This is a genomic window from Pseudonocardia sp. (assembly GCF_035305885.1).
Classification (GTDB): domain Bacteria; phylum Actinomycetota; class Actinomycetes; order Mycobacteriales; family Pseudonocardiaceae; genus Pseudonocardia.
On record NZ_DATGOP010000115.1, the window covers coordinates 54,339 to 110,467 of the forward strand.

Sequence of the window (56,129 nt, forward strand, 5' to 3'; positions counted from 1 at the left end):
GTGCTGGAGGCGCAGCGCGCCGCCTTCCTCTCCTACCACGCCTCGTTCGAGGGGGTGTGACATGGCCACGATGACGATCGCCAAGGCCCTCAACAACGGCCTGCGCGCCGCGATGGAGCGCGACCCGAAGGTCATCGTGATGGGCGAGGACGTCGGCAAGCTCGGGGGCGTCTACCGCGTCACCGACGGGCTGCAGAAGGACTTCGGCGAGCAGCGCGTGCTCGACACCCCGCTCGCCGAGTCCGGGATCATCGGCACGGCCGTCGGCCTCGCGATACGCGGCTTCCGCCCGGTGTGCGAGATCCAGTTCGACGGGTTCGTCTTCCCCGGCTTCGACCAGATCGTCTCCCAGCTGGCCAAGCTGCACTACCGCTCGCAGGGCAAGGTGAAGGTGCCGGTGGTCGTGCGCATCCCGTTCGGCGGGGGCATCGGCGCGGTCGAGCACCACAGCGAGTCGCCCGAGTCGTACTTCGCGCACGCGGCCGGGCTGAAGGTCGTCGCCTGCTCGAACCCGTCCGACGCGTACTGGATGATCCAGCAGGCCATCGCCGCCGACGACCCGGTGATCTTCTTCGAGCCGAAGCGGCGGTACTGGGAGAAGGGCGAGGTCGACCCGGACGCCGACCCGCCGCCGCTGTTCGCGTCGCGCGTGGTGCGCCCCGGGCGCACGCTCACGGTCGCGGCCTACGGCCCGATGGTGAAGACCTGCCTCGACGCCGCGACCGCGGCCGAGGCCGACGGCCACGACCTCGAGGTGATCGACCTGCGCACGCTGTCCCCGCTCGACCTCGACCCGGTGCTGGAGTCGGTGCGCCGCACCGGCCACCTGGTCGTGGTCTCCGAGGCGCCGTCGGAGTCCTCGATCGCCTCCGAGATCGCCGCCCGGGTCCAGCAGGAGGCGTTCTACTCCCTGGAGGCGCCGGTGCTGCGGGTCACCGGGTTCGACACCCCGTACCCGCCGTCGAAGTGCGAGGAGGACTACCTCCCCGACCTCGACCGGGTGCTCGACGCCGTCGACCGATCGCTGGGCTGGTGAGGCCGTGACGATCCGCGAGTTCACCCTGCCCGACGTCGGTGAGGGGCTCACCGAGGCCGAGATCGTCAGCTGGCGGGTCCAGCCGGGCGACACCGTCGCGGTCAACCAGGTCATCTGCGAGATCGAGACGGCGAAGGCGGCCGTCGAGCTGCCGTCCCCGTGGGAGGGCACGGTCGGCAAGCTGCTCGTCGAGCCCGGGGTCACGGTCGAGGTCGGCACGCCGATCATCACGATCGACACCGGTGGTGGGGCGGCGGCGCAGGCCGACGACGAGGCCGTCCCCAACCTGGTGGGCTACGGCCCCCGCCAGGGCACCGCCACCCGCCGTCGCCGCAAGGGGGCGGCCCCGCCGCCGCAGCACGACGGCAGGCCCCAGCCCGCCCCGACGCAGCTCGCCCCGCCCGCGGAACCGGCGCCGGAGCCGGTGGGCGCCGTGCCCCTCGCCAAGCCGCCGGTGCGCAAGCTCGCCAAGGACCTCGGCGTCGACCTGCGCACCGTCCGCGGCACCGGCGAGGGCGGTGTGATCACGCGCGCCGACGTGGAGGCCGCGGCCGCGGCGGCGCGGGGTGCCGCGGCACCGGCGGCGAGCGCCGGCGGGGTGCGCAGGGAGCCGATCCGCGGCGTGCGCAAGGCGACCGCGGCAGCGGTCACGAGCAGCGCGTTCACCGCGCCGCACGTCACCGAGTTCCTCGCGGTCGACGTCACGGCCACGATGGAGCTGCGGGACCGGCTGCGCGCCACCCGCGAGTACGCCGACGTGAAGCTCACGCCGCTCGCGTTCGTGGCGAAGGCGGTGTGCCTCGCCGCGAAGCGCACGCCCGAGGTCAACGCGTCGTGGGACGAGGCCGCAGGCGAGATCGTCTACTACGACCGGGTGCACCTCGGGATCGCCGCGGCCACGCCGCGCGGACTGATCGTGCCGAAGATCCGCGACGCCGACACGCTCTCGCTGCGGGAGCTGGCGGTGGCGCTGAACGAGCTCACCGAGACCGCGCGGGCGGGCCGGACGCCGCCCACCGACCTGGTCGGGGGCACGTTCACGATCACGAACGTCGGCGTGTTCGGCGTGGACACCGGTACCCCGATCCTCAACCCCGGGGAGTCGGCGATCCTCGCCGTCGGGGCCATCAAGCCGTCGCCGTGGGTGGTGGACGGCGAGCTGGCGGTGCGCACGGTGTGCCAGCTCGCGCTGTCGTTCGACCACCGGCTCGTCGACGGCGAGCAGGGGTCCCGGTTCCTCGCCGACGTCGGCGCGCTGCTGACCGACCCGGGCCTCGCTCTCACGTGGTGACCGACTCGTAACCGGTTGCGGGAGCACGAACGCCGTCTCGCGCGTTGAGCGGGGTATGGCGTTCGTGCTCCTGTACCTCGTGGTCGAGATCGTCGCGCTCGTCGCGCTCGGGTCGGCGATCGGTCTGGCCTGGACGCTGCTCGTGCTGCTGGCCGGCTCGGTCGTCGGCCTGTGGCTCGCGCGCAGGGAGGGGGTGCGGGCCGCTCAGGCCCTCGCGGACGCCGTGAGCAACCGCCGCGTGCCCACCAACGAGGTCACCGACGGGATGCTCGTCGCCCTGGCCGGTGTGCTGCTGTTCGTGCCCGGCCTGGTCACCGACCTCGCCGGCCTGCTGCTGGTGCTGCCGCCCACCCGCGCGCTGGTGCGCCGCAGGCTGGTGCGCGCCGCCGAGGAGCGCTCCCCCGACCTGCGGTCGGCGCGGATCCGCTCCCAGGCGCCGGTGGTCGACGGGGAGGTCGTCGAGGGCGACGTCCACTCCGGCGGGGACGACCCCGACGCCCCGCGCCCGGACCGGCTGGTGATCGAGGGCACGGTCGTGCCCGGCGACCAGCGCTGACCGGGCGTCAGAGCAGGGCCCAGGTGGTGGTGCACCGGGCCGTCACGCGCACCGGCTCCGGCTCCAGGCCGAGCGCGCGCACGTCGGGGCCGCCGCCGGCCTCGGCCGCCGCCATCCGGTAGGCCACCGGCGAGGCGTGCTCGGGCGCCTCCGACAGCTTCAACAGCGGGCCGAGCGTGCCTCCGAGCGCGTCGGCGTAGCCCTCGGCGCGGGCGCGCGCGTCGGCCACCGCCCGCTTCTGCGCCTCGCGGAGCGCCGCCGCCGGGTCCGCGAGCACCCAGGTCGGGCCGTGCAGGCCGGTGGGCTCGGCGCCGACCAGCGCCGAGAGGACCGCGTCCAGCTCGGCGACGTCGGTGACCAGCAGCGCGATGTCCTCGCCCGCGCGGCAGCCGACCACCCGGTTGCCCCGCCACTCGTTGTGCACCCGCATCCGACGGTGGCGCACCTGCAGCCCGGGCCGGGTCAGCGCGGGTTCGGCGGCCGCCACCCGGTTGCCGAGATCGCGGACGGCGTCGGAGCGCGTGCGGGCCACGGCCGTGAAGCTCACCTCGAGCTCGGCCCGGTCGCCCGGCTGCTCGTACCAGCCGCTCCCCTCGGTCACGATCTCGGTCACAATGCGAGTCAACCAGATCGCGGGGTATCGGCTCCTCTAGAGCGCACCCGATACGGCCGCATACGGAGGGATGGGATGGTACGACCCCTCGTGCGGCTGCGTCGGCTCGTGAAGGAGGGGCGCTCCGACGCTCCGGGGCGCGTGGTCGACGCGCTGGGCCGCATCGGGCTCGTCGGCTATGGGGTGGTGCACCTCGTGGTCGCCTGGCTCGCCCTGCAGGTGGCGTTCGGCCAGCCCGACGCCCCGCCGGACGCGGAGGGGGCCGTGGGGACGATCGCCCGCACACCCGGCGGCGTCCTCGCGCTGGTGGTCGCCGCGCTCGGCCTGCTCGCCTTCGCGGTCTGGCAGGTGAGCGCCGCCGCCGTCGGGTTTCGCTGGGTGTCGGGCAACGAGCGGGTGCGCAAGCGCGTGGGCGCGGTCGCGAAGGCGATCGCGATGACGAGCCTCGCGCTGGTCGTCGTCAACTACCTGGCCGGCATGCGCTCGTCCGGGAACACCACCGCGCAGCAGGCGGCCGCGGGGGTGCTGGCGCTGCCCGCGGGCCGGGCCCTGCTCGGGCTCGCCGCGATCGTGGTCCTGTCGATCGCCGTCGCGATGACCTACACCGGGGTGCGCCGCACGTTCATGGGCGACCTCGACGTCGGCAGGCTCTCCCCCGGTGTGAAGCACGCGATCGAGGTGGTGGGGGTGGTCGGCCACCTCGCCCGCGCGTTCGCGCTCGGGGTCGTCGGGGTGCTCGCGGGCGCCGCCGCGCTGTACGCCGACCCGGCGCAGGCCGGCGGGCTGGACGCGGCGCTGCGCGCGCTCGGCAGCACGGTGGCGGGGGCGTGGCTGCTCGGCACCGTGGCGGCGGGGTTCGCGGCGTTCGGGCTGTTCTGCCTGGCCGACGCCGCTACCCGGCGCGCCTGATCGCGATCCATCGGCCCGTCTAGCGCGAACCCTAGATCCGGGTAGACGGGCCGATGCGGGTCCGATCGCCGTCCATCGCCCGATCTAGTGCCGGTCCTAGATCGGGGTAGACGGGGCGATCCGGCCGCCCCATGGCGTTCCATCGGCTCGTCTAGCCCCGGGGCTAGATCCCGGTAGACGCGGCGATCGGCGACACGCCATCTCCTTCGATAACGGCTTCTACGGCTCCGGCAAGATTCGCCGATACCGTCCGAGGCGTGGACCCCGTGCGCAACCCGTTCGCGCCCGGCGCGGGCCAGCGGCCCCCCGAGCTCGCCGGGCGCGACAAGGAGCTCGACGCCTTCGAGATCGTGCTGGAGCGGGTCTCCCGCGGCAGGCCGGAGCGCAGCCTCGTCCTCACCGGGCTGCGCGGGGTGGGCAAGACCGTGCTGCTCGGGGAGCTGCGGTCGATGGCCATGCGGGCCGGGTGGGGTGCCGGCAAGATCGAGGCGCGCCCGGACGCCGACCTGCGCCGCCCGCTGTCCGCCGCCCTGCACCGCGCGATCCGCGACCTCGCCGTGCGCCACCGGGAGCCGGACCGGCCGGGCGGCCCGACGCTCGACCCGGACCGCGTCGACGAGGTCCTCGGGGTGCTCAAGGCGTTCGCGATGCGCGCGGCGCCCGACGGCGCGAAGCTGCGCGACCGCTGGCAGCCGGGCATCGACGTCGCCGTGACCCACGGCCGGGCCGACTCCGGCGACATCGAGATCGACCTCGTCGAACTGTTCACCGAGGTGGCGGGCCTCGCTCAGGAGGTCGAGGCCGGCGTCGCCGTCCTCATCGACGAGATGCAGGACCTACGCGCAGAGGACGTGTCGGCGCTGTGCGCCGCGTGCCACGAGCTGTCGCAGTCGCGCGCGCCGCTCGTGGTGGTCGGCGCGGGCCTGCCGCACCTGCCCGCCGTGCTCTCGGCCTCGAAGTCCTACTCCGAGCGGCTGTTCAAGTACGCGCGCATCGACAAGCTCGACCGCAAGGACGCCGACTTCGCGCTGCTCGCGCCGGCGGAGCGGGAGGACGCCACGTTCGACACCGAGGCGCTCGACGCGCTGTACGAGGCCTCCGGCGGCTACCCCTACTTCGTGCAGGCCTACGGGAAGGCCGCCTGGGACGCCGCCCCGCGCAGCCCCATCAGCGCGCCCGACGTGAAGCTGGCCGCCCCCGAGGCGGAGAGCGAGCTCGCCGTCGGCTTCTTCGGCTCCCGCTACGAGCGCGCCACCCCCGCGGAGCGGGAGTACCTGCGCGCGATGGCCGAGCTGTCGGAGGGGCGCGACGAGCCGGTCGGCACCGCCGCGATCGCCGAGCACCTCGGCCGCAAGGCCTCGTCGCTCTCCCCCGCCCGCGACAGCCTGCTGAAGAAGGGGCTGGTCTACTCGGCCCAGCGGGGGCAGATCGCGTTCACCGTGCCGCACTTCGGCCGGTACCTGCTCACCCAGCCTTGACCGCTACTCCGAACGGGTGAAAGCCGGCTCGAAGACGGCGAGGAGTAACGGTCGGGGCCCTATGTCCGATTCCAGGTACAGCCCCGCGGCGCTGTCGGACCCCCGACCTGACAGCACCGCGGGGCTTTCCGGATCTTCGGGCCGGTCAGAGGCCTGTCCGGCGCCCCTCGTAGCATCGTTGCGATGGAAGACGCCAAGCTCGAGATCCAGATGCTGCACGACCGGATCCTCGTGAAGCCGGACTCGGCCGGGGAGCGGCGTAGCGGTGCCGGCATCGTCATCCCGGCAACCGCTGAGGTCGCCAGGCGTCTTATCTGGGGGGAGGTGCTCGGCACGGGAGCACACGTCCGCACCGTGAAAGTGGGTGACCGGGTCCTGTTCGCGCGCGACGACCAGTACGAGGTCGACGTGCAGGGCAACACGTACCTGGTCCTGCGGGAGCGGGAAGTGCACGCCGTCGCGACCGAGCGCACAGAACACGGTACGGGCTTGTACCTGTGACGGTCCGGGCTCCCGCCCGGTCCGATGGTTGAGGGGAAACGGACTTTCATGCCCGAGCGGCAGTCATCGCCCGGGGAGGCGACGGCTTCTTCGGAGCCGGAGAGCACCTCGAACGTGCGCGACGCGGGGGGCGTCGAGCACGCTGCGACACCGGACGCGAAGCCCGAGGGCGCGCGGCCTGCACCCGCGCCGCGCCCGTCGCCCCGGCCCGCAGCGCCGCCCGCTCCCGCACCCGAGGGGGACGAGAACCCGACCGTCCGGACGGTCACCGGGCGGGCGCCGTCCGCGCGGGGTGCGAACGGAGAGCACGCGAACGGTCACGCCGCCAACGGTCACGCCGCGGGCGGTCACGCCGCCAACGGTCACGCCGCGGGCGAGGCCGCCACGGTCCGGGTCGCGGCCCACCGCCCCGGCGGGTCGCCGCACCCCCACGCCGAACCGCCCGAGCCGCCGGGACGGCGCCCCGCGCCCCCGGCGGGCGAGCAGCGCCCCGGGGAGGCGGCCACGGTCGTCGTGCCGGCCGCCGCGCCCGGTGCGGCGCCGCGCGGCGCCGACGGCGCCACGCAGATGCTGCCGCGCACCCCGGCGCCGCCGTTCGCCGCCGACGAGCCCGCCACCGAGCGGATCGAGCGGATCCCGCCCGTGGCGCAGCGAGGCCCGCTGCCGCCGCCCGAGATGCCCACCCAGGTCGACCTCGGCCCGCCCGACGGGCCCGGCGGGCCGGGCGGCACGGACGGGGACAAGGGCCCCCGGCGGGGGCGCAAGCGCGTGCTGGTGCTCTCGGCCGTCGTCGCGGCGCTCGGCCTGCTCTACGGCGCCGACCTGCTGCTGGGCTCCGGCACGATGCCGCGCGGGGTCACGGTCGCCGGGATCGGCGTCGGGGGGTTGTCCCGGGAGGACGCCGAGACCAAGCTGCGGGCCGAGATCGGCGCGCGCACCAGCGGCCCGATCCCGGTCACCGTCGGCGACGTGCGCGGCGAGATCGACCCCGCCGCCGCCGGCCTGTCCGTCGACTGGCCGAGCACGATGGACCGGGCCGGTTCCCAGCCGCTGAACCCGATCACGCGCATCACGTCCTTCTTCAGCGAGCGCGAGGTCGGCGTGGTCACGATCGCGGAGCCCGACGCCCTCGCGGGCGCGCTCGAGCAGCTCGGGCCCGTCGTCGACCGGGAGCCGTCCGAGGGGACGGTGCGGTTCGAGGGCACCGAGCCGCAGCCGGTGGAGCCGCGGCCCGGCCAGCGGCTGGACGTGCCCGCCGCGGGCGAGGTCCTGAAGCGGGAGTGGGCCAACGGCGAGGTCGTGGCGCTCCCGATCGCGGAGCTGCCGCCCACCACCACCTCCGAGGACGTCACCGCCGCCATCGAGCAGGTGGCCCGGCCCGCCGTCGCCGCGCCGATCACGGTCATCGGCGAGGACGACGTGCGGGGCACGGTCGACCCGGAGGTCATCGCCGCGGCGCTGAGCTTCGAGGCCGAGAACGGCGCGCTGGCGCCGAAGCTGAACCAGCAGGTCATCCAGGACGCGCTCGCGCCGCAGATGGCCGACTCGGAGGAGCCGGCTCGCGACGCAACCTTCGACTTCTCCGGCGGTCGCGCCGTCGTCGTCCCGTCCAAGGACGGCCGCGGCGTCGACTACGAGGCCACCGTCGCCGCGCTCGTCGAGGTGCTGGGCAGGCCCGCGCCGCGCGAGGTCACCGCGGTCTACGCCGACAAGCCGGCGGAGGTCACCACCGAGGAGCTCGAGGCGCTGGGCAACCCGGAGGTCATCGGCGAGTTCACCACCGGTGGTTTCGCCCCCGACTCCGGCATCAACATCCGCCGGGCCGCCGAGCTGATCAACGGGACCGTGGTGCAGCCGGGTGAGGTGTTCAGCCTGGACAAGGCCACCGGCCCGCGCACCGCGGCGAACGGGTACGTCGAGGCGGGCGTGATCGACAACGGGCGGGCGTCCCGTGGTATCGCGGGCGGCGCGTCGCAGGTGTCCACCACGCTGTACAACGCCGCGTACTTCGCCGGGATGACCCTGCTCGAGCACAAGGCGCACAGCTACTACATCAGCCGGTACCCGGCGGGCCGCGAGGCGACGATCGCCACCGGCGCCATCGACAACAAGTTCCGCAACGACAACCCGACGCCGATCATGATCCGCACGCGGTGGACCCCGACGTCGGTCACCGTGCAGATCTACGGCCAGCGCCGTTACGAGGTCACCGGCGAGTTCGGGCCGCGCACCAACCCGACGCAGCCGCACACGGTGACGATCCCGGCGGGCGAGGACTGCCACCCCAGCAACGGGTCACCCGGGTTCACGATCACCGACACCCGGACCCGGCGCGACATCCAGACGGGTGAGGTCACGAAGGAGACCTTCGTGACGAAGTACAACCCGGCGCCACGCGTGGTTTGCGAGGATTAGTCCCTTACGGGCTCACCTGCGTCGGGGGTTCCGGAACCGGGACCGCAGTTCGTACCCTCGATTCGTCAAGGGCGACGAGATCGGGGGTCGGTGCTGATGCGGATCGCGGACGTACTGCGCAAGAAGGGCACCTCCGTGGCGACGGTGGGGCCCGATGCCACGGTCACCGAGCTCCTGGCCGAGCTCGCCGAGCACAACGTGGGCGCGCTGCCGGTCGTCGAGAACGACCGGATCATCGGCATCGTCTCCGAGCGCGACGTGGTGCGCCGCCTCCACGCGGGCGGGGCGGCGCTGCTCGAGGCCAAGGTCCGCGACATCATGACCACCGAGGTCACCACGTGCAGCCCCGGCGACGACGTCGGCGACCTCGCCGCGGTCATGACCTCCCGCCGCTTCCGCCACCTCCCGGTCGTCGTCGACGGCAAGCTCGCCGGCATCGTCAGCATCGGCGACCTGGTGAAGGCGCGCATCGACCTGCTGGAGTCCGAGCGCGCCCAGCTCCAGAGCTACATCGCGGGCACGTGACGCTCGGCCCTGCAGCCGGGTTGCCAGCCGGGTTGCCGTTGCGACGAACGGCGCGTTCGTCGCAACCTGTGCGACCAACGCGCCGTTCGTCGGAACAGAGCGGATCAGAACGCGGCTTCCGGCAGCTCCATCAGGCTGTTGTCGGTGGCCTCCACGATCGCGCGCTGGGCGCTCAGCTGCGGCAGCACCGTCTTGGCGAAGAAGCGGGCCGCGCCGACCTTGCCCTCGTAGAAGGGCACGTCGCGCGGTGACGGCTCGCCGCCGAGCGCGGTGAGCGCCACGTCGGCCTGGCGCAGCAGGAGCCAGCCGATCAGCAGGTCGCCCACCGCCATGAGCAGCCGGACGGTGTTCTGCCCGACCTTGTAGAGGTTCTTCGGGTCCTCGCCCGAGGCCATCAGGAAGCCGGTGATCGTGCCGAGCATGCCCTGCACGTCGGCGAGCGCCGTGGCGAGCAGGGCCCGCTCCTCCTTGAGACGCCCGTTGCCCGACTCCGAGTCGAGGAACGCCTTGATCTCGCCCGCCACGTGCCCGATCGCCTGGCCGTTGTCGCGGACGATCTTGCGGAACAGGAAGTCCATCGACTGGATGGCCGTGGTGCCCTCGTACAACGAGTCGATCTTCGCGTCGCGGATGTACTGCTCGATCGGGTAGTCCTGCAGGTAGCCGGACCCGCCGAGGGTCTGCAGCGACAGCAGCAGCTGCTCCGAGGCGCGTTCGGAGCCCACGCCCTTGACGATCGGCAGCAGCAGGTCGTTCACGCGCTCGGCGAGCGAGGTGTCGGCGCCGGTGGCCTCGCCGATCCGGACCTCGTCCTGGAACGTCGCGGCGTAGGTGTAGAGCGCGCGCAGCCCCTCGGCGTACGCCTTCTGCATCATGAGCATCCGGCGCACGTCGGGGTGGTGGGTGATCGTCACGCGCGGGGCGGTCTTGTCGGTCTGGCGGGTGAGGTCCGGCCCCTGCACGCGCTCCTTGGCGTACTCGAGCGCGGCGAGGTAGCCCGCCGAGAGCGTGGCGATGGCCTTGGTGCCCACCATCATCCGGGCGTACTCGATGACCTGGAACATCTGAGCGATGCCGTCGTGCACGTCGCCGAGCAGCCAGCCGACGGCGGGGACGCCGTGCTGGCCGAACGTGAGCTCGCATGTCGTCGAGGCCTTGAGCCCCATCTTGTGCTCGACGTTCGTGACGAAGGCGCCGTTGCGCTCGCCCAGCTCCCCGGTCTCGGGGTCGAAGTGGAACTTCGGCACGAGGAACAGCGACAGGCCCTTGGTGCCCGGCTTCGGCTCGATGCCCGGTCCCTCGGGGCGGGCCAGGACCAGGTGCATGATGTTCTCGGCGAGGTCGTGCTCGGCCGAGGTGATGAAGCGCTTGACGCCCTCGATGTGCCAGGTGCCGTCGGGCTGCAGCACGGCCTTGGTGCGGCCCGCGCCGACGTCGGACCCGGCGTCGGGCTCGGTGAGCACCATCGTGGCGCCCCACCCGCGCTCGATCATGATCTCGGCCCAGCGCTTCTGCTGCGGCGTGCCGTTGCGGTGCACGACGGACGCGAAGTTGGGGCCCGCCATGTACATGAAGACGGCCGGGTTGGAGCCGAGGATGAGCTCGGACGCGGCCCAGTGCACCGTGGGCGGGATGCCGTAGCCGCCGAGCTCGGCGGGCAGGGACAGCCGCCACCACTCGCCGTCCCACAGCGCGCGGTAGCTGTCCTTGAGCGACTGCGGCAGCGTCACGGAGTGGGTTTCGGGGTCGAAGACCGGCGGATTGCGGTCGGCGTCGACGAACGACTCCGCGAGCGGCCCCGTGGCCACGGCGTTCAGCTCGGTGAGCACGCCGCGCACCGTGTCGGCGTCGACGGCCTCGAAGGGAGCAGAGCCCAGCCGGTCCTGCACCCGGAAGACCTCGAAGAGGTTGAACTCGAGGTCCCGCAGGTTGCTCCTGAAGTGGCCCATCTGCATCGCTCCTCGGCGGGTGGAACGGCCTACTCGTCGGTAACCAAGAGCGTATTACTCATCGGTAACCTCGGCAAGCCGCCCGCCGACCGCCCTCCTGCGGCACCCCGACCGGGCGATCACACCTTCGGGCAGCGCCGTTGTCCGGGGCGTTTGCATCGCGCATCGTTCGGAGATCAACGGGTCGACGACGATGGGAGGGCGAGGGTGTGGGGTCCGGGGCCGTCCCGCCGCAGCGTCCTCCTCGGCGGCCTCGTCCTCACCGGCGCCGCGGGCGGGCTGGTCCGGCCGTCGCAGGCGTGGGCGAGCGGGTCGGTCGCCGCCCCGCCGATCATCGACTGTGCCGGGTGGGGGGCGCGCCCGCCCACGCGCGCCGTCCCCGTGTGGAACCACCGGCCGGTGCGGATCATCGTCCACCACACGGCGACGGCGAACGTCGGGGATCTGAGCCGGGGCGCCGCCGAGGCCGTCGCGCGGTTGATCCAGAACTTCCACGTGGACCGGCGCGGCTGGATCGACACCGGGCAGAACTTCACGATCAGCCGCGGCGGCCACGTGCTGGAGGGCAGGCACCGCAGCCTGGAGGTGCTGCGCGCGGGCGACCGGCACGTCGAGGGCGCGCACTGCACCGGGCAGAACGTCTCGGCGGTGGGGATCGAGAACGAGGGCACCTACACCGCGCTCGCGCCGCCGGAGCGGCTGTGGGACCGGCTGCGGGCGATGTGCGCGTACGTCTGCCGGCAGTACGGGATCGCGCCGACCGAGATCGTCGGGCACCGCGACTTCAAGGACACGCTCTGCCCGGGCGACGCGTTCTACGCGATGCTGCCGCGGCTGCGCACCGAGGTGGCGGACCTGCTCGGTACGCCGCTGTCGGACCGGGCGGCCCGGCGCGCGTCGTGGCCGCTGCTGCGACCCGACAGCGCGGGGCCCGCGGTGGAGGCGGCGCAGCACCTGCTGCGCGCCGTGGGGTTCGTCGACGTCGAGGCGACCGGCCGCTTCGACGAGCGCACCGGCGCGGCGGTGCGCCGCTACCAGCAGGCCAACCGCACCGAGGAGGTCAACGGGCTCGTCGGGGGCGAGACGTGGCCCCTGCTGGTGTCCGCGCACGACGCGGACCAGCAGGAGGTCGCGCTCGCCCTGCGGGCCATCACGCCCGGCGGGGCCGTCCGCGCGTCGGCCCTGCCCGGCGTCGACGAGTGGAAGCGCCTCCTGAGCGCCGCCGCGCAGCGCCCGTGAGGCGGGCCGTCACCAGGTGGTGCGGCCGTCGTCCTCCCAGACCTTCCAGGGCGCGTCGCCGGAGGCCCAGAGGGCGTTGAGCGCCTGGTAGTCCTTGTAGGTGTCCATGGCGGCCCAGAAGCCCTCGTGCTTGTTCACGGTGAGCTGCTTGTCGCGGGCCAGCCGCTGCAGCGGCTCCGCCTCGAGGAACAGGTCCTCGGAGTCGTCGAGGTAGTCGTCGAGGAACGAGCGCTCGAACACGAAGTACCCGCCGCTCACCCAGCCGGTGACCTGCGTGGGCTTCTCGTTGAACTCCGCGACGAGGTTGCCCTCGACGTTCATCTCGCCGAACTTCGACGTGGGGTGCACGCCGGTGACGGTGCCGATGCGGCCGCCGTCGGCGTGGACCTTCACGAGGTTGTTGATGTCCACGGCGCTGACCCCGTCGCCGTAGGTCATCATGAACTGCGGCGTGTCGATGTAGTGGCGGATGCGGCGCAGCCGCGCGCCGGTGCCCGCCTCGAGACCGGTCTCAGCGAAGGTGATCTCCCAGTCCTCGTCCGCGACGGCGTTGTGGAACCTCGGCTCGTGGTCACCGTTGGACAGCGTGAGCGTGAAGTCCGACATGTGGGCCCGGTAGTCGAGGAAGAACTGCTTGATCTTCCAGCCCTTGTAGCCGAGGCAGAGGATGAAGCGCCGGTACCCGTAGTGGCTGTACAGCTTCATGATGTGCCACAGGATCGGGCGTCCGCCGATGTCGACCATGGCCTTCGGCAGCCGCTCGCTCACCTCTCGGATACGGGTGCCCTGTCCGCCGCACAGGATGACAACGGGAGTGTCGTGGTCCATCAGGAAGCGTGTCCCTCCGGTGTCGGGAGCTGGTCGTGGTGGTCGGTTCGGAAGACCGGTCGCTCGATCATCTGTCGTAGTCCAGGCCGGGCTCAGGGGCAAATCCCGGTATCGGCCAGACGTTCTGCTATCGCGAGCTCGCGCGGAGTCGTGACATGGACGTTGCCCACGTCACCCGCAACGGTGACGACCCGGTAGCCGCGCTCGACCAGAAGCCCCGAGTTCTCGACGGGCCGCGGCCGGTCGGCGTGCACGGCGCGGAGCACGTCGGCGCGGAACGCCTGCGGGGTCTGGGTGAGCACGAGGTCGTCCTTCGGCAGGGTCTCGACGACCCGGCCGTCCCGGACCCGCTGCACGACCTCGAGGATCGGGATCACCGGCACGGCGCCGTCCGCCCCGCCGCGCACCCGCTCGATCACGGCGGAGAACAGCGCGTCGCTCGCGAGGGGGTGGGCCGGGTCGGCCACGACGATGATCTCCGCGTCGGCAGGCACCTCCGCGAGGCCGGCGCGCAGCGACTCGGACTGGTGGTCCCCGCCCTCGGCGACCGCGTCGACCGGCTCCCCGGTCCAGTCGCGGCCGGGTGGCAGCACGAGGACGACGCCGTCGCACGCGCGCCGCGCGGCCGCGACCGTGCGCGCGACCATCGGCACGCCGCCGATGCGCTCGAACTGCTTCGCCCGCTCGCCGAACCGTCGGGACACCCCGCCGGCCAGCACGATCGCCCAGGTGGTGCCCATCAACCCCCGCTCCGCTGTGGCGGCCATGACCGGTGCCGGTCGTCGGTGATCGTGCCACTCACCTGATCGAGGGTGACCGCTGGGCCGACCCCCGGCGCCGCCGGGCGCCGTTCGACAGACCCCTCTGAGTAATCTCCGATCAGTGTCGACGCGTACCCAACCGGTGCCGCGGGCGCCGGAGAGGCTGCTCGCGGGGTCGCCCGCGGCGCGTCGGCTCGTGCACGAAGCGGCCGCGCGCGCTGCGTCCACGCGCCGGGTGGACGTGATCGGTCCGGGTGGGCACGGCAAGACCGTCCTGCTCGACGCGCTCGCCGCGGCGTTCGGGGCGGCGGGCCTCACCGTCCACCGCGACGTCGCCGATGTCGGCGAGCTGGGCGACGACGACGCCCTCCTGATCGACGACGCCCACCTGCTCCCCTCGGACGTGCTGGAACGCGTGGCGGAGCTCGCCGCCGCGCCCGGCGGCCACCTGGTGGTGGCGCACCGGCCGTGGCCGCGGCCGCCCGGCACCGCTGCGCTCGGCAGCGCCCTCGCGGCCACCCGCCCGCCGGTGGTGCTGGAGGCGCTCGACCGCACCGGGGTCGCGGCACGGGCCGCGTTGCTGCTGGGCGGCGACGACCCGCCCGCCGAGCTCGTGGACCACGTGTTCGAACAGACCGCGGGGCTGCCCGGCCTCGTCGACCGGCTCCTCGCCGCCCTCGCGGAGCGGGCGGGCCCCGGCTGCGCCCGCGGCGTGCCGCTGCCCACCGACCCGCCGGCCGGCCTGCTGGTGCAGCTCGGCTACCTGGTGCAGCGCCTCGGCGACGGGGTGGGCGGCCTGCTGCTCGCGCGGGCGCTCGGCGCCCCGCTGGAGTCGGAGGTGCTCGTCCCGCTGCTGGGGTTGCCCCCCGACGTCGGCGCGGCGCAGCTCGACGAGCTGCTGGAGGCCGCGCGGGCGGCCGGGATGCTCACCCGCGACGGGAGGGCCGTCCCGCTCGTCTCGGCGGCCGTGCTGGAGCGCACCCCGCAGGCGTCCCGGGTGGAGCTGCGGCGCACCCTCGCCGAGATCGAGCTCGAGCGCGGCGGCAACGTGCTCGCGGCCGCCCGCGGCCTGCTCGGCACCGGCGCGAGCGGCTCGACGGTGGCCGAGGTGTTCACCACGGCGGCCGAGGAGGCGCTGCGCACCGGGGCGCCCGTCGCGGGCGAGCTGTTCGACGCGGCGGTGCGCGCCGGCGGTCCCGCCCTCGACCTCGCGGCGGGCCGCGCCGAGGCGGCGGTGCTCACCGGCGACCTCGACCTCGCGCTCACCCAGGCCGACCAGGTGCTGTCGGAGCCGGACCGGGTGCCGCCCGCCGAGGCCGTGCGGGCGGGCACCGTGGCGGCGGCCGTGCTCGCCCACCGGGGGCTGCTCGGCCGCAGCGCCGACGTGTACCGGTGGATGAACACCGCGCTCGAACCGGCCATGGGCACCACCGCGGTGCTCGCCGTGCCTGCGCTGATCGGCACCGGCGCGCTCGACGAGGCGGGCAAGATGCTGCAGGCGCCGTCCGCGGCGAGCGGCGTGCGCCCGCCCACGCTGCTGGCCGGGGCCGAGGAGCTCATGGCCCAGGGCGTCTACGACTCGGTCGCGGGCTCGCCCACGGCGGCGCTCTCGCAGCTCACGCGGGCGGCGTCGCTGCTGGAGGCCTCCCAGCGGGCGGCCTTGCTGCCCGACACCCCGGCCGCGCTCGCGGCGCTGGTCGCCGTGCACTGCGGCGAGCTGGACGTGGCGCAGTCGGTGCTGGAGCGCGCCCTGAGGGTCGGGCTCGGCGGGCGGGGCGCGGTCACCCGCCACCGGCTGCTGCTCGGCTGGATCGCGCTGTTCCGCGGGGCCACGGGCGCGGCCCGCTCGGCCCTGTCGCTCGCGTCGCCGCCGGGGGCCGAGCTGGAGCCGCGCGACGAGCTGCTCGCCGCCGCCCTCGAGGTGGCGCTGGCCCGCCGGGCGGGCGACCTCGCCGTGCTCATGACGGCGTGGGGCCGGGCGCGCGAGGCGATCGTGCGGCACCCGGTGGACCTTTTCGTGCTGCAGCAGCTCGGCGAGCTGTGGGTGGCCGCCACCCGCCTGCGGGAGTCGAGCTGGATCCGGCCGCACCTCGACGAGGCCACCGACCTGCTGTCCCGGCTCGGCGACCCGGCGCTCTGGGCGGCGCCGCTGCACTGGTCGGGCCTGCAGGCCGCCATCCTGTCCGAGGACCGCGAGTCCGCGCGGCGGCACGCCGAGGCCCTGGAGGCCGCCGCGGACGGCAGCCGGTACGCGGCCGCGATGGCCGCCGCCGCCGAGCACTGGGTGCGGTTGCTCGATTCGGAGGTCGACCCGGCGGGCGTGGAGGCGGCCGCCCGGGGCCTGCACGCGGTCGGGATGGCGTGGGAGGGCGGCAAGCTCGCCGGCCAGGCGGCGATCCGCACCCACGACCGCAAGGCGATGACGGCCCTGCTCGGGTGCGCCCGCGCGCTGCAGAGCACCGGCCCGGCCGCGCGCACCGTCGCGGTGGAGACCGACCCGGAGGCCGAGCAGCGCCCGAAGCCCGCGCCGAAACCGGAGGCCGAACCCGCGCCGGACCCGACGGCCGACGGTGCCGACGGCCCGCTGAGCGACCGCGAGCGGGAGGTGGCCCAGCTCGTGCTGGAGGGCCTCACCTACCGGCAGATCGGGGAGCGCCTGTTCATCTCGGCGAAGACCGTCGAGCACCACGTCGCGCGGATGCGCCAGCGGCTCGGCTCGGGCAGCCGCGGCGAGCTGTTCGCCCACCTGCGCCAGATCGTCGGGCCGGGCACCTCCGAGGCCTGACGCCCGCCGCTTCTAGGCGCGGTGGCGTCGGTAGTGCCGGGCGACGCGCACCCGGTTGCCGCACCGGGTGGGCGAGCACCAGCGCCGCCGCGGGTGGGCCGGCAGGAACAGCAGGACGCAGTCGTCGGCCGCGCACCGGCGGACCCGGCTGACGGCCGGGTCGGCGAGGAACTCCGCGGCCGCCTCGGCCAGCCACGCGGCGAGGCGCCTGCCGGGCGGCCCGGCGCGGCGGCGGGTCGCGGTGACCGCGGCACCGTCCCAGGCGAGCTCGAGCACCGCGGGCGCGGCGCGCTGGGCGCGGGTGAGGGCGTCGAGATCGGCCGCCGACGGGGCCTCGGCGTGGCGGGCCGCCTCGACGGCGTTCGCGGCGTGCGCGCGGACCTCCCGGACCGCTGCGACGCCGTCGGTTCCGAGGTCGGCGCCCGCCAGCTCGGCCGCTTCGGGGAAGCGCTCGGCCTCCAGCGTGAGCCACCTGCCCAGGTCGGCGGGGGCCGTCAGCAGGTCGCCGTCCGCGGTCCGGGTGTTGACGAGGTCGAGCACCAGCGGTTCCCCGGTCAGCGGGATGAGGTCCGTCACGTTCCTAATGCTATCTCAGTGCGATGATGCGTTAGGGTCGCTCTCACGTGATTTCGCCGAGAGGATGCATCAGTCATGTCCGTGGCCCCGCTCGCGCGCACCGTCCACCGCCACGCCGACGTGGCCGGGGTGCGCGTCTTCTACCGCGAGTCCCTCCCGGAGCGGGCGGACGCGCCCGTGCTGCTGCTCCTGCACGGGTTCCCGTCGGGCTCCCACCAGTTCCGGCGGCTGATCGACGCGCTCGGGGCCCGGTACCGGCTCGTCGCGCCCGACTACCCCGGGTTCGGCCACACCGAGGCGCCGGAGGGCTTCACCTACTCCTTCGACCGGCTCGCCGACACCGTCGAGGGCTTCTTGCGGGCGATCGGGCTCACCCGGTTCGCGATGTACGTCTTCGACTTCGGCGCGCCGGTCGGGTTCCGCATCGCCGAGCGGCACCCCGAGTGGATCGCCGGCCTCGTCGTGCAGAACGGCAACGCCTACGCCGAGGGGCTGTCCGCCGCCGCGCGCGACTTCATCGCGCTGCGCCCGGACGCGCCGGGCGCGGTCGAGGCGGTTCGCGACCTGCTCACCCCGGCGGGCACGCGCATGCAGTACGAGACCGGCGTGCCCGACCCGTCGTCGCTCGCCCCCGACGGCTGGACGCTCGACCAGCACTTCCTCGACCTGCCCGGCCGCGCGGAGGCGCAGGTCGCGCTGGCGTTCGACTACCACACCAACGTCGAGCGCTACGAGCGCTGGCAGCGGTGGCTGCGCACGCACACCCCACCCACGCTGATCACGTGGGGCACCGGCGACCCGTTCTTCCCCGAGCCGGGCGCGCGGGCCTACTTGCGCGACGTCCCGGACGCCGAGCTGCACCTGTTCGACACGGGCCACTTCGCGCTCGAGACGCACCTGCCCGAGATCGCGCCGCTCATCGCAGGCTTCCTCGACCGCACCTGGCGGTGAGGGCGCTCAGCCGTAGTTCTGGCGCATCCCGGCGAGGATGCCCTCGCAGCTGCGGACCACCTCGCGGGCCACGCCGGCCACCGCCCGGCTCGACAGCGGGCTCTCGCCCCGGCGCCGCCACCGGGTCGCCGCGTCGATGGCGGCGTCCCAGATCTCCTGCGGGCCTGCGTCGGGCTCCAGCCCGAGCCGGGCCGCCGGCGCCCCGCCGTCGCCGCCCAGCAGCCGCTCCGCCTCCTGGAGGGCCTCCTTGGGCAGCTTGACCGCGCCGGCGCGCAGCGCGGACAGCAGCCGCAGCTCGGCGAACTCGTGGGCACCCGCGAGGATGCGCTCCACCTCCGCCGCGAGCGGCGCGGTCTCGGGCCGGGGCTCCCGGGTGAGCACCAGGTCGACCGCGAGCAGCGCCGAGCGCGCCTTGAGCAGGTCGCGCCGCTCGGTGAACTGGGTGGCGAGCACGCTGCGCAGCTCGTCGAGGCCGCTGCGCTTGACCAGCTCGGCCGCGACGGCGTTCGGGTCGGTCATGCCCTGGCGGATCAGCGTGGTGGCCAGCCGCACGCCGAACATCCCGAACCGCTCCATCAGCTGGGCGCGGGTCTGGGAGTCCGGTGCGTCGGGCGCGTCGAGCTCGGTGCGGGAGAACCGGTCGGCCGACAGCAGCATCGACTCGATCTCCGAGCGGGGCATCGCGGCCAGGGCGGTGAGCGCGGCGAACTCGCCCTGGCGCATGGTGCGCGCGGTCTGGGCGAGCAGGCCGGCCACGGCGACGACGGTCTGGCACAGCCCGCGGATCTTGTCGTCGGCGCGGTAGCGCCGCGCGATCTTGCGCGCGGACGTGAGCGCGTTGAGCCGGCCCGCGCCGATCTCGTCGGCGCGGGAGAGCACGCCGATCGTGTTGACCGGGGTGGCCCGCGCGACGCCCTGGTCGAAGAACGACTCGAGGAACCGCACGTCGGTGTTGTGCAAGTGCCGCATCAGGTAGATGACGGCGTCGGCCTGGGTGGGGGCGTCCTCCGGGGCGAGGAACGCACCCGCGCGCGCCGACGTGTCCGCCGACAGCGACGCGATGCCCGGGGTGTCGATCAGCGTCTGCGTGCGCAGGCTCTGCGACGGCCACTCCACCTCGAGCTTGTCGACCTTCTCCACCGGGTAGCCCTGCAGGTCGAACGACAGGCCCCCGCCGGAGCGGTTGATCGTGAGCTGCTGGGGCTCCCCGCCGCGCGGGTACATCGTGACCCGCGGGAACTGGGCGTCGACGTACCAGGTGACGACCCGGGTGCACTCACCCGCGTCGGTGGGGGCGATCTGCTCGCCGACCAGCGCGTTGAGCAGCGTCGACTTCCCGGCCTTCACCTTGCCCGCGATCGCGACCCGCAGCGGCTCGTCGAAGCGCTGGAGGTTGTGGGTGAGCCAGGCGTGGGCCTGCGGGCTGTCCTGGTAGGCCTCGATGGCGTTGCGCAGCAGGATCCGGACGGCGGCGCCGAGCGGCGGCGGGGGCGCGGTCATGCCGCACCCCCGGCGGTCGCGGCCGGGCGCCGGTCCTTCACGAGCGCCTTGGCGCGCTGCGCGAGGCCGTCGATGCGGGCGAGCTCGGCCTTGAGGTCCTTGATCCGCTTCTCCCTGCCCGAGGTGTTCTGCTTCAGCGCGCTCTGCGCGGCCTGGACCGACGCCGCGATCGAGGTGCTCATCTCTTCGGCCAGGGCGCTGAAGTGGTCCCGCAGCTGTCGCTGGGCCCTGCGCAACATGTCGGTCGAATCCTTGCCCACCTGGAACGTGACCTCGTCGATGTGCCTGCGCACGCTCTGCTTCGCGTCGTTGCGGCGCTTCTGCAGCATCCGCTTCTTCTCCTCGCGCACCGCCTTGATGCCGAGCAGCACGCCCGCGGGCGCGCCCGCGAAGATCGGCAGGCCGGCGAGCGTGCCGAGCATGCCGAACATCAGCATGCCGCCGTAGCCGCCCTGCATGCCCTTGAGGAGCTGGCCCCCCTTGGTGAGCTGCTCCACCTCCGGCTGGGTGAGCGGGTCGACCTTGCCCGCGATGCCCTCGTCGTCGAACCGCAGCTCGGGCAGTGAGACGTCCGCGCCCTCGGCGAAGTGCTCGGCCACCCGTGCCGCGAGCCAGCGGGCTCGCTCCGCCGCCCAGACGAAGTTCGCCGACGCCGCCGAGGAGATCTGCTGGTGGAACCAGTCGGAGAACTGGTCCCAGATCTCGGCCGGGTCGGAGTCGTCGATGAGCTGCTCGGCCTCGCGGCCGATCGTGCGGAGCCGGTCGCGCAGGTCGTAGCCGATGTCGGACTGCAGGTCGGCCACGCCGTCGTTGAGGGTGATCTGCCAGCGCGACGAGCGCTGCTTGAGCTCGTCGGCCCGCTGCTTGGCCCGGGTGAGGTCCTCGACGAGCGCGTTGACCTTCTCCGGGTCCTCGAGGATCGCGAGCTCGGACTTCATGCTCGATGCGAGCTGCTCGGCGACCGAGAGCACGTCGTGGCTCGTGGACCGCCGGTCGAGCTCGTCGGACTGCGCGACGACCTTGTGCAGCAGGTAGTCGACGAGCGGCTTGAAGCCCGACTCGTCCATCAGCTGGGCGTCCTGCTCCTTGGCCGCGGTCAGCCGCAGCACCGAGGACACCGGGAAGATCTCGGCGTCGACCCCCGCCCGGCGCAGGTGGCCGCGGTTGAGCTCCTCGATCCGCCGCCAGTGCGGGTAGAGGTCGGTCTTGGTGAGCACGCAGGCGACGTTCGGGCAGAGCTTCATCGCCGCGTCGAGGAACTCGAGCTCGGGGGCGGTGTACTCCTGCGCCGCGTCCGAGACGAGCAGCACCGCGTCGGCGCTGGGGAGGGCCGACATCGTGGCGGCGCCGTGCGCCGACCCGAGCCCGCCGACACCGGGGGTGTCGACGAGCACGAGCCCGCCGGACAGCAGCTTGCGCTTCAGCCCGACCTCGGCGTAGCTGATCAGCGCCTGGTTGCCCGGGTTGCCCGCCTCCGAGACGTGCTGCGCGAGCTGCGTGGCCGGCACCTCGGTGCGTTCGGCGGACCCCTCCGAGTCGCCCTCGCGTACGAGCTCGGCCTTCGTGGTCTCGGCGTACTTCACGACCGTTGGCACCGCGGTGGCGATGTCGTCGTCCACCGGGCACACCGGCGCGTTCACGAGCGCGTTGACCAGCTGGCTCTTACCCTGCTTGAACTCGCCGACGACGAGCACGCGCACGTCGGGGTCGGCGAGTCGCTTGCGGGTCTGGAGCAGCCGCGCCCCGAGGTCGGGGCGCTCGTAGGCGGTGGTTGCTTTCAGCGCGAGGTCGACCAACTCGACCGCTGCGGGAACCGCCACGCTGGTCCTTCCCCCCTCCTCGTCTTCTCGTGCCGGGGGCCTCCCCGATCCTGACCGACCGGATCGGCCTTCACACCACCGGCCCCGCCACCTCGGGTACTCCCGTCGAGTGGCGGGGCCGGTGGCGCATCACCCGGGGGAGGCTACAGCTCTGCTCCGGTGGCGGCGCCACCAGTGATCAGACGACCTCGGCGCTGTAGGACTCCTGGGTGGTCGAGTGGTCGTCGACGCTGGTCGTGTCGTTGTCCACGTACGTGCTGTTGTCGCTGTCGTCGACGTAGCTGCTGTAGCTGTCGCTGTCCTCGGTGACCGAGTTGTCCTGCCAGTCGACCGTGGTGCCGCCGGAGTCGTTCGTCGAGTCGTCGCTCACGTCGACGGTGGTGTCGCCGTCCTCGTGGGTCGAGTTGTCGACCGAGGAGCTGCCGCCGATCGCCATCGAGCTGCCGTCGTCGACGGAGACGTCCCCGTCGATGTCGGTGGAGCTGGTGTCGCCCTCGCCGAAGCCGGTGGTGTTGTCGTCGCCGAGCACGAGCTCGTTGTCGTCCCCGTCGATCTCCGTGTTGTCGTCGCCGTCGACGTTGTCGTCCCCGACGACGTCGTCGTCGCCGGTGGTGATCTCGGAGTCGGAGATGTCGTCGCCCGCCGCGACCGCGTCGTCGCCCGAGGCGACGACGGAGTCCACGTCGACGTCGAGGTCGAAGTCGCCGCCGTCGGTGTCGGCCTGGATGTTGGTCGAGTTGTCGACGTTGGTGTCCCGGTCGTCGACGTAGTTGTTGGTGATGTAGGTGTCCAGGTAGCGGACCGCCGCCTCCTGGTTGCTCTCGCCGGGCTCCGGGGCCGCGGCGGGCGGCGGCGGGGGCACGTGCACGACGTGGTTACCGGCGATGTGGTGGTCACGGCCGAACTCGGCCCCCTGCCGGTCCTGGAGCAGGATCAGCGCCTCGCGGATGTCCTCCGGCGACGGATCCCCGCAGGCCGAGAGGAAGCCCTCGGGGTCCTCGCGGTATGCGCTGGGGTCGCGGAGCAGGGCGAGGAGCAGATCGAGCAGGTTCGTCGTCGACATCGTGGCTCATCTCCATGAGTGGGAATGCCGGGATCCGGGGAGTCCTCCGGCGTTGGGCCGAAACGCTATGGCGATGGGCCATTCGGGCCATCGGGGATCGCTCAGAGTCCCCGATTCCCACCCGATGGGGATTCGGGGCACCCGCCCGTAGGGGGTTCGGGGATGGGGGGTGCCCGTGGGGTTCTCAGGCCCCCTCCGACAGCGGCGGGGCATCGTCGGGGCCGTCCGGCAGGTCGTCGGTCAGCTCCGCGAACGGCGGGTACCCGCCGACGTCGAGGTGCTCGATGTCGGCGCCGAAATCCGAGCCGAAAACCGAGCCGATGTCGGTGACGCCCCCGTGCGGCGGGTCTGCGGGACCCGGGTCCGGGCTCCACCCGCTGTCGTCCGCGGCTTCCCAGCCGTCGGTGTCGCCGGTGCCGAACCCGTCGATCGGGCCCCAGCCCGAATGGTCGGCGGCGGCCCACGCCTCGGTGCCGGGGTCCTGCGGCCCCGCCAGGAAGCGGGCCAGGTACTCCACCGCGGCCTCGTGGCCGTCGTCCGCCGGCGGCGGGGGCGGCGGGGCGGGCACGGCGCCGAGGGAGTACTCGACCGTCTGCGTGTCCTGCAGGAGCACGAGCGCGTCGTGGACGTCCGCCGGCGTGAGCTCGTCGAGGCCGTGCGCGGCGAGCGTGCCCTGCGGGTCGGTGCCGAAGTCGCCGCGCATCCCGTCGTCGGTGAGGAGCGCCTGCAGGAACTCCATCAGGGACAGCGGCTCGGCCATCGATCGGTCTCTTCCGTGCTCGGTGGGATCGGACAGAACGGTAGATCCGGGACCGTCCAGGTCAATCGGGGATCCGGCACCCTCCACCGCCCCCGCATTAGGGGATCCGGCCCCACACACCGCGACCCCGCCACCGGCGGTGCCGGTGACGGGGCCGCGGTCCGGACTGCTCGATCAGGCCTGGATCGTGTAGTCCGAGTCGACGCTGCTGTGGTCGTCGCTGCTCACCGTGTCGTTGTCCTCGGTGTAGCTGTGGTCCGAGCTGTCCTCGTAGTTGCTGTACGAGTCGTTGTCCTCGGAGATCGAGTTGTCCTCCCAGGAGGAGGTCTCGTTGAACGAGTCGTTCACCGAGTTGTCGCTCGCGTCGATGCTGGTGTCGTTGTCCTCGTAGCTGGAGTTGTCCACCGAGGAGCTGCCACCGATCGCGAACGAGCTGCCGTCGTCGACCGACACGCCGCCGCCGATGTCGGTGGAGGACACGTCACCGCTGCCGAAGCCGGTGGTGTTGCCGTCCCCGATCACGGCCGAGTTGCCGTCGCCGGAGATCGAGGTGTTGCCGTCCCCGGAGATGTTGTTGTCGCCCACGACGTTGCCGTCGCCGGTGGTGATCGTCGAGTCCTCGATGTCGTCACCCGCGGCCACCGCGCCGTCACCGGAGGCGACGGTCGAGTCGACGTCGATGTCGGCGCTGAAGTCGCCGCCGTCGGTGTCGACCTGGAGGTTGGTCGAGTTGTCGATGTTGGTGTCGCGGTCGTCGATGTAGTTGTTGGTGATGTAGTGGTTGATGTACTCGGCCGCGGACTCGCCGCCGCTGACCGGCGCGGGGGCGGCCACGTTGATCTCGTTGCCGCCGCTGTTGAAGTCGCGGCTGAAGTCGGCGTTCTGGCTGTCGTCGTGCAGGATCGCCAGCGCGTCGGCGACGTCCTCGGCGCTCAGGTGGCCCAGGCCGGCGTCGTCGAGCGCCTTCTCCGGGTTCTCCGCGAAGTCCTCACGGGCTTCCTCGTTGAAGATCAGCATGCGGAGGAACTCGATCAGGCTCATGTGTTCGGTATCCCATCCAAGTCGCGTGTCTGCGGCTGGGTGCGCCGCGTTGGACCGAACGTAGGGCCCAGCGGTTGCTGGGCCATCGGGGATCCACCAGAGTCGTCGGAAGCCGCCGTTCGGGGGACTAGGGGGACCCCCCGATAGGGGGAGTTAGGGGGAGTCCTTGGTCCAATAGGGCCCCCAAGAGGGGGGCGAGGACGGGCCACGATCCGCCGATGCGATGGTGGGGCCGGTCCGCAAGACCGTCGTCGGGGTGAGGGGTAAGGCAATGGCGTACCAGCTCGGGATCGACCTGGGGACGACGTTCACCTGTGCCGCGGTGTGTCGCTCCTCGGGCAACCGCTGGGGGGACCCGGAGGTCGTCACCCTCGGCAGCCGCGGCGCCACCATCCCGTCGGTCGTGTTCGTCAGCCAGGACGGCTCGATCGTGGTCGGCGAGGCCGCCGAGCGGCGCGCCCTGACCGATCCGGACCGGGTCGTCCGCGAGTTCAAGCGCCGCATCGGTGACCCGACGCCGGTGATGGTCGCGGGCAGGCCGTGGGCCCCGCAGGACCTGTCGGCGTGGCTCGTCCGGTGGGTGGTCGACCGCGTCGCAGAGCGCGAGGGCGGGCCCGCCGACCGGATCGCCGTCACCCACCCCGCCGCGTGGGGGCAGCACAAGAAGGACCTGCTGTCGGCCGCGCTCGCGAACCAGGGCCTCACCGTCACGTTCCTGGCCGAGCCGCAGGCGGCCGCCATGAGCTACGCCGCGAACGAGCGGGTGGCGCCGGGGTCCACGATCGCCGTCTACGACTTCGGCGGCGGCACGTTCGACGCCGCGGTCGTGCGCAAGGGCGACATCGATTTCCGGCTGATCGGCCGGCCGGAGGGCCTCGAGCGGCTCGGCGGCATCGACTTCGACCAGGCCGTGTTCGAGCACGTGCTCGAGGGCATGCCGGACGCGTTCGCCGAGCTCGACGACACCGACCCGGCCGTGCTGTCCGCGGTCGCGCGCATCCGCCGCGAGTGCACCGAGGCCAAGGAGGCCCTCTCCAGCGACACCGAGGTGTCGATCCCGGTGCTGCTGCCGTCGGCCCGCGGTTCGGTCCGGCTGCACCGCAGCGAGTTCGAGGCCATGATCCGCCCGCAGGTGGAGGACACCGTCGCGGCGCTGCGCTCCGCGGTGATCTCGGCGGGCCTCGCCCCCGACCAGCTCACCGCGGTGCTGCTGGTCGGCGGCTCGTCGCGGATCCCGCTGGTCGCGCAGCTGGTCTCCGAGCAGCTCGCCCGCCCGGTCGCGGTCGACGCCGACCCGAAGAACGCCATCGCCAAGGGCGCAGCCCTCTCGCTCGCGCCCCAGCCCGCTCCCGCTCAGGCCCCGGCGCCCGGGATGCCGCTGCCGCCGCCGCCCGCGCGGCCGCCGCGGATGGCGCCGCCGCCCCCGGGGGCGCCCGGGGTGCCCTACAGCGGTCCGTACAACGAGGGGCCTGGCGCCCAGCAGCCGGACGGCCCGTACCACGACGGCCCGTACCACGACGGCCAGGGCGCACCGCAGCACGCGGGCCACCCCGGCCCCTACGGGCCCCCGGCCCGTCCGGCGCCCGAGCCGACCGCCGCGATGCTCACCGAGCCGGTCCGGTCCCGTCACGCCCACCGGCAGCCCGAGCCGGAGTGGGACTACGACGACTACGACCAGGAGCCGGACCTGCCCCAGCGGCGCAGGCCGAACGCGCTGGCGCTCGGCCTCGGCGCGCTGCTGGCCGTCGGCGCCGTCGTGCTCGCGTACGTCCTGTGGCCGTCCGGGGGCTCCACCCCGGACAGCGCGGGTGCCGAGAGCACCCTCACGACCCAGGAGCCGTCGTCCGGGTCGGGCGGCGGTGGAGGCGGCGGCCGCGGCTCCGGCGGCGGGGGCGAGCCCGCGCCCGCGGCTCCCCCGCCGGCCGAGGAGACGGCCGACAGCACGCCGTCGGTCGAGGAGGAGCCGCCCACAACGACCAAGACGACGTCGAAGTCCAGCGAGCCCACCAAGGACAGCGACTCGACGAAGGAGTCCGACAGCGACTCCGACAGCGACTCCGAGTCCGACTCCGACTCCGAGTCCGGCGGGGACGACGCGGACAGTAACGCGGCCGGCTCCGTGGGCGATCTCGAGCAGGTGGGGCCCGAGGCCCCGGCGGCGTCGCCGGCCCTCTAGCGGGACCCCGTCGGGATTCGAAACGAGAAGAGGGGAACACCGCCGTGCTGCGGATGTGGGCGATGGTCATCGGCCTGGAGCTGGCGGCCTTGCTCGTCGCCTGCGGGTACTTCGGATGGCCGATCCTCGTGATCGGGGTGCCCGTGCTCGTCCTCACCGTCGTCGCGGCACTGGTCGTCCACGCGTCGGAGGTGCCACGCAGGATCCTGCACGAGCACCGGGCGGCGCGCTGGGACCCCGACGCCGCCCTCCCGGGCGGCCTGATGAGCGGCTTCTTCGAGGTCTCCCGGCAGCGCCCGCAGCACTGAGAGCTGCCCTGACTCCGACCGGGCCCGCCCCGGTGCGGCATGCTGGGCGCCGTGCTGGTGGGGATCCTGTTCGCCGCTGTTGCGATGATCCTCAACAGCTGCGGGGCGTTGCTCCAGGCGGCGGGTGCGCGGCGGGCCACCCGGACCAGGCCTGCGGCCATCCAACCGCGTTACCTCGCCGGGATGCTGCTGGACCTGGTCGCCTGGGGGTGCGCCGTGATGGCGCTGCGGGTGCTCCCCGTGTTCGCGGTGCAGGCCGTGATCGGGGGGACGATCGCGATGACGGCGCTGCTCAACGCCCGGTTGATCGGCGCCCGGTTGCCGACGACCACGCGCCTCGCCGTCACCGCCTGCCTCGTCGGTCTGGTGCTCGTCGCGGCGAGCGCGGGCAGCGAGCACCCGCCGGTGCACCGGTCGGGGGTCGACGTGGTGCTCCTGGTCTCGCTGCTGCTGCTCGCGGTGATCACGCTCATCCTGCGGCAGGGCAAGCACGCGTGGCCGCTCGCCGTGGCCTCGGGCCTCGGCTTCGGGGGCGGCTCGGTCTCGGTGCGCGCTGCGCACGTGCAGACCGAGGGGCTCGACCTGGTGCAGCTGCTCGGGCAGCCCTCCACCTACCTGGTGGTCGGGTTCTGGCTGGTCGGGATGGTCGGCTACACGGCGGCGCTCTCGCGGGGCGACGTCGGCGCCGTCACGGCGGTCTTCACCGTCACCGAGGTGCTCCTGCCGGGGATGGTCGGGATCTGGCTCCTGGGCGACCCGGTCCGCCCGGGCTGGGGCTGGGTGCTCGCGCTCGGGCTCGGGGCGGCCCTCGCGGGCACCGTCGTGATCGCCAAGGCCCCGCCGCTGCGGCCGCGTCGCCGGTGACGCGGGCCGCCGGCGTCAGCCGGCCGCCCGGGCCAGCCGGTCGCCCAGCCGCGCGCAGTACTCGGCGAACCCGGCCGGCTCCTCGACGCGGAAGTCGACCCCGAGGATCGCGGTCGTCACCGCCAGCCACTCGAACGAGTCGACCCACGTCGTGTAGCGGCACCGGCCGTCGTCGAGCGGTTCCAGCGTGCCGTCCCGGTGGGCGAGGCGGTCGGCCATCCGCTCGTACGGCGCGTCGAAGGTCAGCACGGCGCGGTGGCGGGGCGCCTTCAGCCGGGCGTCCAGGTAGGCGGCGGCCGAGTCGGCGGGCAGCTCGCGGGGCGCGAACCGCTCGCCGGTGGTGCGGGCGTCGGTCACCCGGTCGAGGCGGAAGGTCCGCCAGTCGGCGCGGTCGAGGTCCCAGCCGAGCAGGTACCAGCGCCTGCCGGTGAGCACGAGCCGGTACGGCTCCACGCGCCGCCCCGCCTCGTCCCCGTCCCGCGACCGGTAGGAGAACACGAGCCGCTCGTGCTGGGCCGCGGCGGTGCCGACGAGGCCGAGCAGCCGGGTGCCCACCCCGGCGCCCGGGCCGGGCGCGGTCTCGGTGGCCCGGTGCAGCGCCGTGACCTTGTGCCGCAGCCGGGCGGGGAGCACCTGTTCCAGCTTGCGGAGCGCCCGCTGCGCCGCGCCGGGATCGTCGTCGAGCTGGGTGCGGGCGCTCGCCGCGAGGCGCAGCCCTACCGCGATCGCCACGGCCTCGTCGTCGTCGAGCAGCAGCGGCGGCATCGCCGTCCCGGCCACCAGGCGGTAGTGGCCGCCGGGGCCGGGGCGGGCCTGTACCGGGTAGCCCAGCTCGCGCAGCCGGTCGACGTCGCGGCGCAGCGTGCGCGGGCTGGTGCCCAGGCGCGCCGCGAGGTCCGCCCCGCTCCACGTCCGGCCGTCCTGCAGCGTCGACAGCAGGGCGAGCATCCGGCGGCTGGGATCGGCCACGGGGCCCATCCTCGCACGAGATGTGGCCAGGATCTGGCCGCGATTGTTCGTAGCGTGGCCGTCATGAGCGTCATCCGTGTCGTGCGAGCCCGGGAGAACAACCTGCGTGACGTCTCGGTCGAGATCCCGAAGGGGCGGCTCACCGTCGTCACCGGGGTCTCGGGGTCGGGCAAGTCGTCGCTGGTGTTCGGCACGATCGCGGCGGAGTCGCGGCGGCAGCTCGGCGAGATGTTCCCGGCGTTCGTGCGCAACCGGCTGGGCCACCAGGCCGCTCCGGACGTCGACGCGCTGGAGAACCTGTCGGCGGCGGTCGTGGTCGACCAGCGCCGCATCGTGGGCAACGCGCGCTCGACGGTCGGCACCGCCACCGACATCGCTCCGCTGATGCGCCTGCTGTACTCGCGGGTCGCGACCCCGCGCGTCGGCTACTCGCCCGCGTTCTCGTTCAACGACCCGACCGGCATGTGCCCGCGCTGCGAGGGCCTCGGGTCGGTCGTCGACATCGACGTCGAGCGGCTGGTCGACCGCGACCGCTCGCTCGACGGGGGCGCCATCCGCCTCTCGACGTTCCGGCCCGGCACCTACCGGTGGAAGCGCTACGTGCACGCGGGGCTGTTCGACCGGACCAAGCCGCTGCGCGACTTCCGGCCCGACGAGTGGGATCTGCTGCTGCACGCGGAGGAGCTCACGCCCCCGAACCCGGACCCCGAGTTCCCGCGCACCGGCACCTACCTCGGTGTGCTCCCGCGGATCCGGCGCGACTACCTCGCGGGCGGGCACGCGAAGGTGCCGCCCCGGGTCCGCGAGGAGGTGGAGCGGCTCGTCACCCGCGCGCCCTGCCCCGAGTGCGGCGGGGCGCGGCTCAACGCCGCCGCCCGCAGCGCGACGATCGACGGCCGCACGATCGTCGACTGCGGTCGGCTCGAGCTCGGCGACCTCGCCGCGTTCCTGCGCACGATCGACCACCCGGCGGCGGTGCCGATCGTGCGGGCCGCCGTGCACCGGCTCGACGCGCTCGTCGACGTCGGGCTCGGCCACCTGAACCTCGACCGCGAGACCCCGACCCTCTCCGGCGGCGAGGCGCAGCGCATCACGCTGGTTCGCCAGCTCGGCAGCGCCCTCACCGACCTCATCTACCTCGTCGACGAGCCGAGCGCCGGCCTGCACCCGCACGACGTGGCCCGGCTGGTCCGGCTGCTGCGGCGCCTGCGCGACAAGGGCAACACCGTCGTCGTGGTCGAGCACGACCGGGACGTGATCGCCGCGGCCGACCACGTCGTCGAGCTCGGCCCCGGGGCGGGCGCGGCGGGCGGGCGGGTCGTCCACACCGGGGACCTGGCCGGGCTGCTGCGCGCCGACACCGCCACCGGGCGGGCGATGCGCAGCGGCCACCCGGTGAACCCCTCGCCCCGGCCGCCCACCGGCGAGCTGCGGATCACCGGGGCGTCCCTGCACAACCTGCGCGACGTGGACGTCGCGGTGCCCCGCGGGGTGCTGACCGTGGTGAGCGGCGTCGCGGGGTCCGGGAAGAGCACGCTCGTCACCGAGGTGCTGCCGCGCGCCCACCCGGGGGTGGTGGTCGTCGACCAGTCCCCGCCGCGCGGGTCCCGGCGCTCCAGCGTCGCCTCCTACCTGGGCGTCCTGGACCGGGTGCGCGCCGCGTTCGCCGCCGCGAACGGCGTGGACGCCGCGCTGTTCAGCCCGAACTCGGCCGGGGCGTGCCCGGTGTGCCGGGGCCGCGGGGTGCTCGAGACCGACCTCGCGTTCCTCGAGCCCGTGACGATCCCGTGCGAGGCGTGCGGCGGTTCCCGCTTCTCCGCCGAGGCGCTGCGCCACCGGCTCGACGGGCGGACGATCGCCGAGGTGCTCGCCCTGACCGTCGACGAGGCGCGGACGGCGCTCGGCGTGGGGCGGCGGGCGCTCGACCGCGCCGCCGACGTCGGGCTGGGCCACCTGACGCTCGGCCGGGCGCTCACCAGCCTCTCCGGCGGGGAGCGCCAGCGGCTCAAGCTCGCCGCGGAACCCGGCGTCGAGGGTGGCGTGGTCGTGCTCGACGAGCCGACGGCGGGCCTGCACCCGAGCGACGTGACCCGGCTGGTCGAGGTCCTGCACCGGCTCGTCGACCGCGGCGGCACGGTCGTGGTGGTCGAGCACGACCTCGACGTGATCGCCCAGGCCGACTGGGTGATCGAGCTCGGGCCGGGCCCGGGGCGCGACGGCGGGCGGGTCGTGTTCACCGGCACCCCGGCCGAGCTCGTCGCGGCCGAGGGGTCGGTCACCGGGCGCCACCTGCGGCGGGCTCAGGGGCCGACCGCGACCAGTGCGCGGTGGTGCCGCGGCGACGCGGCCTCGTCGACGAGCGCGACCGCGAGGTCGGCGTAGGAGAACGAGGTCGCGGGCAGCGCGGTGGTCCCGCCCGTCCGGTACCGGCCGGTGCGGGCGGTCTCGTCGAGGAGCACCGGCGGTGGCGCGAGCACGACCCGGTCGAGCCCCGCGGTCGCGAGCACGTCCAGCTGGGCCACGTGGCCGAGCGCGAACGCGCGCTGGTCGGACGGGAAGTCCGGGTCGTCGAGCACCCGCCTGCCGGGCACGACCTCCAGCACCGTGCCGATCCCGACGAGGACGAGCCGCGGGACGCCCGCCGCTGCCAGCCCGCCCACCAGCGCGCGCGTCGCCGCGGTGTAGAAGTCGACGCCCGGCACGTCGAGCCGGGCGGCGGTGGTGATCGCCGCATCGTGCCCCGCGGCGGCCGCGGCCACGCTCGCCTCGTCGGTGACGTCGCCCGCCACGACCGTCACGCGCCCGCCCGCCACCGCCGGGTAAGGGGTGCGCGCCACGGCCGTCACGGCGTGCCCGCGCGCCGCGGCCTCCGCCACCACCCGGCGGCCCGCCCGGCCGCCCGCCCCGAACACCACGATCTTCCGCATGGCGCGGCACGCGAGGGGCCGACCGCCCGGTTCCCGCAACGGTAGTGGCCCCGACCAGCGGCGACGTACGCTCGGCCGCGTGCCTGCGCCCCTCGACCCCGACATGTTCGCCGGCTGCGCCGACCACACGCCGCTGCCGGTCCGGGTCGGGGACAAGTGGACGGCCAAGATCCTCGTCTGCCTCCGCGACGGCCCGCGCCGCTTCTCCGAGCTGCGGGTCCCGCTCGCGCCGATCACCCCCAAGGTCCTCACCGGGCCGCTGCGGGCCGTGGAGCGCGACGGGTTGGTCACCCGCACCGCGCGCCCCGGCATCCCACCGCGCGTGGAGTACGCGCTGACCCCGCGCGGCCGCTCGCTGTTCGCGCCGCTCGCGGTGGCGTGCGCCTGGAACGCCGCGCACGGCGCCGAGCTGCGGGCGGTGAGGGCGGCGAACGGCGGGCGCTGAGCCCTCGCCGTTGTCGGGCGCCGATGCGAACATGTGTTCGTGTCCGGCGAGGCCTCCATCCTGCACGCCGATCTCGACGCGTTCTACGCCTCGGTCGAGCAGCGCGACGACCCTCGGCTGCGGGGCCGGCCGGTGATCGTCGGTGGGGGCGTGGTGCTCGCGGCCAGCTACGAGGCCAAGGCGTGCGGGGTGGCCACCGCCATGGGCGGCAGGCAGGCCCGGGCGCTGTGCCCGCAGGCGATCGTCGTCCCGCCGCGGATGTCGGCGTACGCGCAGGCCAGCAAGGCGGTGTTCGAGGTGTTCCGGCAGACCACCCCGCTGGTGGAGGGGCTGTCGATCGACGAGGCGTTCCTCGACGTCGGCGGCCTGCGCCGCGTCTCCGGCTCGCCGGTCGACATCGCCGTGCGGCTGCGGCGGCAGGTGCGCGAGCGGGTGGGGCTCCCGATCACGGTCGGCGTCGCGCGCACGAAGTTCCTGGCGAAGGTCGCGAGCGGGGTCGCCAAGCCCGACGGGTTGCTCGTCGTCCCGCCGGATCGCGAGGAGGCGTTCCTCCACCCGCTCGGCGTGGAGCGGCTGTGGGGGGTCGGCCGGGTCACGGCGGCCAAGCTGCGCGAGTACGGCATCACCACCGTCGGGGAGGTCGCGGCGCTGCCCGAGTCGGCGCTCGTGTCCGCGTTGGGGCCTGCGCTCGGGCGCCACCTGCACGCGCTCGCCCGCGGCCGCGACCCGCGCCGGGTGGTGGTGGGCCGCAGGCGGGGCTCGATCGGCTCCCAGCGGGCCATCGGCCGCGGCCCGCACACCCCGGAGTTCCTCGACGCGGTCGTGGTCGGGTTGGTCGACCGGGTCACCCGGCGCATGCGCAAGGCCCACCGGGTGGGCCGCACGGTGGTGCTGCGGCTGCGGTTCGCCGACTTCGCCCGCATCTCCCGCTCGCGCACGCTCGCCCGGCCCACCTCGGGCACCGAGGAGGTGCTGGTCACCGCCCGCGCGCTGCTGGCCACGGCGCAGCCGCTCATCCGCGAGCGCGGCTGCACGCTGGTCGGCGTCGCGGTCGGCAACCTCGACGACGACGCCACGATGCAGCTCGAGCTGCCGTTCGACGAGGGCGACGCCGCCGCGCTCGACACCGCGCTCGACGAGGTGCACCGCCGCTTCGGCACCTCGGCGGTCACCCGCGCCGTGATGCTGGGCCGCGACCAGGGTCTGACGGTGCCGTTGCTGCCCGACTGAAGCGGCCGACCAGCGCGCTTGACACGATGTGTCCATGGACCGGCCACGCGTCACGCTGCGTGAGATGACAGAGGACGAGTACCGCACGTACGTGGGCGAGGTGCAGGCCGCGGCCGCGCAGGCGCTGCTCGCCACCATGCCCGAGGAGGAGGCCCGCGAGAAGGCGGCCGGCGGGATCGCGCACTACCTGCCCGACGGGGTCGCCACCGCGAACCACACCCTGGTGATCGCCGAGAACGCCGAGGGCGCGCCCGTCGGCAACGCGTGGCTGGGGCCCGACCCCAACCGCGCCGAGGGCTCCGACGGCGCGTGGCTGTACGACATCAACGTCTACCCGCATGCGCGCCGGCACGGCTACGGCGCGGCCATCCTCGCCGCGGTGGAGGAGCTGGCCGTGCGCGAGGGGAAGACCCGCATCGGCCTCAACGTCGTCGGCTCGAACGAGGCCGCGATCGCCCTGTACAGCAAGAGCGGGTACGCGGTGTCGTCGATGCAGATGTCGAAGCCGCTCGTGCCCTGACCCGGCCGGTCACCCGGCGGCGACGGGCTGGCGCAGGATCGTGCGCAGCTTCGCAGGGTCGGTGCGCCTCGGGTCGCTGAGGTAGATCTCGTGGTGCTTCCCGGTCGGGGTGAGGCCGTGGCCGGGGATGAACTCCTCGTGCAGGTACCGCAGCAACTCGGCCTCGGCGTCGTAGGGACCGACGTGGAGGACCTGGACGCAGCGGCCCTCCGACAGCGCCTCCAGGCGGAGGTCACCCAGCCGCGCGGGCGGGTTCGCGCGGCGGCCCACCTGCTCGACCGCGGCGGTGAACATCGCGGGCGTGACCCAGTCCGGCACCATGATCATCAGGATCCAGTCCCACCGCGACTTGTCCCGCGCGGTGGTGAACGCGCTCAGGTCATCGGCCCACCACAGGCCCTCGAGCGGCATCACGACGTGGTCGCGGCCGAGGTCGCGCTTGCTCGCGAACTTGAGCGCGTAGGCGACGGGGTAGAGGGCGGCGACGGCGGCCTCGTAGACGGGCGTGTTCGGGTCGCCGTGCCCGTCGATCACCAGGTACTGCAGGTCCGGCACGTCGACGAGCTCGGGTGAGCGCCGCGCCCGGTAGCACGCCAGCTCCCGCTTGAAGTCGACCTTGACCGGGTTCTCCTGGCGCGGGAGCGTCACACCCGCTTCGTAGCATGCCCGCCGTGATCGACGCAGCGCACCTGAGCGCCACGAGGGCCGGCTACGACGCGATGGCCGAGCGGTACGCCGCGGCCTTCCGGGCGGCGCTCGAGGAGGCCCCGCTGGACCGGGCGCTGCTGACCGGTTTCGCCGAGTTGGTGCGGCGCGACCACCCCGACCCGCAGGTGCTCGAGGTCGGCAGCGGGCCGGGTCGCGTCACGGCCTTCCTGCACGGGCTCGGGCTGTCCGTGCGCGGGATCGACCTGTCGCCCGCGATGGTGGAGCTGGCCCGCCGCGAGCACCCGGGGATCGGGTTCGCGGTGGGCGACATGGGCGAGCTCGCCGCGCCGGACGCCTCCCTGGCCGGGCTGGTCGCCTGGTACTCGCTGATCCACGTGCCCGCGCCCCGGCGCCCGGCGGTGGTCGCGGGGTTCCACCGGGTGCTGCGGCCAGGCGGCTACGCGCTGCTCGCGTTCCAGGTGGGGGATGACACGCTGCACCTGGACGAGGCGTTCGGCCACGAGGTGTCGCTGGAGTTCCACCGGCTGCAGCCCGACGAGGTCGCCACGCTGCTCACCGACGCCGGCTTCGAGGTCACCGCCCGGCTCGTGCGGACGCCGGAGCACTCCGGCCCCGCGGCGCGGGTCCCGCAGGGGTTCCTGATCGCGAGGAGGCGCTAGCCGGGCACTCACGACGAAGGCCCAGCCCGGCGGATCTGCCGCCTGAGCTGGGCCTTCGTGGTGAGAGCGGATGACGGGAATCGAACCCGCGTTCTCAGCTTGGGAAGCTGATGTTCTACCATTGAACTACATCCGCACGTCGTGATCGAAGTTTAGCACCTCACGCTCCGTCACCGACAAGCCCCGGCGCGTACCGCCATCAGGGTGGTTCTCACCCTATCGGAACCCCGAGTTCGGATCGGCTCTCGACGCCCGGTCCGTGCTGGGTTCACACTCCAGGGACCCGTCAGGCCAGCTCCCCCGGCCGAAGGATCCAGCATGACCGAACCGTCGCTCGGTGCGCTCCCCGTCCCGGAGCACGACCACGACGTTCTGCTCGTCGCGGGCAGCCTCCCGGAGGTGGCGCGGCTCGCCCCGGTCTCCACGGCGTTCGCCGAGGCCGACCGCATCCGGGCCATCACCGTCGCCACGGGCCCCGACCCGATGTCGGTGCACGAGGCGTTCGAAGCGCTCGGGGTCCCGGCCGACGTCACGGTGCTGCTGCGCGAACCGCCCGCCCCGCAGCCCGCGGCCGTCGCGGCCACGCTCATGACGCGCCTCGACGAGGTGCTCGTCGACCTCGACCCGTCGGCGGTGATGGTCTACGGCGGGGGCATGACGGCGGCGGTGGCCGCGCAGGTGGCGTTCTGGCGGCAGATCCCGGTGGTGCACCTGCAGAGCGGGGTCGCCACCGACGACCTGCTGTGCCCGTTCCCGCAGGAGGCCAACCGGCGCATCATCGGCCAGCTCGCGTCGCTGTTCCTCGTCGCCGACCAGGCCGGCACGGAGAGCTCGGTGGGGCCGAACGCGATCGCGGTCGGCGAGACCATGACGGCCAACCCGCAGCCGGCCGACCTGCAGTTCGCGCGGCTGGTGCGCCGGGTGCGGGCAGGTGGCCCGCGGCTGGTGCTGGTCGCGTTGGACCGCATCGACTCGCTCGGCGTCCTCGCCGGGCTCCCCGAGCTGCTCGAACGCGAACCGGACGTCGAGATCGTGGTGTTCGGCGAGCTGGCCGAGCACGGAGCGGCCTACCCGTTGCTGCAGCACGAGCGGGCCAGGGTGGTGCGCAACCTCCCCCTCGCCGAGCTGGTGCAGCTGCTCGCCGCGAGCGCCGTCCTGGTGACCGACAACCCGGACCTGGCGGCCGACGCGCCGGGGCTCGGCACGCCCGCGGTGCTCGTCGACGGCCCGCACGTCCCGCAGCCGGGCGACTCGATCCGCAGCATCGGCAGCCCGGCCGTCATGACCACGGTGCGCCAGGTCCTCGCCACCGCGGCGATCACCCCGGTCCCGCCGTCGGACGGGCTCGCCGCCGCCCGCGTCGAGCAGGCGGTCGCGTGGATGTTCGGGCTGTGTCCCTCGCCGCTGCTCGACACGCCGTCGCCGACGAACACCCAGGTCTGACGGGCGCGCGCGACTGGCTACCCTGACGCGGTGCTGCTGTCCGACGGTGACCTGCGCAAGGAGATCGAGGCCGGCCGGCTGGTGCTCGACCCGTGGGACGAGGCGATGCTCCAGCCGTCGAGCATCGACGTGCGCCTGGACCGCTTCTTCCGCGTCTTCCAGAACTCCCGCTACACCCACATCGACCCGTCCCAGCAGCAGGACGAGCTGACCTCGCTCGTCGAGCCGACGGACGACGAGCCGTTCGTGCTGCACCCCGGCGAGTTCGTGCTGGGTTCGACCTACGAGGTGGTGTCGCTGCCCGACGACCTCGCGGGGCGGCTCGAGGGCAAGTCGAGCCTCGGCCGGCTCGGCCTGCTCACCCACTCGACGGCGGGGTTCATCGACCCCGGGTTCACCGGCCACATCACGCTGGAGTTCTCCAACGTCGCGAACCTGCCGATCACGCTGTGGCCGGGCATGAAGATCGGGCAGCTGTGCCTGTTCCGGTTGTCCAGCCCGGCGGAGCGGCCCTACGGCAGCGAGGGCGTCGGCTCCCGCTACCAGGGGCAGCGGGGGCCGACACCCTCGCGCGCGTTCCGCAACTTCCACCGGGTGGACACGCGCCGCTGACGCGGGGTCAGTGGCGGGGGTCCCAGCGGAAGCGCCGCCGGGCCGCCGCGCCGAGCACGACCGGCCACACCGCGGTCGCGGCCAGCGCGGGCAGCACCGCGGGGACGCCTCCGAGCCCCGGTCCCCACGTCGTGCCGGTCATGGCGAGCTGAGCCAGCTGGCCCACCGCGGCACCCGGCACCACCACGAGCGCCTGCCAGACCGTCCCCACCGGCGCGACCGAGAGCACGAACGCGCCCCCGAGCAGCACGAACACCAGCGGGAGCGTCGTGATCTGCGCCCGCTCCGGCGACGGCGTGACGATGCTCGTGGCGACCGCGGCGGTGACCACGAGCGCCAACCCGCCCACCACCGCGACGACCAGCGGCAGCACGTCGACGGGCAGCGGCACGCCGGCCGCGACGTCCACCACCGCGAACACGGCCAGCTGGGCGATCCCCAGCACCAGGCACGGGGCCAGCGTGCCGATGAGCACCTCGGTGTCCGACAGCGACGTGGTCTGCATCCGCTTGAGCACCCGGGCCTGGCGGCGCGCCACCAGCGTCTGGGTGGCGGTCACGTAGACGCTCATGGCGAGCACCACGGCCAGCTGCAGGGCGACCACCGCGGTGGCGCCTTCCGGGTCGGGGGCCCCGACGGTGACCGCCCAGAACAGCCCGAGGCCGGTCGGGACGACGATCGACGTCACCGCCGTGGTGCGGTTGCGCAGCACCGTGCGGACCTCGACCGCGGCGAGCGCGAGCGCCCGGCCGGCCCCGGACCGGGATGCGGCGGCGGTGGTGGCGGTGGTCATGGCAACTCCTCCGATTCGGCGCGCACCGCGTGGTAGACGTCGGCGAGCGAGGCGGGCGCGGCCCGCAGGTCGGCCAGCCGCACCCCTCGTTCGGCCGCCCAGCCCAGGAACCGCGTGAGGTCGCCCTGCAGGTCGGGGGTGTGGACCCGCACCCGGTCGCCGGTCCGTTCGACCCGGCCGGTGAGGGCCGGGATCTCGGCGAGCTCCGCCGGTAGCGTCGCCGAGAACCCGGCCGGCCGCGCGGACACGATCTCCCCCAGCGTGCCCGCGACCGCCACCCGCCCCGCGTGCATGATCGCCACGCGGTCGGCGAGGGCCTCCGCCTCCTCCAGGTAGTGCGTGGTCAGCACGACCGTGCGACCCGCCTCCTGGAGCTCCTGGATCGCGTCCCAGGTGCGGCGGCGTGACTCCGGGTCGAGCCCGGTCGTCGGCTCGTCCAGCACCACCAGCTCCGGCGACCCCCACACCGCCAGAGCCAGGTCGAGCCTGCGCTTCTCGCCGCCGGACAGCTTCCCCACCGGCACGTCGCGGCGCCCGCAGAGCTCGAACCGCGCCAGCAGCCGCTCCGGGCGGTCGGGCCGCTCCACGAGCTGCTGCCAGAGCGCGAGCGTCTCCTGCACGGTCAGCTCGTCGACGAACCCGCCGTCCTGCAGCTGCACCCCGATGCGCCGCTGCAGCGCGGCCCGGTCCACGGCCGGGTCGAGCCCGAGCACGGAGACCGTGCCGCGGGTGCGCCGCCGGAAGCCCTCGAGCACCTCGAGCGTGGTCGTCTTGCCGGCCCCGTTCGTGCCGAGCAGGGCGAAGACCTCGCCGCGGCGCACGTCCAGGTCGATCCCGCGCACCGCGGCGAAGTCGCCGAAGTGGACGTGCAGGTCCCGGACGACGACGGCGGCCTCCGACCGTGCCACGGCGGGCCCGGTCGCCCGCGTCCTCGAAGTCGTCTGCATCACGGGGTCCACGATCGCCGCCGACCCCCGGCGCCGGGTAGTCGCAGCGGTCACCGACGGCGCTGACAGAGCGCGCCACCGCAGGTGACAGGTGTCATCGGTTTCTCGGGCGCGGGGCGGGGGTCGGATACGGTCCGCCCCGTGGACGCACCCCCGATCCTCGGGCCCGAGGAGCGCAAGGTCCGCGCCGCGCAGCGGTTCGGGCGCATCGGCCTCGTGCTGACGATCGTCTGGATGCTCGCCGTGCCCGCGTACGCGGTGGCGTTCGGCGGGCTCGCCCTGGCGTCGGGCTGGCCGCTGCTCGTCGTCTACCTCGTGGCGTTCGGCCTGCACCTGTGGCGGATCCGGCGCCACATGACGGCGCTCGGCGAGCCGGCGCCGCGGTGGTTCGCGGTCACGGCGACCGTGGTCGGCGTGGGGCTCGCGCTGCTCGGGTTCACGACCGGTTTCGCCGGGTTCATGTGGTCGCTGGCCGGTGGCGTGCTGATCGGCGACGTCGTCGCGGGGCTGCGCTGGCGCCAGATCCTGGCCGTGGTCGCCTCCGCCACGGCCGCCGTGCTGTTCGGCGGGTACGCGATCCTCGCGCCGCTGCTCGCCGACCTGCCCGTCAGCCCCTGGTACGCCGCGGGGACGGCGGCCTTCTTCATGGCGAGCATGTGGACGCTCGACGTCGAGCGGCTGTGGTGGTTGAAGGCCGTCACGGACCTCGACGACTCCCGGCGCACGGCTGCGGAGCTCGCCACGGCACGCGAGCGGCTGCGCCTGGCCGACGACCTGCACGACATCCTCGGCCACGCGCTGGAGGTCGTGGCGTTCAAGAGCGAGCTCGCCGCGCGCCTGCAGGCCGCCGACCCGGAGCGGGCGGCGCGGGAGATGGAGGAGGTGCAGCGGGTGGCCCGGTCCTCGCTCAGCGAGGTGCGGGCGCTCGTGCGCAACACCCGGCCGACGGACCTGGCCACCGAGCTGGCCGGGGCCCGCGCGGTGCTCGAGACGGCGGGGGTCGAGATCGTGGTGCGGGGCGATCCCGCCCGGGTCGACCCGGCCGCGGGAAGCGTGCTGGGTCGGGTCCTGCGGGAGGCGATGACCAACGTGCTGCGCCACGCCGAGCCGCGCCGCTGCACGATCGGGATCGACGTGACCGGCGGGGAGGCCCGCCTGCAGGTGGTCAACGACGGGGCCCTGCCCGGCAACGACGCCGACCCCGGCACCGGCCTCGCCGCGTTGGAACGCTACCTGCAGGAGCGCGCGGGCCGGCTCGACGCGGTCCGCGGGCCGGACGGCACGTTCCGGCTCGACGCCGTGCTGCCGGTGGGGGCCCGGTGAGCGCCCGGATCCGGCTGGTGCTGGCCGACGACGAGTCACTCACCCGCGGGGCGGTCGGGGCTCTGCTCGGGCTGGAGCCCGACCTCGAGGTCGTCGCCGAGGTCGGCACGGGGGACGAGGCGGTCGAGAGCGTGCAGCGCCACCGGCCCGACATCGCCGTGCTCGACGTCGAGATGCCCGGGCGCGACGGGGCCGAGGTGGCCCAGTGGGTGGCGGCCAACGAGCCGCGCACCCGCTGCATCATCCTCACCCGGCACGCCCGCCCCGGTGTGCTGCGGCGGGCGCTCGCCGCGGGGGCGGCGGGCTTCGTCACCAAGAGCGCCCCGGCGACGCTCCTGGCCGACGTCGTGCGGCGCGTCCACCGGGGCGGCCGCTACGTCGACCCGGATCTCGCGATGACCGCCCTCATGACCGAGGACTGTCCGCTCACCGACCGCGAGCTGGAGGTCCTGTGCGCCGTCGACGCCACCGGGACGGCGGCCGACATCGCCCGGAAGGTGCACCTGTCGCCGGGCACGGTGCGCAACTACCTGTCGTCGGCGATGCAGAAGCTCGGCGCGAGCTCCCGGACGGATGCGGCGCAGCGGGCGCGCGACAACGGCTGGCTCTGACGGCGCCGGTCCGCGACTCCCACCGGGTGGACGTGCCGCTAGCCCTCCCGGGTCGCCCGGTAGAAGGTGGTGTGCAGGCGGCCACGCTCCCCGGTGCGGACGTCGGTGAACCCCGCCGCGCGCATCCGGTCCGGGACGCCGTCGCCCGCGTTGTCCCGCAGGCGCTCGTTGCGCAGCATCCGGTGGCCGAACCGGCCGTGGTGGTGCCCGGCCACGTCCACCAGGTGCAGCTGCCCTCCCGGCCGCAGCACCCGCCGCGCCTCGGCCAGGGCGCGGCGCTTCTCGTCGTCGTCCAGGTGGTGGAACATGAACGACGAGAGCACGCGGTCGAAGCTCTCGTCCGGGTAGGGGAGGTCGCCGGCCTTGCCCTGGTCGAAGCGCACGGGCAGGCCCGCGCGGGCGGCCTTGCGCCGGGCCTTCGCGAGGGCGAGCGGGTCGGGGTCGAGGCCCACCACCTCCGCGTGGGGGTGCATGCGCTGCGCCCGCAGCACGAGGCCGCCGGGGCCGCAGCCGATCTCGAGCACCCGGTGCCCCGGCTCGATCGCCGCGAGCTCGATGAGGCGCCGGTGGATCCGGCCGACCCCGAGCAGCCACGTGCACACGTCGTAGAACGGCAGCAGGTGGTCCTTGCCCATCGCGGGCAGGTAGTCGTGCTCCTGTGGATGGCGGGCCATGGCGGGGTCCTCCGAACGGTGCGACGATGTTCCGGTGTCGTCCTCCAGGCTGGAGCCGCTGCGAACTGCTTCCAAGGGACGTTCCTCGGCGGTACCCGGACAATCTTCGGGCGTTCTCCGGACGGGCACCCGGGACGGCGCGCCGGTCTACGGCTACCGGCGCGTCCCCGGCGTGCCCCCGGTCGGCGTCGTCCGCATGGGCGAGCACCACGACGGCGTCGGCCGGCCCCACCCGCACGCCCACGACTTCCTCGTGCTCGTCCACGTCGAGCGCGGCGGCGGCCGGCTGCGGCTCGACGACCGGGAGTGGTGCGTCGAGGCGGGCGACGTCCTCCTGGTCGCGCCCGGCGAGGTGGTGACGTTCGTCGAGCCCGACCTGCACACCGCCGACGGCTGGTCGGTGTACTTCCCGCCGGACGTCATGCAGCCGGGCGACCACGGCTCGTTCCTGTCCTGGCGGGCCCACCCGCTGCTCTTCCCGTTCGTGCGCGGCGTGGCCGGCGGGGCGCAGCGGATGCGCGTGCCGCCCGAGCAGCGCGCCGTCTTCGCCGAGCACCTCACCGCGCTCGAGCGCGAGGTGCGCGAGCGGCGCGAGGGCTGCACGGAGGCGGCGATCGCCCACCTCACGTTGCTGCTGGTCGCGGTCTCCCGGCTCGCGGCCGACCTCTCCGGCGATGTGGTCCCGCGCGACGATCCGCAGCTCGCGGCCGTCTTCGACGCCGTGGAGGCGGGGTTCCGCGGCCCGCTCGGCCTGGCGGAGGTCGCCGCGGCGGTGGGCCTCACCCCGGGGCACCTCACCACCGTGGTGCGGCGCAAGACCGGTCGGACGGTGCAGCAGTGGATCACCGAGCGGCGGATGGTGGAGGCGCGACGGTTGCTCGCCGAGACCGAGCTGACCGTCGAGGCCGTCGGCGCCCGGGTCGGCTACCGCGACCCGGGCTACTTCGCCCGGCGGTTCCGGCGCGCCCACGGCGTCTCCCCGCAGGAATGGCGCCGCGCCGGGGGCGGCTCCCGGTAATCTCGGGCCGCGTGGAACCGCCGCGCGAACCCGGCCCCCCGTGGCTTCCCGAGACGCGTCCGGCCCACCCGCCCTCCGTCCCCGCCCCGCCCGGCCCGGGTCGGGATCCGCGCGAGCCCGGGCCTCGGTTCGACTGGCGCCGGTTCTCCCGCTCGCCGCGGTCCGCGGTCGGCCTCGCCGCGCTGGGTGCCGCCCTGCTCCTGTGGCCGTTCGCGGGGTTCTCGTGGATCCCCTGGCTGATCGGGCTCGCCGTGCTGGTCGTGCTGCGGCTGCTGCGGCTCGACGGCCCGTTGCGGGGCTGGGACCTGCCGCTCGCCTGCCTCGCCGTCCCGATCGGGCTGATGGTGAGCACCGGGCCGTGGGCGTGGGCCCTCGCGGCGAGCATCGGCGTCCTGCTGGCCGGGCTCGTGCGGCTGCCGCGGTGGCGGGTGGCGGTGGTCGGGGCGGCGCTGTGCGCGGTGAGCGGGATCGGGTTCGGCCTCTCCCTCCACCAGGACCGGGTCGCGCTGGAGCAGATCCAGGCCCGGGCGGGTGACCTGTCGCGCGCGGGCATCGCCGAGGAGAGCGGCGACATCGTGCCGTCGCTCGTCCTCGCCATCACCCAGTCCCGACCCGACCCGGACCTGCTGTGCGCCGTGCTCACCCCGCCCGCGGAGGAGCAGCTCGCCCGCGGCGTGGGGGCGCCGGACTGCCCGGCGGCGGCCGCCCTGCTGCACGAGCGCCGCCCCGCGGTGACCGCCGCCGACGAGGAGGCGATGCCGCGCGGCGCGGACCCGAAGGCACCGCCACCGCCGAGCCTCGTCCTCGACGCGTGCGCCACCCCGTGGGCGGAGGCCGCGGGAGCGGCGCTCGGCCGGATCCAGGTCGAGCTGGTGGACCCGAACCAGCGCACCTACCTGGTCACCGGCTTCGCCCCCTGCGCGTAGCAGGGAGCCACACCCTCAGCCCTGGCGGCGTTCCTCCTGCGCCGCGTCGTCGGTGCGGGCGCCCTTCGGCTCGGCGCCCGTCGTGCCGCCACCGCCGACCGACACGTCGCCCGCGGGGTCGGCCTGCGCCGCCGAGTCGTCGCCGGGGCCGCTCCCGGCCGTGCCGCTGGCCGGGGTCGTGTCCGCGGTGTGCGGCGCGCCCGAGCCCTCCGCGTCGATCGCGTCCGCGGCGCTCCCGTTCGCCTTCGCGTCGCCGCGCTTCACGGCCGCGAGCAGCATCTGGGAGACGTCGAGGATCTCCACGCCGGTGCCCTTGTCCTCGTTCTGGCGCTGGGTGAGGCCGTCGGAGAACATCACCCGGCAGAACGGGCACCCGGTCGCGATCTTCTCGGCGTTGGTGCCGAGCGCCTCGTCGACGCGCTCCAGGTTGACCCGCTTGCCGATCTTCTCCTCCATCCACATGCGGGCGCCGCCCGCGCCGCAGCAGAAGGACCGGTCGGCGTGGCGGGGCATCTCGGCGAGCTTCAGGCCCGCGGCGCCCACGAGCTCGCGCGGCTCGGCGTAGACCTCGTTGTGCCGGCCCAGGTAGCACGGGTCGTGGTAGGTCACGTCGGTCATCGCGTCGGGCGCGGCGACCGGCACCAGCTTGCCCTCGCGCACCAGCTTGTTGAGCAGCTGGGTGTGGTGCACCACCTCGTAGTGGCCCCCGATCCCGTCCTGGCTGAGCTGCGGGTACTCGCGGCCGAGCGTGTTGAGGCAGTGCGGGCAGGTCGTCACGATCTTGCGCGTGCCCGGCTCCCTGCCCTCGAAGACCGCGTTGAGCACCTCGACGTTCTGCTGCGCCAGCATCTGGAACAGGAACTCGTTGCCGGCGCGGCGGGCCGGGTCACCGGTGCAGCTCTCCTCCGGCCCCAGCACGACGTAGTTCACGCCCGCGCGGTGCAGGAGCTCCGCGGTGGCCCGCACCGTCTTCTTCGCGTTGTCGTCGAACGCGCCCGCGCACCCGACCCAGAACAGGTACTCCGTGTCCGGCGAGAGCTCGCCGTCGAAGACCGGGACCTCGAAGTCGAGGCCCTTGGTCCACTCGAGGCGGTCCTTGGCGTTCTGACCCCAGGGGTTGCCCTTGTTCTCCAGGTTGCGGAACAGGACCCCGAGCTCGGAGGGGAACTCGCTCTCGATCAGCACCTGGTGGCGGCGCATGTCGACGATGTGGTCGACGTGCTCGATGTCCACCGGGCACTGCTCGACGCACGCCCCGCACGTGGTGCACGACCACAGGACGTCCGGGTCGATCACCCCGCCCTGCTCCAGGGTGCCGACCAGCGGCCGGGCCGCCTGCTCGGGGCCGGAGCCGCGCACCCGGCCGAACCCGGACTCGGGCACGCCGTGGTGGCCGTCGGGCGACTCCTTCAGGCCGGCGGAGAAGTCGATCGAGCCCTCCTCCGGCATGTCCTTGCCGCCGATCAGGTACGGGGCCTTCGCGAGCAGGTGGTCGCGCAGGTCCATGATCACGAGCTTGGGCGAGAGCGGCTTGCCGGTGTTCCAGGCCGGGCACTGGCTCTGGCAGCGGCCGCACTCGGTGCAGGTGGCGAAGTCGAGGTAGCCCTTCCACGTGAAGTCCTCGATCTTGCCGCGCCCGAACGCCGCGTCGTCCGGCGGATCCTCGAAGTCGATCGGCTTGCCCTCGTGCGTGATCGGCTGCAGCGGCCCGAGCGCCTTGGGCAGCCGCTTGGCCGAGACGTTGAGCGGCGCGGTGAAGATGTGCAGGTGCTTGGAGTAGGCGATGATCACCGTGAAAACCAGCATCACGCCGATGTGCAGCAGCAGCCCGATGCTCTCCAGCACGAACAGCGTGGTCTCCGACAGGCCGGAGAACAGCTGGCCGACGGCCAGTGAGACGAACGCACCCGACTCGTACGGGAACACGCCCAACGCCGCCGACGCGCCGCGGAACAGGAACATCGTCCACAGCACGTTGAAGATCATGAAGAGGATCAGCCACGCGCCGCCGGTGTGCGAGCCGTAGAACCGCGACGCCCGCTGCAGCCGCTCCGGGGCGTTGCGGATGCGGATCACCGAGAACACCCCGATGGAGATCAGCGCCAGCGTGGCGATCAGGTCCTGCAGGAACCCGAGCACGGGCCAGCGGCCGATCAGCGGGATGTGGAAGTCGTGGTCGAACAGGGCGCCGTACGCCTCGACGTAGACCGTGATCAGGATCACGAACGCCCAGAACGTGAAGAAGTGCGCCAGCCCGGGCACCGACCAGCGCAGCAGCTTGCGCTGGCCGAACACCTCGACGAACTGCGCCTTGATCCGCTCGTTCATCTGCTGGAGCCGGTCGGGCGCGGGCTGGCCGGACCTGATCAGCGTGTAGAGCCACCAGGCACGACGGCCCGACACCGCCAGTGCGAGCGCTGTCATCGCCAGTCCGATGACGAGTCTGACAACCACGGCTTCCTCCCAGGGCTGGCGTCGCGGGTGGTGGACCGCGGGCCGTTGCGTCAGCAGGGTAGACCGGTGCTCCCCGCCGCGCGGCGGCGTCGTTCCGGCTGATCAGAACGTAACTTACTCGCCGGTAACAGCGGAGCGCGTTGTGACCATAACGCGCGGTCGGGTGTCGCGCCCCCGGGTGCGCGCCGGACGTTCGTCACTCAACCGGTCCAGATCCGGTCCCGGTGATCGCGTCGTTCACCCCTGCGCGCGGGCGAATCGCGGTCCGTGTCGGTCGCCTGGAACGCGCGGGCGACTCGCTATGCTCCCGGTGGTCAACATGGTCTACTCGTGCGCGAATGCCCGAGTAGACCAGGTCGGGCGTCCACTGGCCCGAGGTGTCGGGTAGCGGCGGACTCGGGTTGGCAGCGCCACGAGGAGGAGCCGTCATGACCGGACCACAGGTGCTCGTGCTGCAGGCGCAGGCCCTGAGCACCAGCGGTCTCCAAGGGTGGATCCAGGACAATGTGATCCCGCTCATCCTGCTCGGAATCGCGATCATCCTCCTGTGGATAGGGGGCAAGGGTGACAACGCTGGCGTCGCACGCCGCAGCGTCGGCCTGATCGTCGGCCTCATCGCCCTCGGCATCGCGGTGTCCGGCAACGGCCCCGAGATCGGCAACTTCCTCGCCGGTCTCCTCGTCGGGTGATGCTGGTCCGCACCGACGACGAGATCTATCGCGTCGACTCCGTCTGGCTCGGGCCGCCGCGCGCCACGTTCCCCTGGCGCGCGAGGTACGTGAGCTACGGGCTCGGCCTCCTTGTCATGATTTTGATCATGTTCGTCCAGCGCCGGGTCGGGATCGGGCTCGACTTCTTCTCGGTCGCCTGGGCGCTCGTGCTCACGGTGGCGATCACGCGGTTCATCGGCCAGCGCATCGACTACGAGCGCCCGCTCGGCCAGGTGCTCGGGCTGTTCCGGCACGAGATCACCGGGCCGCGCAAGCGCACGGTCGGCACGGGCGGCGTGATCCGCTCGAGCCACGTCCGGATCGGCCCCGTGGTCGGACCGCGTGGGACGCGCCGCGCTTCGGCGCGGCGCGGGGTGCAGCAGCAGGCGAGGCGCCGGGTACGGCCCGGCCGGGAGGGACGGACACGTGTCACGGGGTGACGCGGGCCGGAGACGCAAGGAGCGCACGCGGCGGCGTGGGCGGCCGCTCACCGGGGACGGCGGGCTGCCGACGTACGAGCCCAACATCGCGCTGCGCTCCATCGAGGGGCACCTGACCCGCACGAACACGCAGGTCATGGCCTGGTACCGGCTCGCGGCGCAGGCCTGGAGCTTCCGCAGCGACTCCCAGCGCGAGGTGCTGATCCGCCAGATCGCGGCGCAGCTGGGCGAGCTGCAGGGCCGCTGGCTGCACCTGCGGGTCACCACGCGGCCCTACCCGGTGCACATGTGGGCCGAGGCGTTCGACCACAACGCGCTCGACCGGATGCCCGACGTCGCGGGCGCGCTCGGCTGGGACGGCTTCCTCGAGGGCGAGCAGCGCCACCTGATGGGCCTGTCCATGTCGGACAAGGAGGTGTTCCTCGGCATCGAGGTGTCCGGGCGCCGCACCCTCGACCGCTGGGTCGAGCGCGCCGCCCCGGTGCTCGGCAAGGTCGCCCCGGCCGCCGTCCGGGCCGAGATCGAGGCGCTGTCCTCCGAGGTCGCCCACCTGGACGCGCTGGTCGCCGGGCCGGGGCTGGACGCGGTGCCGGCCACCTCCGACGACATCGCGTGGCTCATGCACCGGTCCTGCGCGCTGGGGCTCCCCGCGCCGCGCACCCTGTCCGTGGTGCCGGGGGGCGCGCACCGGTGGGAGACCGAGGACCTCGCCGCGTTCACCGACGGCGTCGAGATGTACCAGGAGCCCTACGCGCCCACCGTGCAGGTGGTGGGGCGGCTGCGGGCCCAGACGGTCACCCGCCACGTCGCGGTCCTCTCCCTCGGCCTGATGGAGGGCCTGCGCATCCCCGAGGTCGACGACCCGTGGATGCAGCACTCGGACCGGCTGCCGTTCCCGGTGGAGTGGTCGGCGCGCATCTACGTGCGGCGGCCGGAGGAGGTCGCGGGCGAGCTGCAGCGCCAGATGGGCAAGGTGCGCAGCCAGATCCGCCACTACACCCACGACCACGACCTCGACCCGCCGATGTCGCTCGCCCGCCAGGCCGACCGCGTGCTCGAGGTCGAGGACGAGCTCTCCAGCGGCCTGACCCAGCTCAACACGCGCCTGTACGGCTGGTGGCGGATCGCGGTCTCGGGCAAGGACGAGGCCGAGGCGATCAGCCGCGCCCAGCAGGTGCTCGAGATCTACCGGCCGAAGGTGCAGATCGAGCACCCCGAGGCCCAGTACCGGTTCGCGCGCGAGTTCATCCCGGGCGAGCCGCTCGCCTCCACCGCCTACCGCAGGCGCGGTTCGGTCATGTGGGCCGCCGCGGCGGTGCCCGCGGCCACCGCCTCCGTCGGCGACCGGCGCGGCATCATGATCGGCGAGACCTGCACGGCCACCCGGCGGCCGGTGGCGTGGGACCCGTGGCTCGCCCAGGAGGTCCGCCGGGCGTCCGGGCTCACGGCGGTGGTCGGCGGCCTCGGGTCCGGGAAGTCGTTCCTGACCGGCCTCATCACCTACAAGACGCTGCGCGCCGGGGCGCGCTGGACGCTGCTGGACCCGTCCGGCCCGCTCGCGCGGCTGACCCGCCTCCCCGAGCTCGCCCCGTTCTCCCGCCACATCAACCTGCTGCGCGCCGACCCGGGCATCCTCAACCCCTACCGGGTCGTCGCCGAGCCGAAGCTGGAGCACTTCGCCGACGAGGAGGACCCCGAGCGGGCCTGGCGCCGGGAGCGGTCGCTGGCCGCGGCCACCCGCCGCCGGCTCGTCCTCGACGTCCTCACCGGCCTGCTGCCCTACGACGTCGCGCGGCTGCCGCAGACGCGGATCGTGCTGCTGCGCGCCGTGCGGGAGGTCGGCGGCGCCCCCGACCGCCACCCCGGCCAGGTCATCGACGTCCTGCGCAGGCACGCCCGCGACGGCGAGGAGCACGCCGGCGTGGTGGCCGACTTCCTGTCGGAGCGACGGGAACTGCCCCAGGCCGCCCTGCTCTTCCCGGACACCTCCCGCGAGGACCCGTGGCAGGCCGACCGCGACTACCGCCTCACGGTCCTCACGATGCAGGGCATGACGCTGCCGCGCCCGGGCAGCCCGCGCGAGGAGTGGACCGACGCCGAGGCGCTCGCGGTCGAGCTGCTCAACCTCGCGTCCTGGCTCACCCAGCGCACGATCTACGACGCCGACCGCAACCTGCGCAAGGGCGTGGCGCTGGACGAGACGCACTTCCTGTCCCAGGTGCCCACGGGCAAGGTGCTGATCGACCGGCTCGCCCGCGACTCCCGCAAGTTCAACGTCCGCGCGCTCTTCGCCTCGCAGCTCGCGGGCGACCTGCTGCGCGTCTCCGGGTTCGCCTCGCTGGTCAACGCGGTGTTCGTGGGCCGCACCGACGACGAGGAGGCGCAACGCGACGCGCTGCGGCTGCTCAAGGTGCCCACCGGCGTCGGCTACGAGCAGATGCTCGGCACCCTCTCGCCGCGCCCGCGCGACGACGACCGGCCCGACGACACCCCGCGCCAGTTCATCTTCGCCGACGGCCACGGCGGCGTGGAGAAGATCCGGATCGACCTCGAGGCGCCGCACCTGGAGCACGTCCGGCAGGCCCTCGACACCAACCCGGACGCCAACCGGATCTCGGTGCGCGGGACGCCCGCGGTCACCGCGCCCCCGGTGCGCCCGCCCGCGGAGCCGGCGCCCGCGCGCCCCGCGGTGCTCGGCCGCGTGGCGGCGCCCACGATCGACCTCGGCGACGACCTCGACGAGCCCGAGCTCGACGCTCCGGACGGCGGCGCGCTCGAGGCCGCGCGGCCCGCACCCATCCGGAACGGCGGCGCGGTCCAGCTGCGCCGCGACGAGGACCTCGACCTGCTGGGCGACGTCGACCCGGGCACGGACCTGGACGACGAGCCCTCCGCCGCGCCGGACGACCGGTCGGTGACCGGGCGCGTCCACGCGGCCGGGGAGGCCCGTCGGTGATGTCCGCAGCCACCCCGGCAGCCGCGGGATGGCTGCCGGTCGCCTTGGTGATCGCAGGCGCGGTCGCGGTGGTCCTGCGCCGCAGGGCGCGCCGCCGCGCGGCGCAGCACGGCGCGCGTCCGCGCAGGCGGATGGCGGTGCTGGTCGTCGCCGGGCTGGTGGGCGGCTCGATCCTGATCGGGCAGCCCGCGTTCGGCCAGGGGTTCGACTGCAAGGAGTCGCCGGAGCCGGACCGGCCCGGCACGGGGCTCGTCGGCTCGCTCGACCCGCCCCGGGCGAGCCACGGCGAGCTCGGCAGCGTCTACCGCGAGGTCGGCTACGCCGGGCTCGTCTGGCACAACTACGACATCGGCTGCGCGGGCGCCGCGCTCAACCCGGCGACCACCACCGACACCTGGCTGGGCAACCAGGCGCTCAACGTCGCGAAGTTCATGGTCGGCGGGGTCAACTGGGCGCACTACCTCATCGCCGGCGGCGGCGAGCTGCTCTCCCCGCTCGACCAGCTGATCAGCGACGGCACCCGCGCCATGTACGACGCGGTGTTCACCACCTTCGTCGGCCCGGTGCTGTTGCTGCTGGCCGTGATCCTGCTGGTGCTGGCGCTGCGGGGCGACCTGGCGCGCCAGACCCAGCGGGCCGCGCTCGCCGTGGTGGCGCTCGTCGTCGGGTCGGCGGCCTACCTCGCCCCGCTCGACTGGGCGAAGGCGGCCGACGGCCTGCTGCTCGACGGCGTGACGCAGATGCAGGAGGGCTTCCTCGGCCAGGTCGGCCTCGGCACCCGGGACACGCTGCCGACGGTGCTCGTCGACCAGGTGATCTACCAGAACTGGCTGCGCGGCGAGTTCGGCTCGCCGGACGTGCCGCAGGCCCAGGAGCTGGGCCGCGACCTGCTGCGGGCGCAGACGTTCACGAAGGCGGAGGTCGCGGAGGGCCGCGACACGCAGGTCCTGGCCGAGCAGAAGAAGGCCGAGTTCGCCGCGATCGCCGCCCGCATGGGCGACCGGTACCCCTACTTCCAGGGCGAGGCCGGCAGCCGCATCGGCGCGGGCGTGCTGGCGGTCGTCCAGGCGGTGTGCATCGCGCTGTTCCAGCTCATGTCCAAGGTGCTGGTGCTGGTGGCGATGCTGGTGCTGCGGCTGATGGTGATGACCGCGCCCGCCATCGCCGTCATCGCGATCCTGAAGCCGGACATCATGCCCGCCCTGCTGCGGGTCGCCGGCGCGGCCATCGTCAACACGCTCGTGGTCGGCGCGCTCGCCGGCCTGCACGCGCTGCTGGTGGTGTCGCTCTTCCGGCCGGGTTCCGGCATCGACCTGTGGCTCGCGCTGCTCGTCACCGGCGTCGTCACGGTGGTGATGTGGGCGGTCTCGCGGCCGTTCCGGCGGCTGGTGTCGATGGTGTCGCTCACCCGCGAGCAGTTCGGCGGCATCGTGCCGGGCGCGGGCACCGGACCCCTGTCGCGGGTGTGGCAGCGCGTGCGCGGCGCCCCGGACGCCGACGACCGACAGACCCGCTGGTGGGAGGAGCGGCGCGGGGCCATGGCCGCCGCCCGCCGGGCCGAGGGCGCCCGGCCGGAGGCGGACTCCGCCGTGCGCGTGTCCGCGACCACCGCCGACGTGCCTGCGCCGCGCGGCGCGAACGCGGAGCCGCCCGAGCCCACCGCGGTGCCCACCGTGCGCCGCGCCGCCCTGCCCGCCCCGCCCGACGACGCGGTCACCACCGGCGGCGTGCCGAACTGGGGCGACGCGGGCGAGGTGGACGACCGCGTGATCTACCGCAGGCCCGACGCGGTGCCGCTGCGCCCGGGTGGCGTCCGCCCGGTGCAGGCGGAGATCGTCGACGGCGTGCCCGTCTACCGGATCTACCGGCCCCGGTCGGACCAGACCGTGATCTCCCCCGGCGGCGGCCGTGCCGATTAGGACCTCGCACGGCCGGTCCGCGGCGTACCGGGCGGTGTGGACGTGGCCGCTGCGTTCACCGCTCCGGCTCGCGGTCACCGCGGCCTTCGTGGTCGCCCTGGTGGTCGGTGCGACGTTCGCGATCGCGGCGGTCACCCCCGCGCGCACCGGGGTCGGCGGCGCCACCGACCCGGGCGACGGGCCGGGGCCGCTCGGGCGCGGACCCGGCGTCGCGGGCACCCCCACCCGCACCGCGCTGCCGCCGGTGCCCGCGCTCACCCCCACCCAGCTGCCCCCGTCGGCGGCGCCGAGGGCGGCGGTCGAGGTGGCCGCCCGCTGGGCGGCGGCGTGGGTGCGTCCCCCGGAGGGCACCAGCGCGCAGGAGTGGCTGGACGGGCTGCGCAGCACGACCACCGACGAGTACCTCGGCGTGCTGGCCGGGGTCGACCCGGAGAACATCCCGGCCACCCGGGTCACCGGCGAGCCCCGCGCCGTCCGGGTCGCCCCGCGCTCGGTGCAGGTCGAGGTGCCGACGGACCGGCTCACGCTGATCGTGCTGGTCGTGCAGACCGAGGACGGTTGGCGGGTCGCCGGCTACGACCGGGAATGAGGCGCGCACCCGATGCGTGCCCTGCGTCCGCTGCGGCTGCTCGTGCCGGTCGTCGTGTTCGTGACGGCGCTCGGCCTCTTCCTCGGGGTGGGCTTCATCGCCTTCACCGTGAGCACCGGGGGCCTCGGTGGCGGCAGGCAGAGCTATGGCGCGTGCGACCCCACCGTGCGCGCGCCGGTGGGCCCGCTGGCCGGCAGCCGGGCGGGCACCCGGATCGGCGACCTGAGCGATGAGCAGCGGCGCAACGCGGCCACGATCATCGGGGTCGCCCGCGAGATGGGGGCACCGCCGCGGGCGTGGCTGATCGCGCTGGCCACCGCGATGCAGGAGTCGACCCTCCGCAACATCAACTACGGCGACCGCGACTCGCTCGGGCTGTTCCAGCAGCGGCCCTCCCAGGGGTGGGGGACGCCCGCGCAGGTCACCGACCCGGTGTACGCGACGCGGATCTTCATCGAGCGTCTCCTGGAGGTCCCGGGCTGGGAGTCCATGCCGGTCACCGTGGCGGCCCAGACCGTGCAGCGGTCGGCCTTCCCCGACGCCTACGCCAAGTGGGAGGGCCTCGCCGCCGACCTGGTGCGCGAGCTCGCCGACGTCGCCGACCCGACGGGCTGCGGGCGCACCGCCGAGCTGCCGGAGGGAGTGGCCCGGGCGGCGATCGAGTTCGCGCTCCGCGAGGTCGGCAAGCCCTACGTCTGGGGTGCCACCGGCCCGAACACCTACGACTGCTCGGGGCTGGTACTGCGGGCTTACCAGGCGGCGGGCATCAACCTGCCGCGCGTGTCGCGCCAGCAGTTCTACGCGGGCGGGCACGTCCCGATCTCCGAGGCCCAGCCGGGTGACCTGCTGTTCTACGCGACGGATCCGTCGGACCCGTCGACGATCCACCACGTCACGATGTACCTGGGGAACGGCCAGATGGTGGAGGCCCCGTACACGGGTGAGCGGGTGCGGGTGCGGTCGGTGCCGTGGAACTACTCCGAACTCGTGCCGCTCGCCACGCGCCCGGGCACCACGCCGAACACCGTGTAGCGGTGTCGATACTGTCGCGTTCGGACATCCGTATCGCAGGAGTAGCAATGCCCCCCGAAGGCTCCGTCCCGGCATCCACCACGCCCGTCCAGGACTACCTCGACCGGCCGGCGCCCGGCGCCACGCCCGACCACCTCGTGGTGCCGCGCTCGCTCGCGCAGTCGATGCCCCTGCGGTGGCAGCAGGTGTTCGTCGGGTTGCTCGCGGACCTCCACGATGCGTACGGACACCTGCCGTGGCCGGACTACAAGGTCGTGCCGAGCCGCTGGGAGGCGCTGGTCGACCTCGACGAGGAGCAGCTCGCCGCCGCCGGTTACCACGCCGAGCTCGGTCCGGACGGGCAGCTGGAGTACTACGACGCGGACGAGAACGTGGTGGCCGACCCCGAGCACCACCGCGTGCTCGCCCCGATCCCCGACCCGCTGCCGCCCGCCTCGGCGGGCCGCGTCGAACCCCGCCCGGCCGCCCCGCTGTAGGCGCGAGCGCGGCCTCCACCCACCCCGGCGCGACGGTGACCCGGGTCGCCCGGGGAACACGAGCGCGCACCCGTACGTTGGACCGGGCAGCAAGTTGAGTGAAGCTGGCTCAAGGCGCGGGCGCGGTCCCCCGATTCGCCCGTGGCAAACTTGAGCGACGGCAGCTCAAGTCCACCACCATCGGAGGCACAACACCATGGCTCGTGCGGTCGGTATCGACCTCGGGACCACCAACTCTTGCGTTGCCGTCCTCGAGGGCGGCGAACCCACGGTCATCGCCAACGCCGAGGGTGCGCGCACCACCCCGTCGGTCGTCGCGTTCGCCCGCAACGGCGAGGTGCTCGTCGGTCAGTCGGCGAAGAACCAGGCCGTGACGAACGCGGACCGGACCTTCCGGTCCGTCAAGCGCCACATCGGTAGCGACTGGACGACGCCGGAGATCGACGGCAAGCGTTACCGCGCGCAGGAGATCAGCGCGCGCGTGCTGCAGAAGCTGAAGCGCGACGCCGAGGCGTACCTGGGTGAGGAGGTCACCGACGCGGTGATCACCGTCCCGGCGTACTTCGAGGACGCCCAGCGCCAGGCCACCAAGGAGGCCGGCCAGATCGCCGGCCTGAACGTGCTCCGGATCGTCAACGAGCCGACCGCGGCCGCGCTGGCCTACGGGCTGGACAAGGGCGAGAAGGAGCAGACCATCCTGGTCTTCGACCTCGGTGGTGGCACCTTCGACGTGTCGCTGCTGGAGATCGGCGAGGGCGTCGTCGAGGTCAAGGCCACCAACGGTGACAACCACCTCGGTGGCGACGACTGGGACGAGCGGATCATCAACTGGCTCGTCGAGCGGTTCAAGAGCAGCCACGGCATCGACCTGACCAAGGACCGGATGGCGATGCAGCGGCTGCGCGAGGCCGCGGAGAAGGCCAAGATCGAGCTGTCGAGCCAGTCGACCACGACGATCAACCTGCCCTACATCACGGTCGACGCCGACAAGAACCCGCTGTTCCTCGACGAGACGCTCTCGCGCGCCGAGTTCCAGCGGATCACCTCCGACCTGCTGGACCGCACCCGCGCGCCGTTCCACCAGGTGATCAAGGACGCGGGCATCTCGGTCGGCGACATCGACCACGTCGTGCTCGTCGGCGGCTCCACCCGCATGCCGGCGGTCACCGACCTGGTCAAGGAGCTCACCGGTGGCAAGGAGCCGAACAAGGGCGTCAACCCGGACGAGGTCGTCGCCGTCGGTGCCGCCCTGCAGGCCGGTGTGCTGAAGGGCGAGGTCAAGGACGTTCTGCTGCTCGACGTCACCCCGCTCTCGCTCGGCATCGAGACCAAGGGCGGTGTGATGACCAAGCTCATCGAGCGCAACACCACGATCCCCACCCGCCGGTCGGAGATCTTCACCACGGCCGAGGACAACCAGCCGTCGGTGCAGATCCAGGTCTACCAGGGCGAGCGCGAGATCGCGGCCTACAACAAGAAGCTCGGCATGTTCGAGCTGACCGGCATCCCGCCGGCTCCCCGGGGCGTGCCGCAGATCGAGGTCTCCTTCGACATCGACGCCAACGGCATCGTCAACGTGTCCGCGAAGGACCTGGGCACCGGCAAGAGCCAGGCCATGACGATCACCGGTGGCTCCTCCCTGCCGAAGGAGGAGATCGAGCGCATGATGCGCGAGGCCGAGCAGCACGCCGCCGAGGACAAGAAGCGGCGTGAGGAGGCCGAGACCCGCAACCAGGCCGAGACTCTCGTCTACCAGACCGAGAAGTTCATCAAGGAGAACGACGAGAAGCTCTCGGCCGACGTGAAGGACTCGGTGAACCGCGCGATCGGCGACGTCCAGTC

51 protein-coding genes and 1 tRNA gene (2 of these 52 cut by a window edge) are annotated in these 56,129 nt (G+C 73.8%); 34 read left to right on the forward strand and 18 right to left on the reverse strand.

Annotation, left to right across the window (positions count from 1 at the left end; translation table 11 throughout):
- The 4 genes in view from pdhA to VKZ81_RS24870 are tightly spaced (at most 55 nt apart) and all read left to right on the forward strand, a layout consistent with a single transcriptional unit that may run on beyond the window.
- Positions 1–60: the end of a pyruvate dehydrogenase (acetyl-transferring) E1 component subunit alpha gene (gene pdhA, locus VKZ81_RS24855; RefSeq protein WP_324244089.1), read on the forward strand. It extends 1,134 nt beyond the left edge of the window; only the last 60 of its 1,194 coding nucleotides appear in the window; the start codon falls outside the window, past its left edge; it ends in the stop codon at positions 58–60.
- A 1-nt stretch (position 61) separates the two neighbouring features.
- On the forward strand, positions 62–1,036 hold the full coding sequence (locus VKZ81_RS24860; protein WP_324244090.1) for an alpha-ketoacid dehydrogenase subunit beta: 975 nt from the start codon (positions 62–64) through the stop codon (positions 1,034–1,036).
- A gap of 4 nt (positions 1,037–1,040) precedes the next feature.
- On the forward strand, positions 1,041–2,327 hold the full coding sequence (locus tag VKZ81_RS24865; protein WP_324244091.1) for a dihydrolipoamide acetyltransferase family protein: 1,287 nt from the start codon (positions 1,041–1,043) through the stop codon (positions 2,325–2,327).
- Between the two features lie 55 nt (positions 2,328–2,382).
- A complete protein-coding gene (locus tag VKZ81_RS24870; RefSeq protein ID WP_324244092.1) occupies positions 2,383–2,883 on the forward strand; it encodes an FxsA family protein in 501 nt (166 codons plus the stop codon).
- 7 nt (positions 2,884–2,890) lie between these two features.
- Here VKZ81_RS24870 and VKZ81_RS24875 read toward each other — a convergent pair whose 3' ends face one another.
- The gene (locus tag VKZ81_RS24875; protein ID WP_324244093.1) at positions 2,891–3,496 is read right to left on the reverse strand and encodes an SIMPL domain-containing protein; all 606 of its coding nucleotides are present in this window, start codon (positions 3,494–3,496) and stop codon (positions 2,891–2,893) included.
- Between the two features lie 75 nt (positions 3,497–3,571).
- Here VKZ81_RS24875 and VKZ81_RS24880 point away from each other — a divergent pair, with 75 nt between their 5' ends.
- The 5 genes from VKZ81_RS24880 to VKZ81_RS24900 all read left to right on the forward strand — a co-directional run bounded on the left by VKZ81_RS24880 (position 3,572) and on the right by VKZ81_RS24900 (position 9,324).
- Positions 3,572–4,405: a DUF1206 domain-containing protein gene (locus tag VKZ81_RS24880; RefSeq protein ID WP_324244094.1), complete on the forward strand. Its 834-nt coding sequence runs from the start codon at positions 3,572–3,574 to the stop codon at positions 4,403–4,405.
- A gap of 257 nt (positions 4,406–4,662) precedes the next feature.
- A complete protein-coding gene (locus tag VKZ81_RS24885; protein WP_324244095.1) occupies positions 4,663–5,883 on the forward strand; it encodes an ATP-binding protein in 1,221 nt (406 codons plus the stop codon).
- 183 nt (positions 5,884–6,066) lie between these two features.
- Entirely contained in the window at positions 6,067–6,384 is a 318-nt protein-coding gene (locus VKZ81_RS24890) for a GroES family chaperonin (RefSeq protein ID WP_324244096.1), read from the forward strand.
- Between the two features lie 48 nt (positions 6,385–6,432).
- Entirely contained in the window at positions 6,433–8,799 is a 2,367-nt protein-coding gene (locus VKZ81_RS24895) for a VanW family protein (protein WP_324244097.1), read from the forward strand.
- A gap of 96 nt (positions 8,800–8,895) precedes the next feature.
- A complete protein-coding gene (locus VKZ81_RS24900; protein WP_324244098.1) occupies positions 8,896–9,324 on the forward strand; it encodes a CBS domain-containing protein in 429 nt (142 codons plus the stop codon).
- 104 nt (positions 9,325–9,428) lie between these two features.
- Here the strand turns inward: VKZ81_RS24900 and VKZ81_RS24905 are convergent, their stop codons facing one another.
- Positions 9,429–11,273 (reverse strand): acyl-CoA dehydrogenase, encoded by a 1,845-nt coding sequence (locus VKZ81_RS24905; RefSeq protein WP_324244099.1) that lies wholly within the window; start codon positions 11,271–11,273, stop codon positions 9,429–9,431.
- Between the two features lie 207 nt (positions 11,274–11,480).
- Here VKZ81_RS24905 and VKZ81_RS24910 point away from each other — a divergent pair, with 207 nt between their 5' ends.
- Complete coding sequence (locus VKZ81_RS24910; RefSeq protein WP_324244100.1) at positions 11,481–12,512, forward strand: peptidoglycan recognition protein family protein; 1,032 nt, start codon at positions 11,481–11,483, stop codon at positions 12,510–12,512.
- A gap of 9 nt (positions 12,513–12,521) precedes the next feature.
- Here VKZ81_RS24910 and VKZ81_RS24915 read toward each other — a convergent pair whose 3' ends face one another.
- Both VKZ81_RS24915 and VKZ81_RS24920 read right to left on the reverse strand, forming a co-directional pair.
- Positions 12,522–13,340 carry a glucose-1-phosphate cytidylyltransferase gene (locus VKZ81_RS24915; protein ID WP_324244101.1) on the reverse strand — a complete coding sequence of 273 codons (819 nt, stop codon included), beginning with the start codon at positions 13,338–13,340 and terminating at the stop codon, positions 12,522–12,524.
- A gap of 92 nt (positions 13,341–13,432) precedes the next feature.
- Entirely contained in the window at positions 13,433–14,107 is a 675-nt protein-coding gene (locus tag VKZ81_RS24920) for an IspD/TarI family cytidylyltransferase (RefSeq protein WP_324244102.1), read from the reverse strand.
- Between the two features lie 115 nt (positions 14,108–14,222).
- On the opposite strand from VKZ81_RS24920, the gene VKZ81_RS24925 reads away from it, so the two are divergent.
- On the forward strand, positions 14,223–16,886 hold the full coding sequence (locus VKZ81_RS24925) for a LuxR C-terminal-related transcriptional regulator (RefSeq protein ID WP_324244103.1): 2,664 nt from the start codon (positions 14,223–14,225) through the stop codon (positions 16,884–16,886).
- A gap of 12 nt (positions 16,887–16,898) precedes the next feature.
- Here the strand turns inward: VKZ81_RS24925 and VKZ81_RS24930 are convergent, their stop codons facing one another.
- The gene (locus tag VKZ81_RS24930) at positions 16,899–17,462 is read right to left on the reverse strand and encodes a CGNR zinc finger domain-containing protein (protein ID WP_324244104.1); all 564 of its coding nucleotides are present in this window, start codon (positions 17,460–17,462) and stop codon (positions 16,899–16,901) included.
- A gap of 75 nt (positions 17,463–17,537) precedes the next feature.
- Between VKZ81_RS24930 and VKZ81_RS24935 the strand changes: the two genes are divergently transcribed.
- Positions 17,538–18,413, forward strand: coding sequence for an alpha/beta fold hydrolase (locus VKZ81_RS24935; protein WP_324244105.1), 876 nt, complete (start codon positions 17,538–17,540; stop codon positions 18,411–18,413).
- 6 nt (positions 18,414–18,419) lie between these two features.
- Here VKZ81_RS24935 and VKZ81_RS24940 read toward each other — a convergent pair whose 3' ends face one another.
- From VKZ81_RS24940 to VKZ81_RS24960, 5 genes are all read right to left on the reverse strand, one after another.
- On the reverse strand, positions 18,420–19,913 hold the full coding sequence (locus VKZ81_RS24940; RefSeq protein ID WP_324244106.1) for a dynamin family protein: 1,494 nt from the start codon (positions 19,911–19,913) through the stop codon (positions 18,420–18,422).
- A complete protein-coding gene (locus tag VKZ81_RS24945; RefSeq protein ID WP_324244107.1) occupies positions 19,910–21,733 on the reverse strand; it encodes a dynamin family protein in 1,824 nt (607 codons plus the stop codon). Before VKZ81_RS24945 ends, VKZ81_RS24940 begins: the two co-directional genes overlap by 4 nt.
- A 178-nt stretch (positions 21,734–21,911) precedes the next feature.
- Positions 21,912–22,796, reverse strand: a complete 885-nt coding sequence (locus VKZ81_RS24950; RefSeq protein WP_324244108.1) for a hypothetical protein — start codon at positions 22,794–22,796, stop codon at positions 21,912–21,914.
- Positions 22,797–22,980: 184 nt separating this feature from the next.
- Complete coding sequence (locus VKZ81_RS24955) at positions 22,981–23,556, reverse strand: IniB N-terminal domain-containing protein (RefSeq protein ID WP_324244109.1); 576 nt, start codon at positions 23,554–23,556, stop codon at positions 22,981–22,983.
- A 174-nt stretch (positions 23,557–23,730) separates the two neighbouring features.
- Positions 23,731–24,597: an IniB N-terminal domain-containing protein gene (locus VKZ81_RS24960; RefSeq protein WP_324244110.1), complete on the reverse strand. Its 867-nt coding sequence runs from the start codon at positions 24,595–24,597 to the stop codon at positions 23,731–23,733.
- Between the two features lie 256 nt (positions 24,598–24,853).
- Between VKZ81_RS24960 and VKZ81_RS24965 the strand changes: the two genes are divergently transcribed.
- From VKZ81_RS24965 to VKZ81_RS24975, 3 genes are read left to right on the forward strand one after another with little or no spacing between them, the layout of a single operon-like run.
- The gene (locus VKZ81_RS24965; RefSeq protein WP_324244111.1) at positions 24,854–26,773 is read left to right on the forward strand and encodes an Hsp70 family protein; all 1,920 of its coding nucleotides are present in this window, start codon (positions 24,854–24,856) and stop codon (positions 26,771–26,773) included.
- A gap of 44 nt (positions 26,774–26,817) precedes the next feature.
- Positions 26,818–27,081 carry a hypothetical protein gene (locus VKZ81_RS24970; RefSeq protein ID WP_324244112.1) on the forward strand — a complete coding sequence of 88 codons (264 nt, stop codon included), beginning with the start codon at positions 26,818–26,820 and terminating at the stop codon, positions 27,079–27,081.
- A 39-nt stretch (positions 27,082–27,120) separates the two neighbouring features.
- Complete coding sequence (locus VKZ81_RS24975; protein ID WP_324244113.1) at positions 27,121–27,945, forward strand: hypothetical protein; 825 nt, start codon at positions 27,121–27,123, stop codon at positions 27,943–27,945.
- A 15-nt stretch (positions 27,946–27,960) separates the two neighbouring features.
- Here the strand turns inward: VKZ81_RS24975 and VKZ81_RS24980 are convergent, their stop codons facing one another.
- Complete coding sequence (locus tag VKZ81_RS24980) at positions 27,961–28,914, reverse strand: helix-turn-helix transcriptional regulator (RefSeq protein ID WP_324244114.1); 954 nt, start codon at positions 28,912–28,914, stop codon at positions 27,961–27,963.
- A 63-nt stretch (positions 28,915–28,977) separates the two neighbouring features.
- Here VKZ81_RS24980 and VKZ81_RS24985 point away from each other — a divergent pair, with 63 nt between their 5' ends.
- The gene (locus tag VKZ81_RS24985; protein WP_324244115.1) at positions 28,978–31,296 is read left to right on the forward strand and encodes an ATP-binding cassette domain-containing protein; all 2,319 of its coding nucleotides are present in this window, start codon (positions 28,978–28,980) and stop codon (positions 31,294–31,296) included.
- On the opposite strand, the gene VKZ81_RS24990 is transcribed toward VKZ81_RS24985, so the two are convergent.
- On the reverse strand, positions 31,215–31,841 hold the full coding sequence (locus VKZ81_RS24990; RefSeq protein WP_324244116.1) for an NAD(P)-dependent oxidoreductase: 627 nt from the start codon (positions 31,839–31,841) through the stop codon (positions 31,215–31,217). The two genes, VKZ81_RS24985 and VKZ81_RS24990, sit on opposite strands and share 82 nt — an antisense overlap.
- A 79-nt stretch (positions 31,842–31,920) precedes the next feature.
- Here VKZ81_RS24990 and VKZ81_RS24995 point away from each other — a divergent pair, with 79 nt between their 5' ends.
- From VKZ81_RS24995 to VKZ81_RS25005, 3 genes are read left to right on the forward strand one after another with little or no spacing between them, the layout of a single operon-like run.
- Positions 31,921–32,286 (forward strand): winged helix-turn-helix transcriptional regulator, encoded by a 366-nt coding sequence (locus VKZ81_RS24995; RefSeq protein WP_324244117.1) that lies wholly within the window; start codon positions 31,921–31,923, stop codon positions 32,284–32,286.
- Between the two features lie 33 nt (positions 32,287–32,319).
- Entirely contained in the window at positions 32,320–33,516 is a 1,197-nt protein-coding gene (gene dinB, locus VKZ81_RS25000) for a DNA polymerase IV (protein ID WP_324244118.1), read from the forward strand.
- 34 nt (positions 33,517–33,550) lie between these two features.
- A complete protein-coding gene (locus VKZ81_RS25005) occupies positions 33,551–34,036 on the forward strand; it encodes a GNAT family N-acetyltransferase (RefSeq protein WP_324244119.1) in 486 nt (161 codons plus the stop codon).
- Positions 34,037–34,045: 9 nt separating this feature from the next.
- Here the strand turns inward: VKZ81_RS25005 and VKZ81_RS25010 are convergent, their stop codons facing one another.
- Complete coding sequence (locus tag VKZ81_RS25010; RefSeq protein WP_324244120.1) at positions 34,046–34,684, reverse strand: GyrI-like domain-containing protein; 639 nt, start codon at positions 34,682–34,684, stop codon at positions 34,046–34,048.
- Positions 34,685–34,698: 14 nt separating this feature from the next.
- On the opposite strand from VKZ81_RS25010, the gene VKZ81_RS25015 reads away from it, so the two are divergent.
- Positions 34,699–35,364 (forward strand): class I SAM-dependent DNA methyltransferase, encoded by a 666-nt coding sequence (locus tag VKZ81_RS25015; RefSeq protein ID WP_324244121.1) that lies wholly within the window; start codon positions 34,699–34,701, stop codon positions 35,362–35,364.
- A 65-nt stretch (positions 35,365–35,429) separates the two neighbouring features.
- Here VKZ81_RS25015 and VKZ81_RS25020 read toward each other — a convergent pair.
- Positions 35,430–35,500, reverse strand: a tRNA-Gly gene (locus VKZ81_RS25020).
- A gap of 182 nt (positions 35,501–35,682) precedes the next feature.
- On the opposite strand from VKZ81_RS25020, the gene VKZ81_RS25025 reads away from it, so the two are divergent.
- Together VKZ81_RS25025 and dcd are read left to right on the forward strand one after the other, a co-directional pair.
- Positions 35,683–36,807, forward strand: coding sequence for a UDP-N-acetylglucosamine 2-epimerase (locus VKZ81_RS25025; protein ID WP_324244122.1), 1,125 nt, complete (start codon positions 35,683–35,685; stop codon positions 36,805–36,807).
- A gap of 30 nt (positions 36,808–36,837) precedes the next feature.
- The gene (dcd, locus tag VKZ81_RS25030; RefSeq protein ID WP_324244123.1) at positions 36,838–37,419 is read left to right on the forward strand and encodes a dCTP deaminase; all 582 of its coding nucleotides are present in this window, start codon (positions 36,838–36,840) and stop codon (positions 37,417–37,419) included.
- Positions 37,420–37,426: 7 nt separating this feature from the next.
- Here the strand turns inward: dcd and VKZ81_RS25035 are convergent, their stop codons facing one another.
- Entirely contained in the window at positions 37,427–38,212 is a 786-nt protein-coding gene (locus VKZ81_RS25035) for an ABC transporter permease (RefSeq protein WP_324244124.1), read from the reverse strand.
- The gene (locus VKZ81_RS25040; protein ID WP_414709470.1) at positions 38,209–39,159 is read right to left on the reverse strand and encodes an ABC transporter ATP-binding protein; all 951 of its coding nucleotides are present in this window, start codon (positions 39,157–39,159) and stop codon (positions 38,209–38,211) included. Before VKZ81_RS25040 ends, VKZ81_RS25035 begins: the two co-directional genes overlap by 4 nt.
- A gap of 141 nt (positions 39,160–39,300) precedes the next feature.
- On the opposite strand from VKZ81_RS25040, the gene VKZ81_RS25045 reads away from it, so the two are divergent.
- Positions 39,301–40,482 (forward strand): sensor histidine kinase, encoded by a 1,182-nt coding sequence (locus VKZ81_RS25045; protein ID WP_324244126.1) that lies wholly within the window; start codon positions 39,301–39,303, stop codon positions 40,480–40,482.
- A complete protein-coding gene (locus tag VKZ81_RS25050) occupies positions 40,479–41,093 on the forward strand; it encodes a response regulator transcription factor (protein WP_324244127.1) in 615 nt (204 codons plus the stop codon). Before VKZ81_RS25045 ends, VKZ81_RS25050 begins: the two co-directional genes overlap by 4 nt.
- 38 nt (positions 41,094–41,131) lie before the next feature.
- On the opposite strand, the gene VKZ81_RS25055 is transcribed toward VKZ81_RS25050, so the two are convergent.
- Positions 41,132–41,767 (reverse strand): class I SAM-dependent methyltransferase, encoded by a 636-nt coding sequence (locus tag VKZ81_RS25055; protein WP_324244128.1) that lies wholly within the window; start codon positions 41,765–41,767, stop codon positions 41,132–41,134.
- Positions 41,768–41,939: 172 nt separating this feature from the next.
- On the opposite strand from VKZ81_RS25055, the gene VKZ81_RS25060 reads away from it, so the two are divergent.
- Positions 41,940–42,785: an AraC family transcriptional regulator gene (locus tag VKZ81_RS25060; RefSeq protein WP_324244129.1), complete on the forward strand. Its 846-nt coding sequence runs from the start codon at positions 41,940–41,942 to the stop codon at positions 42,783–42,785.
- A gap of 11 nt (positions 42,786–42,796) precedes the next feature.
- Complete coding sequence (locus VKZ81_RS25065) at positions 42,797–43,711, forward strand: hypothetical protein (RefSeq protein ID WP_324244130.1); 915 nt, start codon at positions 42,797–42,799, stop codon at positions 43,709–43,711.
- A 15-nt stretch (positions 43,712–43,726) separates the two neighbouring features.
- Here VKZ81_RS25065 and VKZ81_RS25070 read toward each other — a convergent pair whose 3' ends face one another.
- A complete protein-coding gene (locus tag VKZ81_RS25070) occupies positions 43,727–46,165 on the reverse strand; it encodes a (Fe-S)-binding protein (RefSeq protein ID WP_324244131.1) in 2,439 nt (812 codons plus the stop codon).
- Between the two features lie 428 nt (positions 46,166–46,593).
- On the opposite strand from VKZ81_RS25070, the gene VKZ81_RS25075 reads away from it, so the two are divergent.
- The 8 genes from VKZ81_RS25075 to dnaK all read left to right on the forward strand — a co-directional run.
- Positions 46,594–46,854 carry a hypothetical protein gene (locus VKZ81_RS25075; protein ID WP_324244132.1) on the forward strand — a complete coding sequence of 87 codons (261 nt, stop codon included), beginning with the start codon at positions 46,594–46,596 and terminating at the stop codon, positions 46,852–46,854.
- The gene (locus tag VKZ81_RS25080; RefSeq protein ID WP_324244133.1) at positions 46,854–47,315 is read left to right on the forward strand and encodes a hypothetical protein; all 462 of its coding nucleotides are present in this window, start codon (positions 46,854–46,856) and stop codon (positions 47,313–47,315) included. The genes VKZ81_RS25075 and VKZ81_RS25080 overlap by 1 nt, the downstream gene beginning before the upstream one ends.
- Positions 47,302–50,271 (forward strand): ATP-binding protein, encoded by a 2,970-nt coding sequence (locus VKZ81_RS25085; protein ID WP_324244134.1) that lies wholly within the window; start codon positions 47,302–47,304, stop codon positions 50,269–50,271. The genes VKZ81_RS25080 and VKZ81_RS25085 overlap by 14 nt, the downstream gene beginning before the upstream one ends.
- Positions 50,271–52,190 carry a hypothetical protein gene (locus tag VKZ81_RS25090; protein WP_324244135.1) on the forward strand — a complete coding sequence of 640 codons (1,920 nt, stop codon included), beginning with the start codon at positions 50,271–50,273 and terminating at the stop codon, positions 52,188–52,190. The genes VKZ81_RS25085 and VKZ81_RS25090 overlap by 1 nt, the downstream gene beginning before the upstream one ends.
- Positions 52,180–52,779 (forward strand): hypothetical protein, encoded by a 600-nt coding sequence (locus VKZ81_RS25095; protein WP_324244136.1) that lies wholly within the window; start codon positions 52,180–52,182, stop codon positions 52,777–52,779. The genes VKZ81_RS25090 and VKZ81_RS25095 overlap by 11 nt, the downstream gene beginning before the upstream one ends.
- Positions 52,780–52,791: 12 nt before the next feature.
- A complete protein-coding gene (locus tag VKZ81_RS25100) occupies positions 52,792–53,811 on the forward strand; it encodes a C40 family peptidase (protein ID WP_324244137.1) in 1,020 nt (339 codons plus the stop codon).
- A 47-nt stretch (positions 53,812–53,858) separates the two neighbouring features.
- On the forward strand, positions 53,859–54,287 hold the full coding sequence (locus VKZ81_RS25105) for a hypothetical protein (protein ID WP_324244138.1): 429 nt from the start codon (positions 53,859–53,861) through the stop codon (positions 54,285–54,287).
- Between the two features lie 196 nt (positions 54,288–54,483).
- Positions 54,484–56,129 carry the 5' portion of a molecular chaperone DnaK gene (gene dnaK, locus VKZ81_RS25110; protein ID WP_324244139.1) on the forward strand. 220 nt of this gene lie beyond the right edge of the window, so 1,646 of the gene's 1,866 nt are visible here — the first part of the coding sequence; the start codon lies at positions 54,484–54,486; its stop codon lies off the right edge, out of view.

What these genes read in the sequence shown, in the direction of transcription:
- VKZ81_RS24900 (WP_324244098.1), top strand. Translation starts at nt 8,896, where the DNA reads ATGCGGATCGCGGACGTACTGCGCAAGAAGGGCACCTCCGTGGCGACG.
- VKZ81_RS24975 (WP_324244113.1), top strand. Translation starts at nt 27,121, where the DNA reads ATGCTGGGCGCCGTGCTGGTGGGGATCCTGTTCGCCGCTGTTGCGATG.
- VKZ81_RS24870 (WP_324244092.1), top strand. Translation starts at nt 2,383, where the DNA reads ATGGCGTTCGTGCTCCTGTACCTCGTGGTCGAGATCGTCGCGCTCGTC.
- VKZ81_RS24920 (WP_324244102.1), bottom strand. Translation starts at nt 14,107, where the DNA reads ATGGCCGCCACAGCGGAGCGGGGGTTGATGGGCACCACCTGGGCGATC.
- VKZ81_RS24950 (WP_324244108.1), bottom strand. Translation starts at nt 22,796, where the DNA reads ATGTCGACGACGAACCTGCTCGATCTGCTCCTCGCCCTGCTCCGCGAC.
- VKZ81_RS25100 (WP_324244137.1), top strand. Translation starts at nt 52,792, where the DNA reads ATGCGTGCCCTGCGTCCGCTGCGGCTGCTCGTGCCGGTCGTCGTGTTC.
- VKZ81_RS24960 (WP_324244110.1), bottom strand. Translation starts at nt 24,597, where the DNA reads ATGAGCCTGATCGAGTTCCTCCGCATGCTGATCTTCAACGAGGAAGCC.
- VKZ81_RS24905 (WP_324244099.1), bottom strand. Translation starts at nt 11,273, where the DNA reads ATGGGCCACTTCAGGAGCAACCTGCGGGACCTCGAGTTCAACCTCTTC.
- VKZ81_RS24990 (WP_324244116.1), bottom strand. Translation starts at nt 31,841, where the DNA reads ATGCGGAAGATCGTGGTGTTCGGGGCGGGCGGCCGGGCGGGCCGCCGG.
- VKZ81_RS25055 (WP_324244128.1), bottom strand. Translation starts at nt 41,767, where the DNA reads ATGGCCCGCCATCCACAGGAGCACGACTACCTGCCCGCGATGGGCAAG.
- VKZ81_RS24915 (WP_324244101.1), bottom strand. Translation starts at nt 13,340, where the DNA reads ATGGACCACGACACTCCCGTTGTCATCCTGTGCGGCGGACAGGGCACC.
- VKZ81_RS24940 (WP_324244106.1), bottom strand. Translation starts at nt 19,913, where the DNA reads ATGACCGCGCCCCCGCCGCCGCTCGGCGCCGCCGTCCGGATCCTGCTG.
- VKZ81_RS25080 (WP_324244133.1), top strand. Translation starts at nt 46,854, where the DNA reads ATGCTGGTCCGCACCGACGACGAGATCTATCGCGTCGACTCCGTCTGG.
- VKZ81_RS25005 (WP_324244119.1), top strand. Translation starts at nt 33,551, where the DNA reads ATGGACCGGCCACGCGTCACGCTGCGTGAGATGACAGAGGACGAGTAC.
- VKZ81_RS24935 (WP_324244105.1), top strand. Translation starts at nt 17,538, where the DNA reads ATGTCCGTGGCCCCGCTCGCGCGCACCGTCCACCGCCACGCCGACGTG.
- VKZ81_RS25015 (WP_324244121.1), top strand. Translation starts at nt 34,699, where the DNA reads ATGCCCGCCGTGATCGACGCAGCGCACCTGAGCGCCACGAGGGCCGGC.
- VKZ81_RS24895 (WP_324244097.1), top strand. Translation starts at nt 6,433, where the DNA reads ATGCCCGAGCGGCAGTCATCGCCCGGGGAGGCGACGGCTTCTTCGGAG.
- VKZ81_RS25025 (WP_324244122.1), top strand. Translation starts at nt 35,683, where the DNA reads ATGACCGAACCGTCGCTCGGTGCGCTCCCCGTCCCGGAGCACGACCAC.
- VKZ81_RS25035 (WP_324244124.1), bottom strand. Translation starts at nt 38,212, where the DNA reads ATGACCACCGCCACCACCGCCGCCGCATCCCGGTCCGGGGCCGGCCGG.
- VKZ81_RS24955 (WP_324244109.1), bottom strand. Translation starts at nt 23,556, where the DNA reads ATGGCCGAGCCGCTGTCCCTGATGGAGTTCCTGCAGGCGCTCCTCACC.
- VKZ81_RS24860 (WP_324244090.1), top strand. Translation starts at nt 62, where the DNA reads ATGGCCACGATGACGATCGCCAAGGCCCTCAACAACGGCCTGCGCGCC.
- VKZ81_RS25105 (WP_324244138.1), top strand. Translation starts at nt 53,859, where the DNA reads ATGCCCCCCGAAGGCTCCGTCCCGGCATCCACCACGCCCGTCCAGGAC.
- VKZ81_RS24985 (WP_324244115.1), top strand. Translation starts at nt 28,978, where the DNA reads ATGAGCGTCATCCGTGTCGTGCGAGCCCGGGAGAACAACCTGCGTGAC.
- VKZ81_RS25090 (WP_324244135.1), top strand. Translation starts at nt 50,271, where the DNA reads ATGTCCGCAGCCACCCCGGCAGCCGCGGGATGGCTGCCGGTCGCCTTG.
- VKZ81_RS24880 (WP_324244094.1), top strand. Translation starts at nt 3,572, where the DNA reads ATGGTACGACCCCTCGTGCGGCTGCGTCGGCTCGTGAAGGAGGGGCGC.
- VKZ81_RS25040 (WP_414709470.1), bottom strand. Translation starts at nt 39,159, where the DNA reads ATGCAGACGACTTCGAGGACGCGGGCGACCGGGCCCGCCGTGGCACGG.
- VKZ81_RS25075 (WP_324244132.1), top strand. Translation starts at nt 46,594, where the DNA reads ATGACCGGACCACAGGTGCTCGTGCTGCAGGCGCAGGCCCTGAGCACC.
- VKZ81_RS24890 (WP_324244096.1), top strand. Translation starts at nt 6,067, where the DNA reads ATGGAAGACGCCAAGCTCGAGATCCAGATGCTGCACGACCGGATCCTC.